At 34.7% G+C, this 57,671-nt stretch carries 50 protein-coding genes (2 of these 50 cut by a window edge); 36 read left to right on the top strand and 14 right to left on the bottom strand.

Features of this window, described 5'->3' with window-relative positions:
- A protein-coding gene (locus FA048_RS01325) for an HAD-IB family phosphatase (RefSeq protein ID WP_136838201.1) crosses the window boundary here: on the bottom strand, nucleotides 1-719 show its 5' portion. Its footprint begins 580 nt before the window's first position; only the first 719 of its 1,299 coding nucleotides appear in the window; its start codon is at nucleotides 717-719; the stop codon falls past the left edge of the window.
- A 103-nt stretch (nucleotides 720-822) separates the two neighbouring features.
- Nucleotides 823-1,785: an NAD-dependent epimerase/dehydratase family protein gene (locus FA048_RS01320; protein ID WP_136838200.1), complete on the bottom strand. Its 963-nt coding sequence runs from the start codon at nucleotides 1,783-1,785 to the stop codon at nucleotides 823-825.
- A gap of 236 nt (nucleotides 1,786-2,021) precedes the next feature.
- On the opposite strand from FA048_RS01320, the gene FA048_RS01315 reads away from it, so the two are divergent.
- Nucleotides 2,022-3,203, top strand: a complete 1,182-nt coding sequence (locus tag FA048_RS01315) for a formimidoylglutamase (protein WP_136838199.1) — start codon at nucleotides 2,022-2,024, stop codon at nucleotides 3,201-3,203.
- An 84-nt stretch (nucleotides 3,204-3,287) separates the two neighbouring features.
- Nucleotides 3,288-4,442: a TlpA disulfide reductase family protein gene (locus FA048_RS01310; protein WP_136838198.1), complete on the top strand. Its 1,155-nt coding sequence runs from the start codon at nucleotides 3,288-3,290 to the stop codon at nucleotides 4,440-4,442.
- 70 nt (nucleotides 4,443-4,512) lie between these two features.
- Here the strand turns inward: FA048_RS01310 and FA048_RS19880 are convergent, their stop codons facing one another.
- Nucleotides 4,513-4,671, bottom strand: coding sequence for a hypothetical protein (locus tag FA048_RS19880; RefSeq protein ID WP_262709713.1), 159 nt, complete (start codon nucleotides 4,669-4,671; stop codon nucleotides 4,513-4,515).
- A 296-nt stretch (nucleotides 4,672-4,967) separates the two neighbouring features.
- Here FA048_RS19880 and FA048_RS01300 point away from each other — a divergent pair, with 296 nt between their 5' ends.
- Entirely contained in the window at nucleotides 4,968-6,107 is a 1,140-nt protein-coding gene (locus FA048_RS01300; RefSeq protein ID WP_136838197.1) for a TlpA disulfide reductase family protein, read from the top strand.
- Between the two features lie 203 nt (nucleotides 6,108-6,310).
- Here the strand turns inward: FA048_RS01300 and purD are convergent, their stop codons facing one another.
- Nucleotides 6,311-7,582 carry a phosphoribosylamine--glycine ligase gene (purD, locus tag FA048_RS01295; RefSeq protein WP_136838196.1) on the bottom strand — a complete coding sequence of 424 codons (1,272 nt, stop codon included), beginning with the start codon at nucleotides 7,580-7,582 and terminating at the stop codon, nucleotides 6,311-6,313.
- Between the two features lie 344 nt (nucleotides 7,583-7,926).
- Here purD and FA048_RS01290 point away from each other — a divergent pair, with 344 nt between their 5' ends.
- The 10 genes from FA048_RS01290 to FA048_RS01245 all read left to right on the top strand — a co-directional run bounded on the left by FA048_RS01290 (nucleotide 7,927) and on the right by FA048_RS01245 (nucleotide 20,402).
- Nucleotides 7,927-8,229: a hypothetical protein gene (locus tag FA048_RS01290; protein WP_136838195.1), complete on the top strand. Its 303-nt coding sequence runs from the start codon at nucleotides 7,927-7,929 to the stop codon at nucleotides 8,227-8,229.
- A 147-nt stretch (nucleotides 8,230-8,376) separates the two neighbouring features.
- The gene (secA, locus tag FA048_RS01285) at nucleotides 8,377-11,685 is read left to right on the top strand and encodes a preprotein translocase subunit SecA (protein ID WP_136838194.1); all 3,309 of its coding nucleotides are present in this window, start codon (nucleotides 8,377-8,379) and stop codon (nucleotides 11,683-11,685) included.
- Between the two features lie 184 nt (nucleotides 11,686-11,869).
- Entirely contained in the window at nucleotides 11,870-12,304 is a 435-nt protein-coding gene (locus FA048_RS01280) for an SPOR domain-containing protein (RefSeq protein ID WP_136838193.1), read from the top strand.
- A 26-nt stretch (nucleotides 12,305-12,330) separates the two neighbouring features.
- Nucleotides 12,331-13,512: a M20 metallopeptidase family protein gene (locus FA048_RS01275; protein ID WP_136838192.1), complete on the top strand. Its 1,182-nt coding sequence runs from the start codon at nucleotides 12,331-12,333 to the stop codon at nucleotides 13,510-13,512.
- A gap of 101 nt (nucleotides 13,513-13,613) precedes the next feature.
- Nucleotides 13,614-14,558, top strand: a complete 945-nt coding sequence (locus FA048_RS01270) for a hypothetical protein (RefSeq protein WP_136838191.1) — start codon at nucleotides 13,614-13,616, stop codon at nucleotides 14,556-14,558.
- A 119-nt stretch (nucleotides 14,559-14,677) separates the two neighbouring features.
- On the top strand, nucleotides 14,678-16,243 hold the full coding sequence (locus FA048_RS01265; RefSeq protein ID WP_136838190.1) for a serine hydrolase: 1,566 nt from the start codon (nucleotides 14,678-14,680) through the stop codon (nucleotides 16,241-16,243).
- A 6-nt stretch (nucleotides 16,244-16,249) separates the two neighbouring features.
- Nucleotides 16,250-16,915 (top strand): SGNH/GDSL hydrolase family protein, encoded by a 666-nt coding sequence (locus tag FA048_RS01260; protein ID WP_136838189.1) that lies wholly within the window; start codon nucleotides 16,250-16,252, stop codon nucleotides 16,913-16,915.
- A 76-nt stretch (nucleotides 16,916-16,991) separates the two neighbouring features.
- Entirely contained in the window at nucleotides 16,992-18,938 is a 1,947-nt protein-coding gene (gene dnaG, locus FA048_RS01255) for a DNA primase (protein ID WP_136838188.1), read from the top strand.
- A gap of 47 nt (nucleotides 18,939-18,985) precedes the next feature.
- Nucleotides 18,986-19,348: a YraN family protein gene (locus FA048_RS01250; protein WP_136838187.1), complete on the top strand. Its 363-nt coding sequence runs from the start codon at nucleotides 18,986-18,988 to the stop codon at nucleotides 19,346-19,348.
- Nucleotides 19,329-20,402 carry a glutaminyl-peptide cyclotransferase gene (locus FA048_RS01245; RefSeq protein WP_136838186.1) on the top strand — a complete coding sequence of 358 codons (1,074 nt, stop codon included), beginning with the start codon at nucleotides 19,329-19,331 and terminating at the stop codon, nucleotides 20,400-20,402. The genes FA048_RS01250 and FA048_RS01245 overlap by 20 nt, the downstream gene beginning before the upstream one ends.
- Before the next feature lie 47 nt (nucleotides 20,403-20,449).
- Here FA048_RS01245 and FA048_RS01240 read toward each other — a convergent pair whose 3' ends face one another.
- The 7 genes from FA048_RS01240 to pgi all read right to left on the bottom strand — a co-directional run bounded on the left by FA048_RS01240 (nucleotide 20,450) and on the right by pgi (nucleotide 26,752).
- Nucleotides 20,450-20,968, bottom strand: coding sequence for a DUF4251 domain-containing protein (locus tag FA048_RS01240; protein WP_136838185.1), 519 nt, complete (start codon nucleotides 20,966-20,968; stop codon nucleotides 20,450-20,452).
- A 219-nt stretch (nucleotides 20,969-21,187) separates the two neighbouring features.
- Nucleotides 21,188-21,649, bottom strand: coding sequence for a QcrA and Rieske domain-containing protein (locus FA048_RS01235; protein WP_136838184.1), 462 nt, complete (start codon nucleotides 21,647-21,649; stop codon nucleotides 21,188-21,190).
- A 12-nt stretch (nucleotides 21,650-21,661) separates the two neighbouring features.
- Complete coding sequence (locus tag FA048_RS01230) at nucleotides 21,662-22,609, bottom strand: DUF5777 family beta-barrel protein (RefSeq protein WP_136838183.1); 948 nt, start codon at nucleotides 22,607-22,609, stop codon at nucleotides 21,662-21,664.
- Nucleotides 22,610-22,615: 6 nt separating this feature from the next.
- Nucleotides 22,616-23,176 carry a YceI family protein gene (locus FA048_RS01225; protein WP_136838182.1) on the bottom strand — a complete coding sequence of 187 codons (561 nt, stop codon included), beginning with the start codon at nucleotides 23,174-23,176 and terminating at the stop codon, nucleotides 22,616-22,618.
- Nucleotides 23,160-24,383, bottom strand: coding sequence for an outer membrane beta-barrel protein (locus tag FA048_RS01220; protein WP_136838181.1), 1,224 nt, complete (start codon nucleotides 24,381-24,383; stop codon nucleotides 23,160-23,162). The genes FA048_RS01225 and FA048_RS01220 overlap by 17 nt, the downstream gene beginning before the upstream one ends.
- Complete coding sequence (locus tag FA048_RS01215) at nucleotides 24,346-24,897, bottom strand: RNA polymerase sigma factor (protein WP_225872446.1); 552 nt, start codon at nucleotides 24,895-24,897, stop codon at nucleotides 24,346-24,348. Before FA048_RS01215 ends, FA048_RS01220 begins: the two co-directional genes overlap by 38 nt.
- Nucleotides 24,898-25,105: 208 nt before the next feature.
- On the bottom strand, nucleotides 25,106-26,752 hold the full coding sequence (gene pgi, locus FA048_RS01210; RefSeq protein WP_136838180.1) for a glucose-6-phosphate isomerase: 1,647 nt from the start codon (nucleotides 26,750-26,752) through the stop codon (nucleotides 25,106-25,108).
- A gap of 50 nt (nucleotides 26,753-26,802) precedes the next feature.
- On the opposite strand from pgi, the gene FA048_RS01205 reads away from it, so the two are divergent.
- From FA048_RS01205 to FA048_RS01185, 5 genes are all read left to right on the top strand, one after another.
- Nucleotides 26,803-27,321, top strand: a complete 519-nt coding sequence (locus tag FA048_RS01205) for a hypothetical protein (RefSeq protein WP_136838179.1) — start codon at nucleotides 26,803-26,805, stop codon at nucleotides 27,319-27,321.
- 75 nt (nucleotides 27,322-27,396) lie between these two features.
- A complete protein-coding gene (locus FA048_RS01200; RefSeq protein WP_136838178.1) occupies nucleotides 27,397-28,701 on the top strand; it encodes an amidohydrolase in 1,305 nt (434 codons plus the stop codon).
- Nucleotides 28,702-28,851: 150 nt separating this feature from the next.
- Entirely contained in the window at nucleotides 28,852-29,454 is a 603-nt protein-coding gene (locus FA048_RS01195; protein ID WP_136838177.1) for a DUF5034 domain-containing protein, read from the top strand.
- 197 nt (nucleotides 29,455-29,651) lie between these two features.
- A protein-coding gene (gene prfB / locus FA048_RS01190; RefSeq protein WP_136838176.1) for a peptide chain release factor 2 occupies nucleotides 29,652-30,729 on the top strand; the annotation gives its coding sequence in 2 pieces (ribosomal slippage) (nucleotides 29,652-29,711 and nucleotides 29,713-30,729; 1,077 coding nt in all).
- A 129-nt stretch (nucleotides 30,730-30,858) separates the two neighbouring features.
- Nucleotides 30,859-31,767, top strand: a complete 909-nt coding sequence (locus FA048_RS01185; protein WP_136838175.1) for an alpha/beta hydrolase — start codon at nucleotides 30,859-30,861, stop codon at nucleotides 31,765-31,767.
- A 132-nt stretch (nucleotides 31,768-31,899) separates the two neighbouring features.
- On the opposite strand, the gene FA048_RS01180 is transcribed toward FA048_RS01185, so the two are convergent.
- On the bottom strand, nucleotides 31,900-32,757 hold the full coding sequence (locus FA048_RS01180) for a transglutaminase-like domain-containing protein (protein ID WP_136838174.1): 858 nt from the start codon (nucleotides 32,755-32,757) through the stop codon (nucleotides 31,900-31,902).
- Between the two features lie 4 nt (nucleotides 32,758-32,761).
- Between FA048_RS01180 and FA048_RS01175 the strand changes: the two genes are divergently transcribed.
- The 3 genes from FA048_RS01175 (at nucleotide 32,762) to FA048_RS01165 (ending at nucleotide 36,762) form a co-directional block, all read left to right on the top strand.
- Nucleotides 32,762-33,583 carry an O-methyltransferase gene (locus FA048_RS01175; protein WP_225872445.1) on the top strand — a complete coding sequence of 274 codons (822 nt, stop codon included), beginning with the start codon at nucleotides 32,762-32,764 and terminating at the stop codon, nucleotides 33,581-33,583.
- Nucleotides 33,584-33,796: 213 nt separating this feature from the next.
- A complete protein-coding gene (locus tag FA048_RS01170; RefSeq protein ID WP_136838173.1) occupies nucleotides 33,797-34,159 on the top strand; it encodes a BlaI/MecI/CopY family transcriptional regulator in 363 nt (120 codons plus the stop codon).
- Nucleotides 34,160-34,161: 2 nt separating this feature from the next.
- A complete protein-coding gene (locus FA048_RS01165; RefSeq protein ID WP_136838172.1) occupies nucleotides 34,162-36,762 on the top strand; it encodes a M56 family metallopeptidase in 2,601 nt (866 codons plus the stop codon).
- A 103-nt stretch (nucleotides 36,763-36,865) separates the two neighbouring features.
- On the opposite strand, the gene FA048_RS01160 is transcribed toward FA048_RS01165, so the two are convergent.
- Together FA048_RS01160 and FA048_RS01155 are read right to left on the bottom strand one after the other, a co-directional pair.
- Complete coding sequence (locus FA048_RS01160) at nucleotides 36,866-39,040, bottom strand: penicillin acylase family protein (protein ID WP_136838171.1); 2,175 nt, start codon at nucleotides 39,038-39,040, stop codon at nucleotides 36,866-36,868.
- A 224-nt stretch (nucleotides 39,041-39,264) separates the two neighbouring features.
- Entirely contained in the window at nucleotides 39,265-40,395 is a 1,131-nt protein-coding gene (locus FA048_RS01155) for a BamA/TamA family outer membrane protein (RefSeq protein WP_136838170.1), read from the bottom strand.
- 234 nt (nucleotides 40,396-40,629) lie between these two features.
- Between FA048_RS01155 and FA048_RS01150 the strand changes: the two genes are divergently transcribed.
- The 15 genes from FA048_RS01150 to FA048_RS01080 all read left to right on the top strand — a co-directional run.
- A complete protein-coding gene (locus FA048_RS01150) occupies nucleotides 40,630-41,610 on the top strand; it encodes a deoxyhypusine synthase family protein (protein ID WP_136838169.1) in 981 nt (326 codons plus the stop codon).
- 304 nt (nucleotides 41,611-41,914) lie between these two features.
- Nucleotides 41,915-43,207 (top strand): c-type cytochrome, encoded by a 1,293-nt coding sequence (locus FA048_RS01145; RefSeq protein WP_136838168.1) that lies wholly within the window; start codon nucleotides 41,915-41,917, stop codon nucleotides 43,205-43,207.
- A gap of 48 nt (nucleotides 43,208-43,255) precedes the next feature.
- Entirely contained in the window at nucleotides 43,256-46,318 is a 3,063-nt protein-coding gene (locus FA048_RS01140) for a TAT-variant-translocated molybdopterin oxidoreductase (protein ID WP_136838167.1), read from the top strand.
- Nucleotides 46,319-46,341: 23 nt separating this feature from the next.
- A complete protein-coding gene (gene nrfD, locus FA048_RS01135; RefSeq protein ID WP_136838166.1) occupies nucleotides 46,342-47,814 on the top strand; it encodes an NrfD/PsrC family molybdoenzyme membrane anchor subunit in 1,473 nt (490 codons plus the stop codon).
- Between the two features lie 2 nt (nucleotides 47,815-47,816).
- Nucleotides 47,817-48,353 carry a DUF3341 domain-containing protein gene (locus FA048_RS01130; RefSeq protein ID WP_136838165.1) on the top strand — a complete coding sequence of 179 codons (537 nt, stop codon included), beginning with the start codon at nucleotides 47,817-47,819 and terminating at the stop codon, nucleotides 48,351-48,353.
- Nucleotides 48,325-48,930, top strand: a complete 606-nt coding sequence (locus FA048_RS01125) for a c-type cytochrome (protein WP_136838164.1) — start codon at nucleotides 48,325-48,327, stop codon at nucleotides 48,928-48,930. Before FA048_RS01130 ends, FA048_RS01125 begins: the two co-directional genes overlap by 29 nt.
- Nucleotides 48,931-48,945: 15 nt before the next feature.
- The gene (locus tag FA048_RS01120) at nucleotides 48,946-50,169 is read left to right on the top strand and encodes a quinol:cytochrome C oxidoreductase (protein ID WP_136838163.1); all 1,224 of its coding nucleotides are present in this window, start codon (nucleotides 48,946-48,948) and stop codon (nucleotides 50,167-50,169) included.
- A gap of 65 nt (nucleotides 50,170-50,234) precedes the next feature.
- Entirely contained in the window at nucleotides 50,235-51,464 is a 1,230-nt protein-coding gene (locus tag FA048_RS01115; protein ID WP_136838162.1) for a cytochrome c oxidase subunit II, read from the top strand.
- A 21-nt stretch (nucleotides 51,465-51,485) separates the two neighbouring features.
- Nucleotides 51,486-53,378: a cytochrome c oxidase subunit I gene (locus tag FA048_RS01110; protein WP_205943406.1), complete on the top strand. Its 1,893-nt coding sequence runs from the start codon at nucleotides 51,486-51,488 to the stop codon at nucleotides 53,376-53,378.
- Between the two features lie 94 nt (nucleotides 53,379-53,472).
- Nucleotides 53,473-54,534: a COX15/CtaA family protein gene (locus FA048_RS01105; RefSeq protein ID WP_136838161.1), complete on the top strand. Its 1,062-nt coding sequence runs from the start codon at nucleotides 53,473-53,475 to the stop codon at nucleotides 54,532-54,534.
- 10 nt (nucleotides 54,535-54,544) lie between these two features.
- A complete protein-coding gene (cyoE, locus tag FA048_RS01100) occupies nucleotides 54,545-55,450 on the top strand; it encodes a heme o synthase (RefSeq protein ID WP_136838160.1) in 906 nt (301 codons plus the stop codon).
- Nucleotides 55,451-55,460: 10 nt separating this feature from the next.
- Nucleotides 55,461-56,039: a cytochrome c oxidase subunit 3 gene (locus tag FA048_RS01095; RefSeq protein WP_136838159.1), complete on the top strand. Its 579-nt coding sequence runs from the start codon at nucleotides 55,461-55,463 to the stop codon at nucleotides 56,037-56,039.
- 31 nt (nucleotides 56,040-56,070) lie between these two features.
- Nucleotides 56,071-56,778, top strand: a complete 708-nt coding sequence (locus tag FA048_RS01090; protein WP_136838158.1) for a cytochrome c oxidase subunit 3 — start codon at nucleotides 56,071-56,073, stop codon at nucleotides 56,776-56,778.
- Nucleotides 56,779-56,801: 23 nt separating this feature from the next.
- The gene (locus FA048_RS01085) at nucleotides 56,802-57,164 is read left to right on the top strand and encodes a cytochrome C oxidase subunit IV family protein (protein WP_136838157.1); all 363 of its coding nucleotides are present in this window, start codon (nucleotides 56,802-56,804) and stop codon (nucleotides 57,162-57,164) included.
- Between the two features lie 7 nt (nucleotides 57,165-57,171).
- On the top strand, nucleotides 57,172-57,671 hold the 5' portion of the coding sequence (locus FA048_RS01080) for an SCO family protein (RefSeq protein ID WP_136838156.1). It continues 208 nt past the right edge of the window; the window shows 500 of its 708 coding nt (coding positions 1-500); its start codon is at nucleotides 57,172-57,174; the stop codon falls past the right edge of the window.

Below are 57,671 nucleotides of genomic sequence, written 5' to 3'. Positions count from 1 at the left end.
TCTCCAACCACTAAACAAAGAATTCTGTTTTTAGGGTAAGATATTGCCCTTGGCAAATTATTAACATACAAAAACTCATCAAAACTTGGGGTAACATGGTCGGCTTTTGAAACGATGCTTTCTCTGGCAATATTTTCTGTAAAAGCATAGAATTTTTTAATCAATCCACTTTCGCGAAGTTGATAATCAGAATAACCGTCACCAATGCCATACAATTCGCCCTGCAGGCCCATCTGACCAATTAGTTTAACTTTCCCACCTTCTTCACTTAATGGATTGGCATGGTCATAGTCTATAATTTTTCCATCACCTGTGGTTACAAAAGTGTTGGCATAAATATTTTCTTTTTTAATGTGGTATTGACTTACAACAGGCGTGATGAATTCTTTAAATCCGCCAGAAACTATTAAAACTTCATCAGCGTGTTTTTTAAAGAAAGCAGCATTACGAGAAAATGAAGCAGAAACTTTTTTCTTTAAACGGGTAATTAGCTGCTTTAAATGATCTTCGTTTGCTTCTAATAATTGTACGCGTTTGGCTAAACTTTCAGAAAAGGAAAGTTTGCCCTCCATTGCTAAATTGGTATAATCTTCAATTTTTTTAAAGATAGCTTCCTTATCGGGATGTTTATTTAAGGAGATACGGGCCAGTTCATCTAATGCTTCTACTTGTGTAAAAGTGCTGTCGAAATCGATAATATAATAGTTTTGTGGTTTCACCTGGTTGTGTTTTTGTTTTTAATTGTAGCTGGAGCCTTTGAGGATAAAATTATCATTACTCCGCATTCAATGAGGAATCTTAATCCTGTTGGGTTCATTAGCGTTATTTCAAAGCCTCGCAAACTTCACGAATACTCTGTTTTAATGGTTTAAAGTCAATATTTATAGCATTTCTAATTTTTTCATTGCTGTAATAACTCAAATTAAAACTACTTCGAGCAGCATCTCTTGTTAAGGCAGGAGCTTTTCTGGTAAAGATAGAGGCTACTTTTGCAGCTCTCCAAGCAATGCCCAGCATCCAAGGTTTAGCTTCAGTAGCTGGTTTCTTAATTCCAAAACCACTGGCAATTTCGGCAAAAAAATCTTTATAATTCAGGTTGTCGGCTGATAAAGTATAGCGCTCTGCAGTAATTTCGCTGTTCATTAGGGCAATCATACTCTTGGCAACATCTTCTACATCTACAATTCCAGTTGCGCCATTGGTATAAAATTTCAAACCTTCTTTTACCAATTTAAAAATAGCACCACTACCTTCAAAGCCAGCGTTTCTGCCAATAATTACAGCCGGATTTACAATTACCGCATCTAAACCCTCGGCAATGCTACGCCAAACTTCCATTTCGCCTTCATATTTTGAAATGGCATAAGCGTGAACTTTTGAATCATATTCCCAAAAATCTTTCTCAGTAATTTGCGCTCCTTTTTTGGCATTACCTAAGGCTGCAATGGAACTTACGTGAACTAATCTAGCTTGATGCTCGGCACAAAGGTTTACAATATTTGAAGTTCCTTCGATGTTTACTTTTAATAATTTTGTCTTGTCTTTTGGATCAAAAGAAATGAATGCTGCACAATGATAAACTTGGGTTATATTTTCGAAGGCATCTGCCAAGCTTTCGGGTTCATTAATATCGGCAAGAAACCATTCAATAAGCTGGTTATCTTTTAATAAAACTGGAATTTTAGAAGTCTCTCTTTTTAACGCCTTAACTTTTAAATTTTGAGCAGTTAGCTGATGAATTAATTCTGCACCTAAAAATCCTGTAGCGCCGGTTACCAGTATCATCGTATTTTTTTTAGGTTCAGAAACTATTTGAAATTTATCTAATAACTGTTTGTGCTTCTTTTTGGCTTTAAATTCGTTACGTTTTTTTGAGGTAGTTACTCCGCTATCTCTTCAAAAATAAGCCTCGTTCAACTCAAAAATGAGCTAAAAACAATTTTACAACATAAAGTTCAAACAGTTTCATTAATATGTCCGCCCAAAAATAGATATTTGATGCCAACATTTATATCGTTTTTATGTCTTTATCCGATTTTTTTTCGCCTATTAACCCAGATAAGTTTAGTCCTAAGCAAGGATTTTTAACCAGTCATCTAGGATTAAAGGCTAATTTTTTTACAGATCGCTTTCCAGAATTGGAAGAAAAAACATACGATATTGCCATTTTTGGAGTGAAAGATGATAGGGGAGCGGTAAATAATAATGGCTGTGCATTAGGCTCTGAACATTTTAGAGAACAGTTTTATACTTTAAATGAAGGTTCTTTTACAAGCAAAATAATCGACCTTGGAAATATAAAAGCAGGCAAAGAAGTTTCTGATACTTATTTTGCTGTTAAAACTGCAGTTGCTGAATTAATAAAATTGAACATTTTGCCAATTATAATTGGTGGTGGACAAGACATTACTTATGCCCAATATATGGCGTATGAAAACTTGGAGCAAAAAGTGGATTTGGTGGTAATCGATTCTAAATTTGATTTAGATGAAGATACTGAAGAAGGAGTTGCAACAACTTCTAGCTCATACCTAAGCAAGATTTTTTTACATCAACCGAACTATTTATTTAATTTTAGTAATGTTGGTTACCAAACTTATTTTGTAAATCAAGATAGCTTAAAAGTAATGGATAAGCTATATTTTGATGTACATCGATTAGGTGAGTTTATGCCTGATATTTCTTTAACAGAACCAGTACTTCGCAATGCAAATATGATAAGTTTTGATCTGGGCGCTATTCGTTCTGCAGATGCTGGTGCAAATGTAAATGCTGGTCCAAATGGTTTTTATGGTGAAGACGCTTGCAGAATTACACGTTATGCCGGAATGAATGATAAACTGACTTCTATAGGGTTTTACGAATTTAACCCAGCTTTTGATAGAAATGGGCAAACAGCAATGCTTTTAGCACAAATGGTTTGGTATTTTATAGATGGATATTATAACCGCAAGCAAGATTTTCCGCTTACGCCAAAATCTCAATATATCATTTACAGGGCAAGTTTAAAGGATGGTTCTGGCGAAATGAATTTTGTGAAAAGCAAACGTTCAGACCGTTGGTGGATGCAAGTTCCTTATCCAACTGGTATCTCAAAAAATGAAAGATATCACCTAGTTCCTTGCAGATATGATGATTATAATACTGCTGTTAATGGAGAAATGCCCGATTTATGGTGGCGAACTTATCAAAAGCTATCATAATTTTACATTTGATGCATCTTTTTAAAGTGCAGATTTTTTATATTTGCTTATAATCTAAGCCCCTAAACCCTAATTAAATACATAATGAAAAAATTAATTTTATCTGCTTTTTGCCTTTTACCACTAGGTTTAATGGCGCAGCAAGCTTTTACCATTCAAGGTAAGGTTGGTACTTTAAATGAACCTGCAAAAGCATTTTTAGTTTATAAAGTAGGCACAAATAGCATTACAGATTCTGCAACATTAAAAAATGGAACATTTGAATTCAAAGGTTCTGTTGATGGTGTAACTTCCGCATCTATTAGAGTTAAACATGACGCAACACCAGTTGACCCCAAAAAACGTGTTCCATCAGATTTAATTACGGTATTTCTTGAAAAAGCAACTATAAAAGTTGAAGCAGCTGATTCTATCAAATATGCAAAAATTACTGGCTCTAAAGTGAATGACGATAATGCAAAATATATCGCATTGTTTAAACCAATGAACGATCAGGTTGCCATTTACATGAAAGAATACAATGCTTATACAACAGAGCAGAAAAAAGATACAACTTTTATGAAACCTTTTATGGCTAAATACACTGCTGCTAATAAGGATAGAGGACCTTTAACTAAGAAATTTGCTGAAGAAAACTTGAACTCTTACATGGGTTTAGTTGCATTCAGAGCATCAATGGGATATGATATTGATCCGAAGGTTGTAGAACCACAATTTTTAAAATATGCTGCTGAATATAGAGCATCTGCTTTAGGAAAGAATATTGCCAGTACAATTGAAGGTGCTAAAAAGACTCAAATAGGTGTAATAGCGCCAGATTTTGCGCAACATGACCCTGAAGGGAAAGTGGTGAAGCTGTCAGATTTTAAAGGCAAATATGTGCTGGTTGATTTTTGGGCAGCTTGGTGCGGTCCTTGTAGAGAGGAAAATCCAAATGTAGTTGCAGCTTTTAATAAATTCAAAGATAAAAACTTTACCGTTTTTGGTGTATCTTTTGATGGAGGTACTACAGGAACCACCAAAGAAAAGTGGTTAGAAGCAATCGAAAAAGACAAATTAACTTGGACTCATGTTTCTGAATTAAAAGGATGGGAAAATGAAGCTAGATACCTATATGGTATCCAAGGTATCCCAGCAAACTTTTTAATTGACCCTACAGGCAAAATTGTAGGAAAGAGTTTAAGAGGTGAAGGATTGCACAAAAAACTAGAAGAACTTTTAGGTGCTAAATCTAAATAGTCCATATCTTTAAATAAACAGAAAAGGCTTCGAGTTTCTCGAAGCCTTTTCTGTTATAAGGAATTAATTACTACATCAAATCAAAACCAATATCTTCTCTAAAATATTTGCCATCAAAATAAATGCGGCCAGCATCTGCTGTTGCGCATTGTAAAGCTGTAAATCCTTCCGCCAAGTTTTCATTGGTGAAAGATTTAGAAGCTGCCGTTGGAATGCCGTGACGCTCCATAAACTGCTTAGAAAAATCTTTACTGCCGTCTAAAATAGCACCTTTTTTTTTCAGACCAATAACTGGAATGCCTACTAGAGCTTCATCATTTGCAGAAAAATCTTGAATTCCATTTACTAGAGATTCTTTTGGACCAACTACTAAAAGTTAAATACCTTTCTTTTAAAGCAAAAGCTTTTACAGCTTCAAAATCATTTGGTTAATGTTTACATTTTACCATAAGCATTTGCAATAGAATTTCACTAAAAATTCGGGATTTACTATATATTTGATAAATAGTATTTAAAACACCTATCATGAAAAAATTAATTTTATCTGCTTTTTGCCTATTACCAATAGGCCTAATGGCACAACAAAACTTTACTATTAGAGGTAAAGTAGGCACACTAAACGCACCTGCAAAAGCTTTTTTAGTTTATAAAGTAGGCACAAATAGCATTACAGATTCTGCAACCTTAAAAAATGGAGTGTTTGAATTTAAGGGTTCGGTTGACGGAGTAACTTCAGCCTCGATTAGAGTTAAACACGATGCGACACCAATTGACCCTAAAAAGCGTGTTCCTTCAGACTTACTTCAGATGTACCTTGAAAAAGCAACCATTAATGTAGATGCTGCTGATTCCATAAAATATGCAAAAATTACTGGCTCTAAAGTGAATGATGATAATGCAAAATACAGTGCGTTATTCAAGCCAATTTATGATCAAATAAACATCTTGATGAAGGAATATAATGGCTATACTCAAGAGCAAAAAAAGGATACTACATTCATGAAGCCTTTTAAGGCTAAATATGCCGCCGCTAATAAAGCTGATTCTTTAAACAAGAAATTTGCTGAAGAAAACCTGAATTCTTACATGGGTTTGTTTGCTTATAGGTTTTCATTGCCATATGACATTGATCCAAAAGTTGTGGAGCCTCAATTCTTAAAATATGCGGCTGAATATAGAGCATCTGCTTTAGGTAAAGAGATTGCAACTATGATTGCTGGTGTTAAGAAAACTCAAATTGGTATGATTACTGATTTTACACAAAATGATCCAGATGGCAAACCGGTTAAGTTATCTGATTTTAAAGGCAAATATGTATTGGTAGACTTCTGGGCTTCTTGGTGTGGTCCTTGTAGGGCAGAAAATCCTAACGTGATAGTTGCTTTTAATAAATGGAAAGATAAAAACTTTACAGTCTTAGGTGTTTCTTTAGATCAACCTGGTAAAAAAGATGCTTGGTTAAAAGCAATTGCTGATGATGGTTTAGTTTGGACAAATGTTTCGGATTTGAAAGGGTGGGATAACGAGGTTTCTAAAAGTTACGGTGTACAGGGTATTCCATTTAATTTTTTGGTAGATCCAACTGGAAAAATCGTTGCTAAAAATCTTCGTGGAGAAGCATTGCAAACTAAATTAGCAGAATTATTAGATGCTAAAATTAAGTAGTTTTAATCTTAAATAAACATCAAAGGCTTCGAGTTTCTCGAAGCCTTTGATGTTAAAGGTAAGTCGTCATTCCCGTGCAAACGGGAATCGTAAAGCGATAAAAGCATCCTTTTGAGTACCAAAACCCCTATCTCATTAGATGCCCATTCACCTGTTCTAAATTTACTTCAGGAAGCTGAGTGTGACGAGTTATAATGGTTTAATTACATCAAATCAAATCCGATATCTTCTCTAAAGTATTTACCATCAAAATAAATACGGCCAGCATCTGCTGTTGCGCATTGTAAAGCTGTAAACTGATCATCCTGTAAACTAGTAATAGCTATAACCCTTCCGCCATTAGTTTTAACCTGTCCCCCCTCTAAAGTTGTTCCGGCATGGAAAGCAAATGAGTTGCGTAAGTTATCAATACCAGAAATTGCTTTTCCTTTTTCATAATCTCCAGGATAACCACCAGCAACAATCATCACCGTAGCGGCATTTTTAGGGCTAATTGCTAACCGATAGCTGTCTAACTTCTTATCTGCACAAGCTTTAAATAATTCAACTAAATCACTTTCTATACGTGGGATAACACTTTCAGTTTCTGGATCGCCCATACGGCAATTGTATTCTATCACATAAGGTTTATCTCCAACTTTAATTAAGCCAAAGAAAATGAAACCTGTATAATCAATGTTATCTTTTAACAAACCATCAATGGTTGGTTGAATAATGTCTCTTTTGATCTCTGCTAAAAAAGTCTCATTTGCAAAAGGAACAGGAGAAACAGAACCCATTCCACCTGTATTTAAACCAGTATCACCTTGGCCAATTCTTTTATAATCCTTCGCCTCCGGCAAAATCACATAGTTTTTTCCATCGCTTAATACAAAAACAGAAAGTTCTATTCCGGTTAAGAATTCTTCAACAACTACCGTACTTCCGGCATTGCCAAATTTGCCACCAAGCATTAATTTTAATTCTTTTTGTGCTTCGGCAACATTATCTAAAATTAAAACTCCTTTGCCAGCAGCTAATCCATCAGCTTTTAACACAATAGGAGTTGCATGGTTTTGCAAATAAGCTAATCCTTCTGCCAAGTTTTCATTGGTAAAAGATTTAGAAGCTGCCGTTGGAATGCCGTGACGCTCCATGAACTGTTTAGAAAAATCTTTACTCCCTTCTAAAATAGCACCTTCTTTTTTCGGGCCAATAACTGGAATGCCTACTAAAGCTTCATCATTTGCGAAAAAATCGTGAATTCCATTTACTAAAGGTTCTTCTGGGCCAACTACTAAAAGTTCAATACTTTCTTTTAAAGCAAAAGCTTTTACGGCTTCAAAATCATTTGGGTTAATGTTTACATTTTTACCATAAGCACTTGTACCCGCATTACCAGGGGCAATAAATAGTTTTGAGCATTGAGCAGATTGGCTCATCTTCCAAGCAAAAGCACATTCTCTTCCGCCAGAACCTAACAATAGAATATTCATGGAAGCAAAGATATTAAAATAGTCAATAGTCTATAGTTCATTGGCTCAATAGTTCATTGGCATCATCCCAAAGAGTGGCATTCATTTTCTAAACGCCTTAATACGAGTACAAACTTTAGTTTTTTAAACGGAATTGGAGGGGAAATCCTTTTTTGTCATAGAGCGTAGTCGAAGGGCAAAAAAGATTGAAACGAAAAGCCCGACTAGCTTTCAAAGTAGGGTTGCAATTGCTTTTCAAAAAAAAGTGACTATTCATAAATATTTGGATAGATTTTTGAGTTAAAAGCTATTAAATCACTTCATATTTCGGTATGTAAAAGATTAAAATTAGATTTGCCGCAAGAATGAAACACGTTGTAGCCATATCGCTAGTCTTTTTTAGCCTTACCCATCTCGCAAAAGCGGAAGATGTTGGTAGGTTAAAACTATTAACAGAACGTTATTGCAACAAAACTCAAATCGATTCTCAAGTTATCAGTTCTGATACAGATCAGCTAAATGACCAGAGAAATCCTTTCTTCTTAACCTATAGTGAATTGACTTTAATTGGCATATTGCCTGAGGTTAAAGTTTCAAAACACATGGCGCATAATCATATCGTTGCAGATTTAACGATTAGGAAAAAGCCAAAAAATAATAGCCCTTAGTAATTCCCAATTTATAATTTAAATCCTTGTCTAATCAGATATGGGAAGGAATTTTATTCCTTAACTGCCAAGTTGGCTCAGCATTATGCTGTGGCTTGGTTGTTGCAAATTGAATATTTTTAGAATTTATATAAACACAAAATAAACATGTTAGGATTTTTAGCCAAAATTTTTGGAAGCAAATCAGAAAGAGATATTAAAGTATTACAGCCTTTAGTAACCCAAATTAATGAAGAGTACGCAAAACTTTCATCACTAAGTAACGATGAATTACGTAATAAAACTGTAGAATTTAAAGAAACCATTGCTACGGCTTTGGCAGATATTGATACAAAAGTTGCAGATATCAAGTTAAAAGCAGAAAATCAAGAGTTATCATTAACAGAAAAAACTGCTTTATATGATGAAGTTGATGCTTTAGGTAAAGAGCGTGATGTAGAATTAGAAAAAGTTTTACTTCAAATTATGCCATCTGCATTCGCAGTTGTTAAAGAAACTTCTCGCCGTTTAAGTGAAAATGAAAGTTTAGAGGTTACAGCTACACAATTTGATAGAGATTACGCTGCTCGTAAAAGCAATGTAAAAATTGTTGGCGACAAAGCGTATTGGGCCAATAAATGGGATGCATCAGGAACTGAGGTAGTATGGAACATGATTCACTACGATGTGCAGTTAATTGGTGGTATGGTTTTAAATAGCGGTAAAATTGCCGAGATGGCTACTGGAGAGGGTAAAACCTTAGTAAGTACATTGCCAGCTTATTTAAATGCTTTAGCCGGTCAAGGTGTACATATTGTAACAGTGAATGATTATTTAGCTCGTCGTGATAGTGAGTGGAATGGACCATTATTTGAGTTTCATGGGTTACGTGTAGATTGTATTGATAAACATGAACCAAACTCACAAGAACGTAGAAACGCTTATTTAGCAGACATTACTTACGGAACAAACAACGAATTCGGTTTCGATTATCTTCGTGATAACATGTCTCAAACACCAGATCAATTGGTGCAACGCAAATTGCATTTTGCTATGGTAGATGAGGTCGATTCAGTTTTAATTGATGATGCTCGTACACCATTAATTATTTCTGGACCTGTGCCCTTTGGCGATCAACACGAATTTCATGAATTAAAACCACGCATTGAACGTTTGGTTAATGCGCAAAAAACATTTGTTTCTTCAGCTTTAAATGAGGCTAAGAAATTAATTAATAGCGGTAATACAGGTACAGAAGAAGGCGATGGTGGTTTAGCATTATTACGTGCCCATCGTGGTTTGCCAAAAAGTAAAGCATTAATTAAGTTTTTAAGTGAAGGTAGTGTTAGACAAACTTTATTAAAAACCGAAAATCATTATATGGCAGAGCAGTCTAAGAATATGCCTAAGGTAGATTCTGAATTGTTCTTTTACATAGATGAGAAAAATAATCAAGTTGAATTAACAGAAAAAGGTATTGAATTAATTACCCAACAGGGTGAAGATGCGAGTTTCTTTGTTTTACCAGATGTGGGTTCAGCAATTGCCGAAATTGAAAAGTCTAGTTTGAGCAGCGAAGAAAAAATCGCTCAAAAAGATGCGTTAATGCGTGATTATTCTGTAAAAGCAGAACGTATTCATTCTGTAAATCAATTGTTAAAAGCTTATACTTTATTTGAAATTGATGTAGAATATATCATCGATGAAGGGAAAATTAAGATTGTTGATGAACAAACCGGCCGTATCATGGATGGCCGTCGTTACTCTGATGGCTTGCATCAAGCAATTGAAGCTAAAGAAAATGTTAAAGTAGAAGATGCGTCTCAAACTTACGCTACGGTTACTTTACAAAACTTCTTCCGTATGTACCACAAGCTTTGCGGTATGACGGGTACTGCAACTACCGAAGCAGGTGAGTTTTGGTCTATCTATAAATTAGATGTGGTAGAGATCCCTACTAATAGGGTAATGGCACGTAAAGATGAACAAGATTATGTTTACCGTACCATTCGTGAAAAATACAATGCAGTTGCAGAAGAAATTGTAAGATTAACAGAGGCCGGGCGTCCGGTATTGGTTGGTACAACTTCAGTTGAGATTTCTGAACTGTTAAGTCGTATGTTAAAACTTCGTGGTATTAAACACAATGTTTTAAATGCGAAGATGCACCAAAAAGAGGCAGATATCGTTGCAGAAGCTGGGCAGGCTGGTCAGGTTACAATTGCAACCAACATGGCTGGTCGTGGTACAGATATTAAATTAGGCATTGGCGTTAAAGAAGCTGGAGGTTTAGCTATTGTAGGTACAGAGCGCCATGAGTCTCGTCGCGTAGATAGGCAGTTACGTGGTCGTGCTGGTCGTCAAGGTGATCCAGGTACATCGCAATTCTTTGTATCATTAGAAGATAACCTAATGCGTTTATTCGGTTCAGAGCGTATCTCTAATATTATGGTTAAAATGGGTATCGAAGAAGGTGAAGTAATTCAGCATTCTATGATTACTAATTCTATCGAGCGTGCTCAGAAAAAAGTAGAAGAAAATAACTTTGGTGTTCGTAAACGTTTATTAGAGTATGATGATGTAATGAACTCGCAACGTACTGTAATTTATGCTAAACGTAAGAATGCTTTATTTGGTGAGCGTTTAGATGTTGACATGAACAATATGGTATTTGATGTTGCAGAAGATATTGTAACAGAATACAAAGAAGAGGGTAATTATGAAGGTTTCAAACTAGAAGTAATCAAAAATTTCTCTTCTGATACTGCAATTTCAGAGCAAGATTTCAATACTAAGAACATCCATACATTAACTGATATCTTATTTGAAGAAGTAACATCATTTTATGCCCGTAAATCAGATGCAATCATCAATCAATCAATGTCTGTTTTAAAACAGGTTTTTGCAGAGCGAGGTGAGCACATTGAGCAGGTTGTTGTTCCATTTACTGATGGTATGCGTCACATCCAAGTTCCGGTTGATTTGAAAAAAGCAATTGCCAATAATGGTCGTGAGGTTACTAAAGCCTTCGAAAAAACGATTATTCTCGCTTTAATTGATGATAGTTGGAAAGAGCATTTACGTGAAATGGATGAATTGAAACAATCAGTACAAAATGCGGTTTACGAGCAAAAAGATCCGTTAATTATTTATAAAATGGAAGCCTTTAACTTGTTTAAAAGCATGTTAAATGTTGTAAATAAAGAAGTTGTAAGTTTCTTATATAAAGGTGGTATTCCAGTGCAGCAAGAGGCTGAAGATGTTAGAGAAGTTCAAGCTCCAAAACGTACCCAAAGCAAATTACAAATGTCTAAACCAGAATTTGCACAATCAAGCAGTAGTGCAATGCCAATGGAAGACACCAGGGAAATGGCTCCACCACAACCAATTCGCAAAGAAGCAACTGTTGGTAGAAACGAACCTTGCCCTTGTGGAAGTGGTAAAAAGTTTAAAAACTGCCATGGTGCAAATGTATAAATATAGAACTTGTCATTCTGAAGGCAGTGAAGAATCTCTTTAAACAGATTCCTCGTTACTCGGAATGACAAAATTATAGTTTGCATAGCCCATCAATAATGCCGAATTTTGTAAAAAGTTCGGCATTATTATTTAAAGCCGATGTCATTGCCGAGAATACAACTGGCAATCTATCTTGATAATTATGAAAATATACCTTGTGTTTGTTTTTTTGCTCTGCCTACAGCAAACCTTTGCTCAAACTAGAGGAGAAGTTACTGAAATAAAAGACCCGCTAATAGATAGTTTAATCGCAAAGCGGATTGAATTATATAAGCAGAAACCAACAGTAACAAACCCAGTAAGCAAGGCAATCGTATCTGATATGGGTTATCGAGTTCAGGTTTTTTACGGATCAGATAGAAAAGAAGCGTTTAATGAACAAAATAGGTTTAAAACAGCTTATCCAACAATTAGAACTTACATCACATATAAAGAGCCCAACTATTATTTGCGAATTGGCGATTTTAGAACAAGGATGGAGGCACAAGCAATGTTAAACGAACTAAAAGGAACTTTTCCAACCTTATTTATTTTTAGAGAAAAAATAAATGCACCAGATCTAGATGTAAATAAATAGGCCAAATTAGTTGAGCACAAACGGTTATGAAAAATAAAATACAAGAACTAGCAGGTAAAATATATAATGATGTAGTTGGTTATCGCCATCATATCCATTCCAATCCAGAGCTTTCTTTTAAAGAATTCCAAACTTCTTTATTTATAAAGGAGAAATTAGAAGAATGGGGTATCGAATACATCGCTATGGCAAATACTGGTGTTGTGGGTTTAATTAAAGGAGCTATTCCATCAGATAAAATTATCGCCTTGCGTGCAGATATGGACGCTTTGCCTATTCATGAGGCTAATGACAAACCTTACCGTTCTAAAAACCATGGGGTAATGCATGCCTGCGGACATGATGTGCACAGTTCATCGCTTTTAGGAACTGCTTATATTTTAAGTCAGCTTAAAAATGAGTTTGCTGGTACCATTAAATTAGTTTTTCAACCTGCTGAAGAACTTTTGCCCGGTGGGGCGAGTATCATGATTAAAGAAGGCGTGCTAGAAAACCCTAAGCCTCAAGCTATTGTTGGACAGCATGTTATGCCAATGATTGAAACTGGTAAAGTTGGTTTCCGCTCAGGTATTTATATGGCCTCAACTGATGAGCTATATGTAACTGTTACCGGAAAGGGTGGACACGGTGCTCAACCTCATCAAAATATCGATCCTGTTTTAATTACTGCCCATATCATTGTGGCTTTACAACAAATTGTAAGTAGAAATGCTGACCCACGTTTACCATCTGTACTTTCTTTTGGAAAAGTTAATGCAAATGGTGCTACAAATATCATCCCTAATGAAGTAAAGCTAGAGGGAACTTTTAGAACCTTAAATGAGGATTGGAGAAATGAGGCCCATAGACTGATGAAAAAAATGGCTGAAGGAATTGCCGAAAGCATGGGCGGAAGCTGCGACTTCGATATTCATAGAGGTTATCCATTTTTAATTAATGAAGAAAAACTAACAGCGAACGCTCGTGAGTTCGCAGAAGACTATTTAGGCAAGGAAAACGTTATAGATTTAGACATTTGGATGGCCGCAGAAGATTTTGCTTATTATTCTCAAGTAACTGATGCATGCTTTTATCGTTTAGGAACTGGTAATGCAGAAAAAGGAACAATGTATTCCGTGCATACTCCAAACTTTGATATAGATGAAGATGCATTAAAAACTTCAACCGGCTTAATGGCTTACATTGCATTGAAACAGCTTGGTAATTAAGTTGTGAATTTTTAACCTTTAGGCAGGGTATTTGCAATTGATAGTGTAATATGCAACAATAAAGCAATATAACAATTTAAGCAACGAACTTTCTACCAAAAATGAAAAGAATAATCCTACTTATAGTTTCGACCATACTGTTTTTAAAAGCCAATAGTCAAGAAATTCCACGTTTTAATCCTGATACCATTAAAACAATTCAACTGGATTCTGTAGTAAAGATTACAGCTCAAAAATTCGGAATTGAAACATTTATAAATGCCATTATTAACGACACCAGTTTTTATCAGGCGTTTAGAAATATGAAGAAGTATACTTTCATAGCCGAAAATCGCATTTTTTCTTATGATAAAAATAACAAAGTTGATGGTAAGGTTTATCGTAAAATAAAGCATAACAACGATGGACCTTACAAAATGGAATATTTAGTAAAAGAAAATAGCGGAAATATTTTCAAGAAAAATGGTAAATATCAATTATATACTATAGAAATGTTCGATTACATTTTTATGAATGCCTATAACACTGATTTTGTTCCAAATGCCCCAGCTGGTGATGGAAAGGGAGGGACGAATGAAAGCTACAAGGATAAATTAAAGACTTTAATATTTAATCCGGGTAAACCAATAAAAGGTTTACCCTTTATTGGGAGCAAAACCGAAATTTTTACTGCTAACATGCGCCAATATTACGATTATTCATTTTACAGTGCTACCTATTTAGATTCAATCCCCGTTTATAGATTTAAAGTTTCAGTAAAACCAGGGTTAAGCAGTTGGACAAAAGATGGGCTAATGATTAAAGAATTGGTTACCATATTTGATAAAAGAACTTTTGAAATTTTAGGGCGTTACGTGGATATGAAATACAGTAATATGCTCTTCGATTTTGATGTGCAAATGAACATAGAGATGAGCTATTTTAATGAAGTAAAATTACCTACAAAAATTACCTACCAAGGTAATTGGGATTATCCATTCAAAAAAGAAGAAAGAGCCAGTTTCTTGATTGTTCATAAAGATTATAAGCTCGGGAAAGGCAAGTAATCTTTTTGCTTTAAATCCTTTTTACCTGCGAAACTAGCAATGGCAATGGGAGAAATCAAGATCGTTATACTCCAAACGCCAAAAGATTATTATCTTTAACTTTCAATTAAATTCATTTTATGCAAATCTATTTTCGCTTATTTAAGCTTTGCTTGGTTGCATTATTGTTCTCGGTAACGAGTTTAAATGCACAAATATTAACCTCAAAACAAATTGATAGTGTAGCAGAAAAAACATTAAGCACTTTTAATGTGCCTGGTGTTGCTGTCGCAGTTATTAAAGATGGTAAGGTTATCCACGCAAAGGGTTATGGTGTTCGTTCTATCAAAACCAATTTAAAAGTAGATGAAAATACGCTTTTTGGAGTGGCATCTAACACTAAAGCATTCACAGCAGCTGCATTAGGAATGTTGGTTGATGAGAAAAAAATCACTTGGGATACCAAAGTAACAGATGTAATTCCAGAGTTTAAAATGTACGATGCTTATGTAACTAGCGAATTTACAGTTAAAGATTTGTTAACACACCGAAGTGGCTTAGGTTTAGGAGCTGGCGATTTAATGATTTGGCCAGATTCATCAACAGTTAATAAAAAACAACTCATTCATAATTTACGCTTTTTAAAGCCAGTTTCTTCATTTCGTACTAAATATGATTATGACAACCTAATGTACATTGTGGCTGGAGAAGTTGTAGAAAGAGTTTCGGGAATGACATATGAAAATTTCATTGAGGGAAGGATTATCAAACCTTTGGGAATGACTAAAACTGTAGCTTCATGGTATCGTTTAAAAGATAAAACGAATGTGATTGATGGTCATGCTCCATATGAAGGAAAATTACTTCCTGTAGGTTTAAGTTTTGGTGAAATCGCAAATGCAGCAGGTGGAATTTATTCTAATATTATAGATATGAGTAAATGGGTAATCGCCATGATGAACACAGGTAAGTATGGTGATAATTTAGAAAAGAAACTATTTAGCCCAGCCATACATAGAGAGCTTTGGACACCTCAAACTATCATTGCAGGCGGTAATCCAGCTAATTTTAGTAGCTACGGATTAGGCTGGTTTTTAAGCAATGTAAATGGAAATTTCCAAGCAACACATACAGGTGGGTTATCAGGCATCGTTACCCAAGTAACTATTCTGCCAGATTTGAAACTAGGAATTATTGTATTGACCAACCAACAATCTGGCGCAGCTTTTAATTCGATTACCAACTCCATTAAAGATGGTTATTTGAATATCAAAGGGATGGATCGAATTAAGATCCATAATGATAACAGGCTAAGAAACGAAAAACAAGCTCAAGAAATTGTAGACAAAACTTGGGCAGATATTAGCACTGCTCAAAAAGCAAATACAGTTAAACCTGAAGTAAAGAACTTTTATGGAACTTTCAAAGATGCATGGTTTGGTGAAGTGACAGTTAGTGAATTGAATGGTAAAATGCATTTTCAGGCTAAAAATGCACCAAAATTAAAAGGGGATATGACTTTTTATAAAGGCAATACTTTTATTGTAAAATGGTACGATAGAAGCTTAGATGCAGATGCTTTTGTAAACTTTAGCTTAGATAATAATGGCAAAGCCGATGGATTTAAAATGGCAGCAATATCACCGTTAACAGATTTTAGCTTTGATTTCCAAGATTTAGATTTTAAACTAGCCAATAATAAATAATTGAACATGAAAACTTACATTAAATCAATCAGCCTAGTTGCTGCAACCGCAATTATTATCTTAAGTATGGCGATGAAACCAAAACCTAAAAAAGTAATTTTCTTTGGTGATTCTATTACTCAAGCTGGGGTAAAAGGTAATGGCTACATCAATTTACTAAAGAAAACTTTAGACTCATCAAAATTTCAGTTAATTGGAGCTGGTATAGGAGGTAATAAAGTATACGATCTTTACTTGAGAATGGAAGATGACGTTTTAAATAAAAAACCTGATTTGGTATTTATTTACGTTGGTATTAATGATGTTTGGCATAAATTAGGTGCTAAAACAGGAACGGATTACGATAAATATTTAAAGTTCTATCAAGCGTTAATCAATAAAATACAAGCTAACGGCAGCAAAGTGGTTTTATGCACACCAACTGTAATTGGCGAAAAGAAAAACAATGCTAATGAAGTAGATGCAGATCTAAATAAATATGCTGAAGGCGTAAGGGGCTTAGCTGTAAAAAATAATCTTCCACTGTGTGATTTAAGAAAAGCTTTTGTTGATTATGAAAATGCTAACAATACAGAAGATAAAGAAAAAGGAGTTTTAACTACTGATAGGGTACATTTAAATGATGCTGGCAACAAATTAGTTGCCGATACCATGTTGCCTTTTATAAAATAATGTTACGAGTTACAGGTTATAAGTTACAGGTCTGGATTCATAACCTGCAACCCATAACTCGCAACCCACAACCGATATGATAAACCGCGAAACCATAGACAAGATTGTTGAAACCGCCCGCATTGAAGAGGTGGTTGGTGATTTTGTGCACTTAAAAAAACGCGGAACAAGTTTAATAGGTAATTGCCCATTTCATGGTGAAAAAACACCCTCATTTCACGTTTCTGTAAGTAAAGGCATCTATAAATGTTTTGGTTGTGGTAAAGGTGGAGATGCAGTTCGCTTTATTATGGAGCATGAAAAGTATTCATATCCAGAAGCACTTAAGTTTTTAGCCAATAAATATAACATTGAAGTAGAAGAAACTGTAGAAACTGTTCAAGATGTAGAAGCTCAAAATGCTAGGGAAAGTTTATACATCGTTTCTCAGTTTGCAGCAACTTATTTCGAAGATCAATTGTGGAATGGTGATGAGGGCAAGGCAATTGGACTAAGCTACTTTAAAGAACGAGGATTTCGTGAAGACATCATTAAAAAATTTAACCTAGGTTATTCACCTGATGTTTGGGATGCATTAACGCAAGATGCTGTTAAAAATAAACACGCTGAAGAGTATCTAGAAAAAACTGGTTTAGCCATCAGAAATGATAAGGGTAAACTTTACGACAGGTTCCGTGGTCGTGTAATGTTTCCTATCCACAACTTTACAGGTAGAGTAATTGGTTTTGGGGGGAGAACTCTTAAAACTGATAAAAATGTTCCGAAATACGTAAACTCACCAGAGAGCGAGATCTATCATAAATCGAATGTTTTATATGGTTTGTTTCATGCCAAAAAAGCAATTAGAGATTTAGACAATTGTTATTTAGTTGAAGGTTATGCCGATGTACTTTCTGTTCACCAAGCCAATATCGAAAATGTTGTTGCTTCATCAGGTACATCTTTAACCATTGAGCAAATTCGATTAATTGGTCGTTTTACGCAAAATGTAACTATTCTTTATGATGGAGATGCGGCTGGTATCAAAGCCTCTTTACGTGGATTAGATATGATTTTGGAGGAAGGACTAAATGTAAAAGTAGTTTCTTTTCCGGCAGGAGACGACCCTGATTCTTACATGCATAAAGTTGGTGCTGGAGCCTTTAAAACCTATATAGAAGAAAACCGCAAGGATTTTATTTTATATAAAGCTAACATCCTTTTGGCAGAGGCTGGTAACGATCCAATTAAAAGAGCAGGTATTATTCGTGATATTGTAGAAAGTATTGCTAAAATTCCTGATAATATCAAAGCCTCTGTATTTATTCGCGAATGTAGTAGTTTATTACAGATTGAGGAGCGAATTTTACTGAGTGAACTAAATACAATGCGAGCTGCAAAGCTCAAAAAATCTAACACTACACAGAGTAGACAGCCGCAACACCAAGATTTACCACCAGACAACCTTTTTGCAGATGATGCACCAACTGCAGTTGTGCAAGCCGAGACTATAGCAAATGATGAATTACAAGAACAAGAAATTGTACGCTTATTATTGGCATTTGGGCATGAATTGGTAAGTTGGGATAAGATTGATAACATGTATATCGGTTCATTTATTATGCAGAATTTAACTGATGTTACTTTCGAGAATAAACTTTGCAAGAAAATAATAGACCATTATAGGATTGAGATAGAAAATGGCCAGTTACCTACTGCAAACCAATTTATCAAGAGTGAAGATAGGGATATTGCAGATTTGGCCATTACACTTTCAAGCTCGCCATATACCTTAAGCGAAAATTGGTACAATAAACACAACATCTATGTTAGAGATGAAACTGTAAATCTTAAAGCCACTATTTTAGGTGGATTGTACCATCTTAAAAAACGAAAAGTGGATCGCATTTTGTTGGATTTACTAAAAGAAATTAAAACAGAAAACGATGCAACTAACCAAGAGATTTTAATGCAGCGATACGCATTTATTAAAAATGTAGAAAAAGAGATTTCAAAATTCTTAGGTTCTGTAATAGTAAAATAAGCATGAATAAATCTCAATTTGCAATTCGATTTACCCGATACTGATACATGGCAAGTCATAACGATTTGGGCTTTAAAGGTGAAGCTATTGCAAAAGCATTTTTAGAAAAACAAGGCTACGAAATATTAGATGAAAATTGGGTTCACGGTAAAGCAGAAGTAGATTTAATTGCTTACTTAAATAGACAAATCATCTTTGTAGAAGTTAAAACAAGAACTTCCGTTGCGTATGGAATGCCCGAAGACTTTGTGAGCGAAACTAAGCAAAAGCAAATGGATTTGGCTGCAAATGAATATATTGAATTAATGAATCATAAAGGAGAAATCCGATTTGACATTGTTTCAGTATTATTTGATAAACAAAATAATTACACCATAAACCATATTGAAGATGCATTTTGGCCTTCTTAACAAATCAATTAAATTAATCACCATAGCTTTTTTAGTAGTCTTAGCTTTTGGTTGTAGAGATGATGAAAATGTCTTAATCACTTTTAGTACACCTAATCAGGGAGATAATTTTAATGTTGGTGATGAAGTGAAAATTAAACTTGATGTACCAAAAAATATAAAGATCGACTCTGTTGTTTATATGTTAGATGGAAAATTAATAAGTAAACACATAAATGCTGATTCTATTTTATTGCCGACTAAAAACTTGCTATTAGGTTATAGAATGATTACCGCCATCGTTACTATAGCTGATAAAAAAGATACAATCAATACGAATGTCGTTCTAAAAACGAACCAGGTTCCAAAACAATTAACTTATAAAATCGTAAACACATTTCCTCATGATACAAGTGCTTACACAGAAGGTTTAAGTTATGTAGATGGCAAATTGTTAGAGAGTACAGGAGAGAATGGTCGTTCAGAACTAAAATATATTGATTTAAAATCTGGCAAAACCTTGCAGAGAACCAAATTAGATCCACAATATTTTGGCGAAGGATCCTTAAAAATTGGTGACAAGATTATCATGTTAACCTGGAAAGAAAATATGGGTTTCATATTCGATGCAAAGACTTTTAAACAGTTGGGTAGTTTCCCTTATCAAAATAGCAGGGAAGGTTGGGGCTTAACTTTTGACGGTAAAAATATACTTCGCTCTGATGGATCAAATCGTATTTGGTTAATGAATGCGAACACTTTGAAAGAAGAAAGCTATATTGAGATTTACGACAACAATGGTCCAGTTGATAGTTTAAATGAACTCGAATTTATTAATGGTAAAATTTATGCAAATGTTTACCTAAGTAATAAAATTGTAATTATTAATCCTTTGACAGGAGCTGTGGAGTCTCAATTAGATCTAACTGCCTTAGTGCCTAAAGACTTCTTTAAAACTTCAGATGAGATCCAAAATAATGTGCTTAACGGGATTGCTTGGGATGCAAATGGAAAACGTCTTTTTGTTGGAGGTAAAAAGTGGCCTAAATTGTATGAAATAAAAATAGTTCATTAAGTTAATAATGAACCATTTTTAAATTTTAGGATGTATTCTAATCCTAACTACTTTTTAACCTCGCTCAAATAACCATTATAAGTTATTGACTGTTTATTGTTACTCACTACACTCAATGTGGCGTATCCGCCTTGCGAGATGCTCAAATTCATTTGTACATTATCTCTAACATCTTTAGTTTTAATGTTGATGTTCCAGCCCCTTTTATTCTTTTTAGAATCATAAATAAAGTCAGTAGACGTAAACTTATAACCTTGTTCATCTGGATTCATTGATGCAGAATAAGACCGTCCGTAATAAGGAAGGTAAGCTATAACGCTATCTTTAACCACACGAACATCGTAAGAACTTCCAGATAAGTTAATATTACCACCATTCATATTTCCGGGCATTCTACTCATTATTTTATTAATATCTGCACTATTTAATGGAGTAGCTGATGTAGCTACAAAAACATAATTCTTTTCTTCTACAATTTTAGTCGTAGTTGCTTTATCTGTTTGTGCATTTGCTTTAAAAGTTACGAAGACCAAAACTAATAGCACTAATTTTTTAAACACTTTCATCTTATCCTTATTTAAAATAATATAATCACTAAGCCGAACTTAAGCTTATTATAAGTCACGTTCCTGCTTTTCAAGAATATGATTAAATTTTATGCCAGAATCCATAAATGTTAATGTATTTATTATAAGATACAAATTTAAAGTGTTTAAATGGCTGATGTATAACGTTTGCGAAATTAGCTTTGGTCAAATACATAAATGTACCTGACCAAGGCTAAACTAAGATATTGTTGCTGTTAATGTTGTTCCAGATACAGCTAATGCATATACTTTTAATGCCGATGTAGTTCCGCCATCATTAGGTTGTGCTACAATGCTACCGGTAGTAGTATATTTAGAGCTGTGCAAACTACACTGAATAACATTACTTGCCTGTACCCAATTAAGCGCACCTCCCTGATGTGGGCAAGAAGCTTGCGTAGCAACAAAAGAACTTGCTGCATTGCCAGTTGCAGTTCTGATAAATAAAACACCACCTGATGCTAGAAATGCACCAACAGTTAATAGCTGTGAACCTAAATCTACATTAACTTTTGTGCCAGCTGAGCCGCCACCTCCACCTCCACCACCAGGCGCAGGGGTAGGGTCATCACCTTTGCTGCCACATCCTGTCATGCAACTTCCAGTGCATACGAGGGCTATACCAAGCCCTAATGATTTGATAAATTCGTTACGTTCCATAAAATTTAATTTTTAGTAAATAGTTGATTTTGTATTAGGATCCTTGTTCTTGGATTTAAAAAGACTAAAATTTCTAGAGATCGTAAACCCAAAACGAACCCCACCTTCTGTCCATGATTTTTTTGTATTGGCGATGAAATTATTTTCTGTTATATATTCTGAGTTCATAAAGTTGAGCGAAAAAATATGCCCACCAGTTTCAATTTCTAACCCTACACCCAATGGATTATATAAGGGAACTGTTAAATTATTTGGTCTGGATAAGCCACTAACCATGGTATAATCCGCAACAAAAGAAAGTCGTTTGGTAAGCTTAACTCTGCCAGCGAAACCGATAGAAAATATATTTTCAGGATCATTTTGATCTGCACTTACCGAACGCAATAAATAAGATGGCATAACTTGCAATGAAATTCTAGATGAGAATTTTCTAGATAGGATAGGTTGTATTAAATAAGTTATTCTATCACTATAATTGGCAAATTCTGTGGTAGCGAAAGGTGCTCTAGCAACTAATCCTATTTGAGCCAAAAAGGTTAAATTAAATGGCATTCCGCTATCTTTTTTCTGTTGTATTAATTTTTGTTTGATGTATAAATCGAACAGTTCATCGTGTTTGCTTCTCCCAATACCAATAGTTAATTTATCACTTACCCCATAATCTAATCCTATAAATAGGTCTGTGGCAACATCAAGCCCATAAAGTGTATGTGCACTCCCAAACTCCCCACCTATATCTCCAAAATGATGACGAATTCTTAAATCTAAATCATGCTTTTTCTGGGTCTCTGTAGAGTGTGATAAAACAATATGAGTCGCCTTAAAAGTAGATTCAACTTTGTTATATTTTTTACTGCTATCTAAAGAATTTAATAATGAATCTGTTGTTTGAGCACTCGCTCTTAATGCCAATAGGGTCATTATTAAAAAGAGATAAATAAGTAGTTTATTCTTTGTCATAATAATTTATTTTAGGGAGGTTAATGTTGCTTGTATATTTATTTTTATCACTTCAGCTATTTTGGTAAACACTAAACTTGGGATTTTAATTTTATGAGCAGCGCAGGCAACATCGAAATTAGAATTGAGAGTTATCATTCCATTTTTGATGGCTATTTTTCCTGTTATTGTTCTCGGTTGATCTATACCATGAACAGATAAGATTCCTTTTGCAGCAACAGTATATTCACCATCTTTGCTCCAATCAATCTTTGGCTCAAAATTTCCTTTAAACTTTGCTAATGGATACTTATCACTTTCCATGTAGTTTTCATTAAAATGCTCTTGCATTAACTTTTTATCAAATGATAAGCTTTTAATGGCCAGTTGTACGGCTATTTCTTGTGTTGATGTTATTAAAACAGCATTTCCACCATTACTAGCTGCTTTAATATCTTCAACAGGGGTTGATGAAAATATGTTAATCTTAACGTTTCGACTAATAAATGTTTGTGCATTTACATTGTATATACATGTCAAACAGACTAGCACCAGCAATATGAATTTGTTCTTATTTATTGAAATCATAACGAAGTTTTAATGATATACCACTTGATTTTAATGGAACGCTACCTTCTCCTATGCCAGTTAAAGGAATTTTGATGTAGGGTTCCATACCAAAAGCGAATTTTTTATTCTTTAATTTAATATTATAGGTTGCTGACAAGTCTATTACGCCTAAATAATGTTGATTAGCATTTGAGACATTTGTAATTCTATCTGCTCTATTTAATGTCTGATTATATTTAAAAACATAATTTTCCTTTGTCATCAAATAAGTAGAGAGGCCGGCATTAAGCTCAATGCTTCTTTTTTGGTTTTCACTTATATTATAAGAAGCCCTTAGTGGAATTTCAATAACCTTACAGGCTGCATTAATTCCAGAGAAATTTGCTTTATTGGCAGTAGGATTATTAAATGTATAATCATAAGCACTGGCAGAATAATTTTTACTTCCGTAACTCATTCCGGTTTGTAAACTTAGTTTCTTGGTTAAACCAATTCCAACTGTAAATCCAATAGTTACTCCACTTTTACCACCAATAAGTGAACTTGTAGAGCTAAAATCAGGCCCTGCTAATATGGCTACACTAATTGGGATTTTTCTTTTAACTTTTGTTTGTATTTCAGTTTTTGGTTTTACTAAATCTATTCCTTTTATTACAGGATCTGAACTAGCAATTACATCTTGTTGAGCTTGATCTGCAGGTTGCCCTTGTGATACAACTACTGCTTCTTGATTGTTCTTGATATTAGCATTTGATGAATTTTGAACAGGAGTATTTGCTATTGGTATTGGATTTTTAGCAGGAGCAATATTAGATTGAATAACTTCAAAACCTTGATTAACCACATTAGGAGTTTGTTTAATGTTTTTAGCTATTGATTTATCATCTAATGCCACTTCTTCTTGTGATGGTTTAGTTAATTGCGGGCTAACTTTAGTTCTATTTTTGATGTTTTCTACTACAACTGTATCTGTTTTAGCTTCATTCTTTCTATTTAAAATATAAAATGTAGCGCCAAATGATAACAACAGTAATAAGATACTTGCATATCTTAAAAATGTAACCCTTTCTCTTTTACGTAACTTCTTCTCCATCTTTAACCATGACTCTTCCTCAAACTCAGGAAACTCTTCAGTTATCCTAGTTTTAAAAGCCTGATCAAAATCATTATCATTCAACTCTTTCATCTCAATAATTAATTTTTCGTTGATCTGAAATAGGTGCATCAGCCAACATTTTTTTTAAATTTTCTCTAGCCTTAAAAAGATTAGATTTAGAGGTGCCAATAGAAATAGATAGCATCTCTGAAATTTCTTCATGTGTAAAACCGTCAATTGCAAATAGGTTAAATACCGTTCTGTAAGCAGTAGAGAGTTTTTGAACCAGTTTAATAAGGTCCTCATAATTTAAATGAGAAAGAATGTTTTCACTATCTTCCACTTCGTGATTAGCATTTAGTTCTTCCATTTCTATTTTTCTTATTCGGTTTCTATAATAATCTATCGATGTGTTAATCATTATGGTACTAATCCATGCATTAAATGAGCGCAGCCTGTCATATTTGTGCATATTCATAAACATTTTCATAAATCCGTCATTTACCATTTCAACTGCTTCATCTTTACTTTTTGCATAACGCAAGCAAATTCGCATTGAATAGCCATAGTACTGCCGATAGAGTTCTTTTTGACTCTTTCTATCTTTATCTATACAGCCATTGATGAGTTCGGGTGTTAGCAAAATATTCTCAATTAGGAGTTGTTTGATATTTGCAGTTACGGATACTTTTTAAGAAAGGTTGCTTGGGTAAAGAAATTTATGAATAAAAATTTCTTATAAAGAAAAATCGCCATTTAATTGAGAGTTTCAACTATATGGCGATTTATAATATGTGTTAAGTTATTAGTTAAATGACTCAACAAATGAACCAATGACTAATGAACAATTCTTATCTCCAGCTCTTGTACTGATTAATTAATCCATTTGTAGATGAATCATGTGTAGTGATTTCAGCATCATCTTTTAATTCTGGTTGTATTTTTTGGGCCAATTGTTTTCCTAGTTCAACTCCCCATTGGTCAAAACTGAAAATGTTCCAAATTATACCTTGTACAAATATTTTATGTTCATACACCGCAATTAAACTACCCAAAGTATAAGGAGTTACTTTTTTAAGTAAAATTGAATTCGTTGGACGATTACCATCAAACACTTTAAATGGAGCAAGTTCCTTTACCTGACTTTCGGATTTCCCTGCCTCTTTTAACTCTTTCTCTACTTCGTCTTCACTTTTTCCATTCATTAAGGCCTCAGTTTGTGCAAAATAGTTTGACAATAAAATTGGATGATGTTCTCCTAATGGATTTAAACTTTGTGCAGGAGCAATAAAGTCACAAGGAATTAATTTAGTGCCTTGATGTATCAATTGGTAAAAAGCATGCTGTCCGTTTGTACCTGGTTCTCCCCAAATAACAGGGCCAGTTTCATAATCAACATTATTGCCATTTCGGTCTACATGTTTACCATTACTTTCCATATCTCCTTGCTGGAAATAGGCTGCAAAACGATGCATATACTGATCGTATGGTAAAATGGCTTGTGTTTCTGCACCATGAAAATTAATGTACCAAATACCCAATAGACCTAATATTACAGGAATGTTTTCTTCAAAAGGAGTATTTTCAAAATGTTGGTCTGTAGCATGTGCACCAGCTAAAAGTTGCTTAAAATTAGCAAAACCAATACCTAATGAGATCGATAATCCAATAGCACTCCATAAAGAATATCTACCACCTACCCAATCCCAAAACTCGAACATATTCTCCGTATCAATCCCAAACTCAGCAACATCTTTTGCATTGGTAGAAAGTGCTGCAAAATGTTTAGCTATATCTTCTTTCTTAGCTCCACTTTTTAAAAACCATTCTCTTGCGCTATGGGCATTAGTCATGGTTTCTTGTGTAGTAAAAGTTTTAGAAGCCACTAAAAATAAAGTAGTTTCAGGATTAACCCCTTTTAATGTTTCAGCTAAGTGAGTCCCATCAATATTAGAAACGAAATGTAGGTTTAACCTAGTTTTATAAGCTTTCAAAGCTTCTGTAACCATTACAGGGCCTAAATCTGAACCACCAATACCAATATTTACAATATCTGTAATTGCCTTACCAGTATATCCTTTCCATTCTTCTGAAATAATCGCATTGCTAAATTTCTCCATCTTAGCTAATACCGCATTTACATCAGGCATTACATCTTTTCCATCAACTAAAATTGCTTTATTACTTTGGTTACGCAGAGCGATATGTAACACAGGCCTACCTTCGGTCTGATTAATTTGATCGCCACTATACATTGCCTTAATAGCATCAGCCAACTTACATTCTTTAGCCAATTGAATTAACAAAGCAAAGGTTGTGTCATTGATACGGTTTTTAGAGAAATCGACTAAAATATCTTCAAAAAGGATGGAAAATTTTTTGAAACGTTCCCCATCTTGAGTAAATAAATGCTTAATGTCGGTTTGGCTAATATCTATAAAATGGTCAGTAAGATATTTATATGCAGTAGTTTCTGTGAAATTTATTTTTGGTAGCATAATTGATTGTTTAATATGTAAAAGTACAAAATTAACCAGAACCAAAAATCATGTTAGAAAATTTAGAACAGTTAGTAAGAGATAACGCAAAAGATGCAATTGTAAACAATGCAGCAGTGCCAAATGAACAAAACGATAATGCAATACAAGCAGCATCAAGCTCAATCTTTGATACGTTAAAAGAACAGCTAACTTCAGGAAATGCTGCTGAAGTTGCCAATATTTTTAACAAGGGAGAGGCAACCGAAAGTAGCCCGGTAGTACAACAAGCAACTTCTAGTTTAACTGAGAAATTAGCAGGCTTCGGGATCAACGCTGAAACAGCTAAAAGTATTGGTGCTTCAATTATTCCTGTAATCCTTAGTAAACTTGCTGGTAAGACTAACGATCCTAATGACAGTTCTTTTAACATACAAGATGTACTAGGGAAATTAGCAGGCGGGAGTGATGGTAAATTTGACTTAACTGATGTAATGGAAATGTTTAATGGCGGGAATCAGAATCAGGCTCAAAGTGGTGAGGTAGCTGGTGGCGGCATGCTAGATAAATTAAAAGGTTTGTTTAACTAATAATTAAGCTGTGTTTGTTTAGAATAAATGCAGCTTAATTGATTTTCATTATATTAGTTGAAAAACCAATTGATAATGAAAAAACTCTGCTTGATAAGTCTTTTAATATTTCCAATATTTTTACAAGCGCAAAACACAAAGCAAAAAATCGATGTGTCAAATAGAGCTGATGCACTCTCTCAAAAAGTGATCGGCTGGCGAAGGGATTTTCATGAACATCCAGAATTAGGGAATTTAGAAAATAGAACCGCAGCAATAATTGCTAAACACTTACAATCTTTAGGTATAGAAGTAAAAACTGGAGTTGCCCAAACTGGTGTGGTTGGTATTTTAGTGGGGGGTAAACCGGGTCCGGTTGTAGCTTTAAGGGCAGATATGGACGCGCTTCCTGTTACAGAAAGGATTCAATTGCCCTTTACCTCAAAAGCTAAAACAACCTATAATGGTCAAGAAGTTGGGGTAATGCATGCATGTGGACATGATAGTCATATGGCAATTTTAATGGGTGTTGCCGAAGTCTTATCAAGCATGAAAAAGGATTTAGCTGGAACGGTAAAATTCATCTTTCAGCCTGCAGAAGAGGGAGCGCCAGTAGGTGAAGAGGGTGGGGCTGAATTAATGGTGAAGGAAGGTGTTCTACAAAATCCAAAAGTAGACGTGATTTTTGGATTACATATCAATTCTCAAACGCCAGTTGGTCAAATTACTTATCGTCCAGGGGGTACAATGGCTGCTGTTAACGATATGAAAATTACTGTTACTGGAAAACAGGCGCATGGTGCTTATCCTTGGAGTAGTGTAGATCCAATTGTAGTTTCTGCACAAATCATTAATAGTTTACAAACAATTGTGAGTAGAAACTTAAATATTACAGAAAATCCTGGTGTAGTTACCATAGGGATGATACAAGGTGGAGTTCGTTCTAACATCATTCCTGAGAAAGTAGAAATGTTAGGTACAGTAAGGAATTTTACACCTGAGGATGAAAAGATGTTCATCGAACGCATTAAAACAATTGCTGTAAAAACAGGAGAAGCTGCTGGGGCAAAAGTTGAAGTGGTTATTCCTTATAGCGCACATTATCCAGTAACGTTTAACGATATTGCTTTAACCGAAAAGATGCTGCCAAGTCTACAATCTACGGCTGGTGCTGCCAATGTGAAATTAAAAGCTCCAGTTACAGGTGCCGAAGATTTCTCTTTTTATCAAGAAAAAGTTCCTGGCTTGTTCTTCTTTTTAGGAGGAATGCCAAAAGACCAAGACCCTTTGAAAGCGCCATCACACCATACACCAGATTTCTTTTTAGACGAGAGTGGATTTACTTTAGGCGTAAAAGCTTTGTGTAATTTAACATTGGATTATATGGGGATGAAGAGGTAAAGTGGCCAATGTAATAGACCATAACCATCATTTCACTTATCTTTAACCGTGGTCTGTGGCTAACAGAACACTTATAGGGTTTTGAATTTTGTTCTGTTAGCCACAGACCATGGGAGTAAACGAGACATTTTAAATTAATTAATATTCATAATGATAAAAAAGATATTTTTTGTTTTCGCATTAGCTCTAATTTTACAGCTTATTTCTGGATGTGTAGATTGTAATTGTGGACCAATTAAAACAATTTATTTTACCAAAAAGGGATTGTCTCTTAAAAATATGGATGCTTCTTTGCCACAGCCCATGGTTACAAATGCTGGAATAATTTCTAGTGCTAATTATGGTATTCAGATTCAGTTGCTTACTGAGCAAATTGCCTTAAGGAAACAACGAATAAACTGGGGATTGATGCAAACCGCTCATGCTTGCAGTTGCTCAGAGGATAATTTTATAGCCAAGGAGGACATCCTATCTATAGAAATATTTTCAAATAATGATTTTGATGCTAGTCATCCAAAAAATACCGATCTCAGTTTATATTTCAAGGCAAAAAGATATACTGAAATGGTTTCAATAGCTGATTACATTAAATCTTTAAAAGATTTTAACGGTAGTTCGGTAAGTGCTTTTTACGAAGGCATTTTTTTACAAGTTAAACCAACCAGTAGTAAAAAGCATAAATTTAAAGTTAGAATTACTTTATCAGATGGTAGAATTTTAGAAACTGAAACAACTGAAGTTGAACTCAGTTAATTTTTCTTTTATCACTGAAGAAACCATTAATTTTAGCCCCGACAGAAACGAGCATGTAGCCCGAAGTTTACGAAGGGCGAAATAAAGTGTATGGCGGGACTGTACTCTAATATTTGCAATTACCTTGCGCTTCAAATTCTATCACTTTCTACTTTAAGCTTTAGTCTTTAACCTTCTATTTACATATATTTGCCATTATGACTAAAGAACAAGTACAGGATTTAAGGGACAGAGTTACGTCGCTGAGGAGGTATCTTTGACGTTGAAGATAAACTAGAAGATATTCGTATAGAGCAAGAACTAACCTTGCAACCAAATTTTTGGGACGACCCGAAAAAAGCCGAAAAACATATTGCAGCAATCAATTCAAAAAAAATATGGACAGATGGATGGCAAAAGGCTAATGCAGCTGTAGAAGATGCTGAAGTGCTTTATGAATTTTTCCAAAATGGCGATGCCACTGAGCAGGAACTACAAGAACAATTTAATTTAAGTTTAAAAGAAGTAGAGGGTTTAGAGCTGATGAATATGCTCAAAACCAAACAAGATTCTTTAAATGCTGTGGTTCAAATTACAGCTGGCGCAGGCGGAACAGAAAGTTGCGATTGGGCTTACATGTTAATGCGAATGTACTTGATGTGGGCAGAAAAAAATGGCTACAAAGTAACAGAGCAAGATTATAACGAAGGTGAGGTTGCAGGAATTAAATCTGTAACGATAGAAATTGCAGGCGAGTTTGCCTATGGTTATCTAAAAGGAGAAAATGGTGTTCATCGTTTGGTAAGGATATCTCCATTTGATTCAAATGCTCGTAGACATACTTCTTTTGCTTCAGTTTATGTTTATCCATTGGTTGATGACACGATTCATATAGACATTAACCCTGCTGATGTAGAGTTTGAAACTTTTAGAGCTGGTGGTGCTGGCGGACAAAATGTAAATAAAGTAGAAACTGCTGTTCGTTTATACCACAAACCATCTGGCATTATCATTAAAAATCAAGAATCACGTTCTCAATTACAAAATAAGGAGAACGCTTTGCGCCTATTAAAATCTCAATTGTATGAAATAGAGCAACGTAAACGTGATGAAGAGACGGCATTAATTGAAGGTTCTAAAAAGAAGATTGAATGGGGCTCGCAAATTAGAAGCTATGTTTTGGATGATAGGAGAGTAAAAGATCATAGAACAAATTTTCAAACTTCTAATCCCCAAGCAGTGTTAGATGGAGATATTAATGATTTCTTGAAAGCATATTTGATGGAGTTTAGTTAGATCGTGAAATAATCATCATGCTGAATTTTCAGCATGTAATACAGGAAAGACCCTGAGTGAATCAGGGTGACGGTAATTCATAGAATTCAACAATATTTTTAATACTTTTAAATTGTAATAAATTATTAAATGAAAAGATTATTGATTTTGACAACTTTGCTTTTTGTGGTGTTAAATGCTAATGCGCAAGAAGTAATTCCACTTTATAAAGGTACAATACCGGGTTCAAAAACACCTCCTGCTAATTTTAAAGAAAATATAGTTACAGGTAAAGATGGTGTTTCAAGGGTTAGTCGTGTTACAGATCCTACACTAACTGTTTTTGCTCCAGCTAAACCAAATGGTACAGCAATAATTATTTGTCCAGGCGGGGGCTATAGCATTTTAGCTATTGGAAAAGAAGGATATGATGTAGCCAAAAAGTTTGCTGAAGTTGGTGTAACTGCTTTTGTATTAAAATATCGTTTACCAAATGATACTATTATGGTTGATAAAACCATGGCTCCCTTACAAGATGCCTTACAGGCTATTTATTTGGTACGTAAAAATGCGAGTGTTTGGGGCATTCAAACTAATAAAATTGGCATTATGGGCTTCTCTGCAGGTGGGCATTTAGCTTCAAGCTTAAGCGTTCATTATGGTGATATGAAAATTGATAACCAAGAAAACGTAAGCCTACGTCCAGATTTTTCTGTACTAGTTTATCCGGTAATAAGTTTCGGGACAGTAACTCATGCTGGTTCTGTAAAGAGGTTATTGGGCGATGAACCTACACAAGCACAAAGAAATTATTTCTCTAACCAAAACCACATTAATGCACAAACACCACCAGCATTTTTAGTTCATGCAAATAATGATGTTACCGTACCGGTTAAGAACAGCTTAATGTATAATGAGAACTTAGCTAAATTCAAAGTCCCTGCAGAGATGCATATCTATCAGGCAGGTGGACATGGGTTTGGTTTAAATAACAAAACAACAAAAGAAGTGTGGTTTGATACTTTAAAGAATTGGATGACAGCAAACAATTGGTTGTAGTGTCTTTAGATTTATTATTTAAACCCGATTGAAGTGAAAAATTTTTGTTGATCGTCAGTCTGAGCTTGTCGAAGACCCATTGACAAACCTGTAATGTAAAACAGGACTAACATTATCCTGCTTCTCAAATAACTATTCTGATAAAATTTCCTGCAATTGCTTCAATTCCTCAACCTTATCTGCTGCACCTAGATTTTCATATGCAGAGATTAAATTTCGAATAATTCTACGGATGATCTCTGTATTGCTACAAGGAGAATAAAACCCAGGTTGAGGCTCTAAGTTTAGCTGACGTAAAAATTGATCAACGTCATGCTTGCCAAAAATAGCACCTTTATTAAAGGCATTAATGTAAAATAATACGCCATATTCTTTTTCTGCATTGCTTTCATCTATATAACCTAAAATAAAATGTTGTGGAAGATTAACCCCGTAAACTGGAATATCTAGTTTTTGGGCAAGCGTAGCATAAATAATGGCTAAAGAAATTTGATTGCCTTTTTTGCTTTCTAAAACCTGATTTAAATAAGAATTTTGTGGGTCGTGATGGTTTTTTGTATTTCCACCAAAACCGTATTGTCCGTAAAAAACATGGTTAATAAGTTTAATTTTCTCAATAGAACTCATTTCATATTGTAAACCAACCCAAATTTCTCTTTTAATTTCTTCTATCTGATTAATAACAGCCTGCTCATCCAAATCTGGATACTGATAGCGATTAATTACCAAAGCACCTTGTAATAAATCAAATGCACCACTTTGATACCATAAATTCAAATCTTCTTTAACGTTATTGAATTGGATGGTATGAACTATATTCTCAATACGCTCTTGCAGTAATGTATCTAAAGATTGTTCCCATGCGCTTTCTAAATAGGTAACTGCTTCATTGCCGTATTCTAGCAGTCGTTGCTGTACATGTTGGTAGATTCCTTCATCTGGATCATCTAATAATTTCACTAAGGCATTAATTTCTGCAAGATTTTCCATTAAAATGCAAATTACAATTTTCTGTTTACCTATTTTTGTGGCTATGGTTTTTCAATTTATTGCCGATTATCTTAAGCATCGTATTACTGCAAAAAGTAGACATGGCACTCATTCGCCTTTCGTTTATAAGCTTACTGATGAGGTAATTTACGACTTTTCTACTAAAAAAGTATATGATGATATTGAAGCGCAGCGAAAAAAACTTTTGCATGACGATAAATTAATTACCGTTACCGACTTAGGTGCAGGCTCTCATCTCAATAAAAATCGAACAAAAAAGATTAGTCAGATTGCAAAAAATGCATTAAAAACGCCACGTTTAGCCCAGTTGATCTATAGATTAGCCGCTAATCAAGAACTAAACAACATCATAGAACTTGGAACTTGCTTAGGTATTACAACGGCTTACCTCTCAAAAGCACAACCGGCAGCAGATGTGTTAACCATAGAAGGTTGCCCAGCAACTGCAGCTGTAGCACATCAAAATTTTACAGCACTTGATTTAGAAAATGTAGAATTACAAGTAGGTAATTTTAATGATCTTTTACCAAAAGCAATCAGTGATGCAGAAAAATTAGATTTCGTCTATATTGATGGTAACCATACTAAAGAGGCTACACTAAACTATTTTAACTGGTGCTTGCCGAAAATTCACGAAAATTCATTGTTAATATTTGATGATATTTATTGGAGCGCAGGGATGAAAGAGGCTTGGTCTGAAATTAAAAATCATCCTCAAGTTGCCCTTACCATAGATCTATTTTGGATTGGACTAGTTTATTTTAAAAAAGGACAGGCAAAAGAACATTTCAAGATCAAGTTTTAAATTTTACATTACGTCATTTCGAGTGAGCATAGCGACGAGAAATCTATCCTATTTTTTGTCATTCCGACTTCGGAGGAATCTGATAAGTAAATTTTCTTTAGAAATAATTTTATTAATCTGTAAATCAATTGATTGTGTATTTTAAACTGCTTTTTCAATTATATAACTTAAAAAACAGTTGTAAAACTGAAAACTTAGTTATATCTTTAGTTTATGGAAGAGTTAACTAAAACAGAAGAGCGCATCATGCAGGTTTTGTGGAAACTGCAAAATGCATTTGTTAAAGATATCATTGATGAACTAGATGAAGAACCTAAACCTCCTTATAACACCATCTCATCTATTGTAAGACTTTTAGAAAAGAAAGGTTACGTAAGTTATAAAGCTTATGGTAAAACCTATCAGTATTTCCCAGCCATTAGTAAAGAAGACTATACCAAAACAACATTCTCCAAAATGTTTTCAGGGTATTTTGATAATTCGCCTACAAGTCTACTATCGTTTATGGTAAAAGAAGAAAAATTAAGTGAAAAGGATATAGAAGAGTTGAAAGCACTAATCAATAAAAATCTATAAATATGGAATTGATAACCTACCTTTTAAAAGTAAGTGCCTGCACGGTATTGTTCTTTGCATTCTACTTACTGGTATTAAGAAGATTAACCTTCTTTAAAATCAATCGTTTTTACTTGCTATTTACTTTATTGTTGAGTTTTGCAATTCCAACGCTAAAATTTACGATTGAAAGAGAGGTAGCAGAGATCCCAACCGTTTATACCCCAATTGAGGCTTTAAGTAATGAAATTGAAGTTGCACAACAACCACTCTCAAAGCAGCTAGATTTTGCACCGGCAGTTGAAGAAGATTTTGACTGGTATTCACCTTTAACCTATCTCTATTTTGGTATTGTTGGCTGTCTTTTATCTATCGCTATCTGGAGGATATTGCAGCTAGTAAAATATACAAAAAATGGTGCAGAACGAATAAATGGACTTAAAATCGTCCCAAAAACAGCAGGCTTTACCAATTGCTCCTTCTTTAACTATGTGTTTATAGATAACGAAAGCCTAACATCGGCAGAGCTTCAGGTTTTACTGAAACATGAGCAGGTTCATGCAAAGCAGTTACATTCAATAGACAAGGTTTTACTCATCATCATAAAAGCATTTCTTTGGTTCAATCCTGTTGTTTACCTATATGATAAAGCACTGGAGCAAGCACATGAATACGAAGCCGATGAGGCAACCTCACAAAGCTTTGGCACAGAACAATATGCCAATTTATTGTTGAGGCTTGCCATTGCGAAAAGTGAGATGCCATTGGTGCACAATTTCGTTAAAAGTCCAATTAAGGAAAGAATAAAAATGTTGTTTAATTCTAAGTCAAAGAATATGAAAAAAATGATGTACTTGTTGGCACTACCAATAGGATTGGGATTGCTTTGGGGTTTCACTGTAAAAGTGGTTAATGTTAGTAATCCTCCAAAGGTTACTAAGGAAAAATTGGTTGCTATAAATAAAGTACCATTAAGTAAGCACTTGTGGGGCAAGTCTCTAAAGGGAAAAGTAAAAAGTATTTTGAAAACTGAAGTTGGTGAAATATTGAACTTTAAATATGGCGAAACTACTGTTGAGATATATAATCATGCCCTTGGTAAAGTCAAAGTAGGAGATGAATTGTTAGTTACAATAAGCGGAACAGTAAATGACATAACAGTAACTGATAAAAAGGGGAATTTCATCAGGAAACTTGAAAAACCATGCTATTTAATGTCGGAGTTATCTAGGTTAGATGGAACAATTTTGTATCAAATTAAAACTCCAGCAATAAAAGCAGATTCTTTGCATACAGAGGCTTCAAATTTAAATGCCCAAGATACCATCAAAACTCAAAAGCAAAAAAACCTAGAACGAAAAAGGGAATTCGAAGCTTTTAGAAAATCGCCTGAGTATGCTAAAAAAGTGCAAGAGATGAAAGATGTGAATGGCAAAACATTCACAGGCGTAGTGGGTGATGATTATGATAATGGGAGGGGTATATTCGGAAAAGGAAAGCTTTTTACTGTTGGAAATACCGTTTACATTTTGGAGAAAGGTTTTGCAAAGCAAGATATTTTTAAATCAATTGCCAAAAATGATAAGATTGAAGTAAAGGTGGATTATAGTTCATTTAATAAAGATATACCATATCTTATGGTTGCTCCAAAAACCATAACCAAAGATGGGAAGTTGCTATATACTGCACCAGCAAGACCAACTCCAAAACAATATGCATTTTTATATGAAGCAAATAAAGCTCGCTATGCTTGGTCCGTAATCAAAGCAATCGATAAAAATAGTGATGGAACGATTAAAAAAATTGTGCTGAATGATAATGGTTTTACCATTAATCTTAATGTTGCAGCTCAAAAGTTTAAATCAAAAGATTTTAAAGTAGGTAATTCTGTTATTGTTAAGTTTTTTGGAGAAAAACTGGTTGCTAAAAATACCTATACTACAGATAAAATGATTGTGCTTTACTCTTGGCCAAAGAAATATGAACTTAGAAATAATACATTATATAATCGTTTTTACGAAATAGATGGAACGCAAAAAATTGCAGAGAATAATAAATCATCTTCAAAAGAAATTGGAAGCAGTGTTAAACCAAAGCTACTTAAATCTACAAGCTTAACCGTTGATACAAAATCTGATATCGTTTATGCCAGAAATGTAATAATGCAAATAGGTGGTAATCAATTGCAAGCAGATGAAATTATTTGGGATAAAATAAATGAAACCATTACCTCAAAAAATGCTAGTATAACGTCAAAAGCAGGAATTATTTCTTCGGAATCAATTATATATGACTTGAAAAAAGGAACCTATAAAGCAATTCAAGCAAAAGGGGATATAGTTAAGGTAAAAAATGAAATTTCTTATAGTGCTAAAGATTCCACAAAATTTGATAGACTTAATCAAATCGTCTATTTATATGGTAAAGCAGAGGTTTCTACAAAGGACAATTCTTTTCAAGGCTCTAGTATAGCTTTTAACAAAAAAACAAATACAATTAAAGTTAATGGAGCAAGTATATATGATAAAAAATTGAAAACAATGGTTAAAGCAGATTCAATGTACATGAATATCAACACATTAAAGGGAGTTCTTTTTGGAGTTACAACATCAACATCTAAATAAAGGTTTTAGTTAATTAATTGCTCGGTGGTCTGTGAAACACAGACCGCTTTTTTTATAAGCTAAAATCTATGTAAACTATGTCCTATGTGGTAAAATAGAAAAATTACTGACCTGGCTGATAACTTCTTTCGGCGTTTTTAACCACATCTTCTTTGTAAAATAGCACATCTTTAAACTGCCCTTTACTATACATTAATGCTTGGTCTGTAAAGTGTTTAGAACTTGGATCCCCAATATTTCCACCAGCTAAGATAGATTTGGCTTTTATTTTTTTGCCAAATTCAACTGCACAAACAAAACTATTGCCACTAAAACCATATCGTTTGTTAGTTTTAAACGGATTGCTGCGGTAAGAAGAAAGCTGTCCCCATAATGCAGAACCAAAGCCAACAGGAATGCTAGGTAAAGCATCATCATATTTTTCATTCACAGCACCTGTTAAACGTTGATAACGATTAATCTCACCCCAAGCAATTTGCCATTTGCCAAAACGTTTGGTCAAATCTGCTAAAGTGGCTTTTAATGGATCTAGCAATTCATTTGGTCTTGCACTAGCTGCAAATGCTATGGTGTTTTCTACCTGATCTTTCTCTCCAGGATTGATATATACTCTTTGAATAATTGGATTTAATTTTTGTGCCCATTCAAAAGCTAAAGTTGTGGCTTCAGAGCTTTCACTTGATTGATAATTCCAAGCCTTTAAAATTGCAATTGGTTCTTTTAATTCAGCTATTAAAGGGTCACTTTGTGGTAATTCTGTATAGGCTTTCAATAATGCCGGAACTAGTATTTCAAAAGCGGGTAGATAAGTATTGTAACCCGTAGCTATTACTTTGTCTAAATTGTATTTAGTTGGAATACTTAAAAGTTTGGTAGCGGCAACTCCTCTAAAGTTTTCTCCATCTGGCGCCATGTAAGTTGGGTAATTTGCCTTAATTGGACTGTTTTTGCCTGCTACACTAAATGGGGTAGAATTACAATTTTGTAGCCAACCATTAACCGGATTGTAAATGTGAACCATGTCTTTTACATTGTGCAAACCTTTCCAAGCAGTTGCCGAGGTAGAGCCATCTACAACTTCACTCCAATTGTAATTTTTATCTCTTATAGGAATAAAATTTCCATGCCAATATGCAATGTTTCCTTTTGCATCTGCATAAACCGTATTGTTAGATGCATTTGCTTTTAAATCCATTGCTTTTTGATAATCTTCAAAACTTTTGGCCTTGGTACGTACCCAGCTTTGCACTAAACTTTGTGTGTTTCTGTTTTTAGATTTTAAGCTGATCCATTTACCCTCTCTTATTGCCATAACAGGGCCATTATTGGTGAAATAAGTTGTAAAAATCTTAGATTTTAAACTACTGCCCTCAAGATAATGGATGGTCATTTTTTTCTGAACGACAAGAAATTTCTTTTTGTCGTATTCGTAAAATAAACCTTTATCGGTTTTGGTAATTTTTTCGGCATACATATCTGCAATGTCAACATTGTTTGAAGTATGCATCCAACCACAATATTCATTAAAGCCTTGGTAAACAAAAAATTGCCCCCAAGTTACCGCCCCATAAGCATTTAGGCCTTCTTCACTTTGCATTTGTACCTCTGGTCTAAAGTAAAATGTAGTATGCGGATTGATATATAAAATAGCATTGCCAGATTCTGTAATGCTTGGGGCAAATGCAAAACCGTTAGAGCCACTTTGCTGGTCTTTAATTACTGGAACATATGCCGTAGGAGAGTGGTCGCCTGTATAGAATTTCTTTAATTCTCCAATCGTTAAATCTGCAGTGTTGATCGCACCAATACTTCCATCTGTCCATAATAGTGCATACCAAGGCTTAAACCTTGTTAGCAAAGCAGGCTTTACTTTTGGGTTTTTATAGAGATAATAATTAATTCCGGCAGCATACGCATCTAATAATTTCTTCATCCAAGGTTGAGCTTTGGCGTAATCAGTTTTTGCTTCTGCGGTATCAATTAATAATCTAATTTGTAAATCATTAAATAAATCTTTTTCTCCATTAATTTCTGAAAGCCGACCTAATTTTTCAATGTAATTTAATTCAACACGTTTAAAGTCGTCTTCACATTGTGCATATAACAAGCCAAATACAGCATCTGCATCAGTTTTACCATACACATGTGGAATACCCCAATTATCTCTTATAATATTTACCTTTTTAGCTTGCGCTTCGTAAGCTGCAATTTCTGCTGGTGTAAATTTTTGAGCGAAAAGTTGTAATGGCAATAAAAGCAAAAGGAATAATTTCTTCATAAAAGGATGGATTTAGCATAGCTGATTTTAACTAGCTGCAGTAAAGGCTAAATTGTGAAATATTTTTAGAAGTTGAGAATAAATATCCTATTTGTTGCGCAAAAGCATTCTTGTTTTTGTCATTCAGCGCGCAGTGAGGAATCTAATAATTAGAATTCCATCCCATAGATTCCTCCAAAGTCGGAATGACAAATACTAAGGTAATCAGCGCATCTGTGGCTACTCTAAAAAGCTTCAGCTAAACTAATGTAAAAACCACTTTGGCGTTTCTCGTTTGCTTTTTTCTCACCAACACCATAATCTAAGCGTACGCTTAAACCTTTGGCGGTATCAAAGAAATACCTTCCGCCAAGACCATAATTAGGTTTTAAATCGTCTAAAGATAAATTACCATTAGCGAAAACCTTTCCTCCACCAGCAAAAGCTACAATACCAAATCTATTCATAAAACGATAACGAAGCTCAGCTTGGGCAGCGATTAAATTCTCATCGCGGTAACGACCAGTATAATAACCACGCATCATTTCATCATTACCCAATTGAGGTAGTAAATAAAAAGGAGTTTGTGTGCCTTGTACTGTATGGTACAAACCTTGAACACCTAATACTACTTTTGGTGCCAATGACCAGAAATTTCGAACATTTACTTTTATCTGACTACCAGTAAAATTGCTGCCGCCATAAATATCTGGAGCATATTGATAGGTTATTCTCCCAAAAAAGCCTTTAGTTGGGTAATTGTTAGAATTTCTAGTGTCATAACTTTGAGATACTCCAATATATAATACCGAGCCCCCAGCTCTATCATATACTATTGGTGATGAACTGTAAATGCCTCCAGTAACCTTATCGGTAAAACTGTAATTCTCAAATCCTACAGAAACACCTGTATAAGCATTTTTAATAAATGTTTTTTCCGCATCTAGCTGAATTTTGAATTGTTGTTGTACAAGCTGATCTTCATCGGCTTTAGAAGTATTGTTTCCAAGCCCATAAAAATTGAAAGGCATTTTTTTAAATCTTACTTCACCTATGAAGTGGTATTTATTACCTGGTGTCCAAGCATCACCCTTTAAAGATATATTGTATGTTTTTTTAGTAGAATAAGATGCCGTTCCAGAAAAATTAGAGCTACGGTTAGTGGTATCTTTCCTGTCCATATAAAATGAATAAAGTGCACCTAGGCCAAATTCAAACCCTGTTTCTTGTGCATAACCTAATACAGGAATCGGCATAAAACTAGCTTTCCGAGTAGTGTCTTTCTCATTAGATAGTAACTTTTGAATCAGTTTTTTTTGTGCCCAAAGCGGATTAACCAATAGAATAAGCGATAAGAAGATTAGGATTTTTTTCATCGGTGCAAATGTAAGGTAATTTTTATAGACTGTTTTTTTTGCAATTGCAAATTGCGTTAGGGATTGCAATGAAAATCCTTTTTGCATTCTTCTTGCAAAAAGATTGTAACGCAAAGCCCGCTCGAACGCCCAACTCATTTTCAGTTTTCAATTAGCAGTTGACAAATGAACTATTGAACTTTCGGATTGCATCCTAAATACGTACTTTTGCAACCGAACAATAAAAATATAAAGATGAGTACGACAAGAGGACCGATATCGAAATTTATGGAGACTAACTATCTTCATTTCAACGCTGCGGCAATGATGGATGCAGCTAAAGGTTATGAAACCCATTTAGATGAAGGTGGAAAAATGATGATTACTCTTGCAGGCGCAATGAGTACTGCAGAATTGGGAATTTCTTTAGCAGAGATGATTAGACAAGATAAAGTGTCAATTATTTCATGTACAGGTGCAAACTTAGAGGAAGACATTATGAACCTTGTTGCACATTCACATTATAAACGTGTTCCAAACTACCGTGATTTAAGTCCGCAAGACGAATGGGATTTGTTAGAAAACCACTACAACCGTGTAACTGATACGTGTATTCCAGAAGAAGAGGCTTTCCGTCGTTTGCAAAAACACATTCATAAAATTTGGAAAGATGCAGATACTGCTGGCGAAAGATACTTTCCACACGAGTTTATGTATAAAATGTTGCTAAGTGGCGATTTGGAGCAATACTATGAAATTGATCCTAAAAATTCATGGATGTTGGCTGCGGCTGAAAAGAATTTGCCAATTGTTGTTCCTGGGTGGGAAGATTCTACAATGGGAAATATCTTTGCGTCTTATGTAATGAAAAGTGAATTAAAAGCAACTACCATGAAAAGTGGTATTGAATATATGGGTTGGTTGGCAGATTGGTATATTGCAAACTCAACTGGTAAAGGTATAGGCTTTTTCCAAATAGGTGGGGGTATTGCAGGCGATTTCCCAATTTGCGTAGTGCCAATGTTATATCAAGATATGGAAATGGAAAATATTCCTTTTTGGAGTTATTTCTGCCAAATTTCTGACTCTACAACTTCTTACGGTTCTTACTCTGGTGCAGTACCAAATGAGAAGATAACTTGGGGTAAGTTAGATATTCATACGCCAAAATTCATTGTAGAATCTGATGCAACTATTGTTTGTCCGTTGATTTTTGCATGGATATTGAAGATGTAATTCGTTAGTTAAGGGTTAATAGTCAATGGCCAATGGTCTATAAAGCATTGACCAAATAACTTCCAAATTTTTTTAAAAAAGATAAGCATAAGAAAATCAACAGTTTTTGAAAATTGTTGATTTTTTTAGCGTTAAAGCAGAAAATTGAATAATTTAGAATGATTATAAATTGTATTTCACTGTCATTAATATGTCATTGGTAACTTAATAAATTTTACTTTTGTTCAAATCTTTCTGAGGGGTCTAGGCCATATTATCATCTAGGTTTAAAATTTATTTCAAAAAACAGCATAAAATACTCATTATGAGGAATATCTCATTAATTTTTAAAAGAGCTTGGAAGTCGGCATTCGTTTTTGCAGCTTTCTCTTTTTTAATTGTAACTGGAGCTCAAGCGCAAGATTTAGTAGAGGGTAAAACTTTATTTAAAAGTAAATGTGCTTCTTGTCACGCTCTTGATCATGACGGCACGGGTCCAGCGTTAACTCCGCTTATGACTACCCTTGAGGAGTCGTTTTTAATTCCATGGATTAGAAATAACCAAGCTTTAATTGCTTCTGGAAACGCGCAAGCTATCGAAGCTTCAAAGCTTAAAGCATCAGAAATGACTGCTTTTCCTAATCTAACGGATGATCAAATTAAAAACATCATTGCTTATACTAAGGTTGGTGAGCCTAAGGTTGCAGGCGATCCAAAAAACCCGGGTACGGTAGACGAAGGTGCCTCTGGTCTTTCAATTGCTGGTGTAATTGCAATTATCATTCTTTCAATTATTGTATTGGTTGTTTTGGGCCGTGCAGTAAAAATGTTAGAGCGCTTAATTTTAGAGAAACAAGGCATTGAAGTAGTAGAAGAAGAAAACGTATCACTAGTTGCTGGTGTACGTGGAATGTTTAAAAACAAAAAGTTTGTGTTTTTCTTCGTGTTATGTTTGGTAATGGTACTAGGTTCATTCGGTTGGATGGGCATGTGGGAAACAGGTGTTCACACAGGTTACCAACCAGTACAGCCAATTAAATTCTCTCACGAGCTACACGCTGGTATCAACCAGATTGAATGTCAATATTGCCATACTGGTGCTTTCAAATCAAAAAATTCAACAATTCCTTCTTTAAATGTTTGTATGAACTGCCATAAAAATGTGCAGGCAAGAACAGAGGATGGTTTGATTTCTCCAGAAATTCAAAAAATATACAATGCTTTAGGTTACGATGCTGATAAACAGACATACGATAAAACTAAAGAGAAACCAGTTGAATGGGTTCGTGTACACAACTTGCCAGATTTTGCTTACTTCAACCACTCTCAACACGTAGTAGTTGGTGAAGAAGCTATCCGTAAAGAAAAAGGTTTAAAACCAACTGATCCAGTTTGTTTTGCTTGTCACGGTCCAGTTGATACAATGGAAGAAATTTATCAGTACTCTCCACTTACCATGAAATGGTGTATCAATTGTCACAAAGACGCTGATATTTCAGGTAAGAAAAATGATGCTTTCTATGCGAACATAATCAAGGCGCATGAGAAAATTAAAAAAGGCGAGAAAATTACTCCAGCCATGTTAGGTGGTTTAGAGTGTGGTAAATGCCATTATTAATTAATAAGAGTTTAGTAAGAACGTTCGATAAACAGTAATATAGCTTAAATGGAAAGCAATAAAAAATACTGGAAAGGCTTAGAGGAGTATAAAAACACTCCCGATTTTGTTGAAAACAACAAAAACGAATTTGCAGAGCCACTTCCAATAGAAGATGTTTTAAGTGAAGCAGGATTAAGTACAGTTACCCCACGCCGCGACTTTTTAAAAGCCTTAGGCTTTGGTTTGGGTGCCGTTACTTTGGCTGCTTGTCAAAAAACACCTGTACACAAATCAATTCCTTATTTAATTCGTCCGGAAGAGGTTGTACCAGGTATCCCAAATTATTATGTTTCTACCTTCAAGGGTAATCCTGTATTGGTAAAAACAGTAGTTGGTCGCCCAATTAAAATTGAAGTTAATCCTAATGCAGGTATATTTAGTACAGGTACAGATGCTCAAGCGCAAGCTTCAGTTTTAGATCTGTACGATGTTTCTAAATTGAAAAATCCTTTACTTAAAAAGGAAGAAAAAACATTATGGTCTGATGTTGATGCCTTTGTAAAAGGCGAATTAAACAAGGCGCAAGCTTCAGGTAAAAAGATTCGCATTGTTTCATCTAGCTTAAACAGTCCGTCTGCTAAAGCTGTTGTAACAGATTTTGCGGTTAAATATCCTACTACAAAACATGTGCAATATGATGCAGTATCTTATACAGGTATCATCAAAGCAAATGAAAATAGCTTTGGTAAAGCAGTATTGCCTAAATACAATTTTGATAAAGCAGACCTTATTGTAAGTTTTGCTGCAGATTTCTTAGGTACATGGATTAGCGGTGAAGAATTTACTGCCCAATATGTTTCTAACAGAAATCATAAATCCCTAGAAAAAGGAAAAATGTCTCGCCATTTTCAATTCGAAACTGGAATGAGCTTAACAGGTACAAATGCTGATACTCGTGTTCCGATTAAATTATCTGAAGAAGGACCAGCGCTAATTACCTTATATAATGCAATTACTGGAAACAATTTAGCTGGTGGTGCATTGCCAAATAATGTAACTGCAGACAAAGCATTAAAATTAGTTGCCAAAGAATTAACACAAAATAAAGGAAAATCTTTAGTCGTTTCTGGATCTAATGATGTTTCTACTCAGATTTTAGTAAATGCCATTAACGCTGCTATCGGTAGTTATGGTGCTACAATCGATTTAGATAATCCTTGTAAACGTTATGAAGGTAATGATGCAGAATTTGCTGAGTTACTTAATGAAATGAACAGAGGTGAAGTTGCTGCTGTTTTCTTCTTAAATTCAAATCCAGCTTATGACTCTACAAAGATTGAAGACTTTAAATCAGCTTTAAGTAAAGTTGCTTTGAAAGTTTCTTTCTCAGACAGAGTTGATGAAACTTCAGATTTATGTGATGTTGTTGCCATTACTCCAAATTATTTAGAAGCATGGGGTGATGCAAATACTTACGAAGGTTTCTATTCTATTGTACAACCAACAATTAATCCAGTTTTTAACTCTCGTCAAGCAGAACAAAGTTTATTGATCTGGTCTGATGCTGCTGTTCAGGATTACTATCAATATGTACGTAACAATTGGGAAGCAACAATCTTACCAACCGTAGGTAAAACTTGGAATGATTTATTACAAAGTGGTGTAGTTAATGCAACAGCAAAAACTGCAGGTGCTTATGGCTTTAGTATGTCATTAGATGCTGTAGCTACTTCAATCGCTAATAGCAGCAAAGCTTTAGCCAAAGGAAATGGTACAGATGCTTTAGAATTACATATCTATGAAAGCATTCCAATGCGTGATGGCAAATATGCCAATAATGCATTCTTACAAGAATTACCAGACCCAGTTTCTAAAGTAACTTGGGATAACTACTTAGCCCTTTCGCCAAAACAAGCTGAAAAATCAGGATATAAAGAATTTGATGTAGTAACTGTAAAAGGTGAAAACGGATATTCAATTGATCTTCCAGTATTAATTCAACCAGGTCAAGCAATGGGTACTGCTTCTGTAGCTTTAGGTTATGGCCGTAGTAAAGTTGGTAAAGCCGGTAACAATGTCGGTAAAAATGCTTTTCCTTTTACAAGTTTTAGCAATGGTACTTTAAAATATGGTACTACTGTTAAGATTTCTGGAACAGGAATGAGAGATGAATTGGCGCAGACACAAACACATTATTCATTTGAAGGTAGAAACATCATTCGTGAGGCTACTTTAAAAGATTATTTAAAAGACCCTGCTGCTGGTTCGGGTAACCACCATAAACATAAAGTATACGATTTATGGACTACCGATAAACATGAGAAGTTGGGTAACGACTGGGTAATGGCAATCGACTTAAATGCTTGTACTGGTTGCGGTTCTTGTGTTGTTGCTTGTAATGTAGAAAATAATATTCCAGTTGTAGGTAAAGATGAAGTTCGTAGACGTAGAGAAATGCACTGGTTGCGTATCGATCGTTACTATAGCTTTAACGATGAGAAAACTGGCCATGATGTAACTGAAGAGAAAGAGATTGCCCACATGGAAAATCTTGACAATGTTTCAGTTGTTCACCAACCAATGTTATGTCAGCACTGTGACCACGCACCATGTGAAACAGTTTGTCCGGTATTGGCAACAGTACACTCATCAGATGGTTTAAACCACATGGCTTATAACCGTTGTGTAGGTACACGTTATTGTGCAAACAACTGTCCATACAAAGTTCGTCGTTTCAACTGGTTTAACTACTGGAATGATTCACGTTTCGATAACTATTTGAATAATGAATTTACACAATTGGTATTAAATCCAGATGTTACTACACGTTCTCGTGGGGTAATGGAAAAATGCTCAATGTGTATTCAACGTATCCAAGCTGGTAAATTAACAGCTAAAATGGAGAAACGTGCTTTAAAAGATGGAGATATCAAAATGGCTTGCCAACAAGCTTGTTCAGCTAACGCAATTATCTTTGGTGATAAAAATGATCCAAACTCAGAAGTTGCTAAAGCATTAAAGAGCGAACGTATCTACTATGTTTTAGAGGAGATCAACGTACAACCAGGTATTGGTTACATGACAAAAATTAGAAATATAGATTCAGAAACTAAAGAAGTACACGCTTAAGCTCGTACTTAGCAATATAAATTATGTCAGGACATAACGAATCAATTTTAAGAGAACCATTAATTACCGGTAAAAATATTACGTATGCACAAATTACGGATGATATTTTACTACCGGTAGAAAACAAGCCAAATAGGGCTTGGTGGATTGGCTTTATCATCTCACTTTGTGGTGCTACACTTTGGGTAGTTGCCGTAAGTTATACCTTCTGGTTCGGTATCGGAGCATGGGGCTTAAATAAAACAGTAGGTTGGGCTTGGGATATCACCGGTTTCGTATGGTGGGTAGGTATTGGTCACGCAGGAACATTAATTTCTGCAGTATTATTACTCTTCCGTCAGAACTGGCGTAATTCCATTAACCGTTCTGCAGAGGCGATGACAATTTTCGCCGTTATTTGTGCAGCAACTTATGTAGTATCTCACATGGGTAGACCATGGTTGGCTTATTGGGTATTGCCATTGCCAAACCAATTCGGGTCGCTTTGGGTTAACTTTAACTCACCACTAGTATGGGATATGTTTGCAATCTCAACTTACTTCTCAGTATCATTATTGTTCTGGTATACAGGTTTACTTCCTGATATTGCTACAATTAGAGATAGAGCAGAAGGTATGCGTAAAAAAGTTTATACCGTTCTTTCTTTTGGATGGACTGGTAACGTAAAAACTTGGCAACGTTTTGAGGCTGTATCCTTAATCTTAGCGGGTATTTCAACACCACTGGTACTTTCGGTACACACAATTGTATCAATGGACTTTGCAACTTCGGTAATTCCTGGATGGCATACTACCATTTTCCCTCCATATTTTGTGGCTGGGGCGATTTTCTCAGGCTTTGCAATGGTATTAACTTTATTGCTGGTAGCACGTAAGGTATTGGGTCTTGAAAATTACATCACCATGTTCCACATTGAATCGATGAATAAGATTATCATCTTAACTGGTTCGATTGTAGGTGTGGCTTATTTGACTGAGTTTTTTATCGCTTGGTATTCTGGTTCAGAATATGAGCAATATGCATTCATTAACCGTTCTACTGGACCTTACTGGTGGGCATATTGGATGATGATGACTTGTAACGTTATCTCACCACAGTTGTTATGGTTCAAGAAAATTCGTACCAATATTGCAGCTACTTGGATTTTATCTATCGTGGTAAACATCGGTATGTGGTTTGAACGTTTTGTAATTATCGTTACTTCATTACACCGTGATTACTTACCATCAAGTTGGGCAATGTTCTATCCAACATGGGTTGATGTAAGTGTATTTGTAGGTTCAATTGGATTATTCTTTACCTTGTTCTTATTATTCTTAAGAGTATTGCCATCTATCGCAATAGCAGAGGTTAAATTATTATTGAAGAGTGCGAGTGAGCAAGCAAAATTAGAATTGATCAAAGATGGTCACTTAGATAAAGAACAAGTTGCAGAATATGTAGAGTCTTTAGATAAGTTTGATAGTGTTAAACAAGAAGAATACGCAAAAATATAACAATGAGTAATATCAAATATATTTTAGGCAGTTTCGGCGATCCGGACGAAATGATGCATGGCATCGAAAAGTTGCAGGAAAATAACATCAAAATACATGATGTATATACGCCAATGCCTATTCACGGCATCGAAGCAAAATTAGGAGTTAAAAGGTCTAGGTTAGATATAGCTGCGTTCTTTTTCGGTATTACCGGAACAATGACAATGCTTACTGGAGTTTATTTAGCTACAGTTGTAGATTGGCCTATAAACATTGGTGGTAAAACACACTTTGCCCTACCAGATTTTATTCCAATTACTTTTGAGTTAACCATTCTATTTTGTGCTTTTGGCCTAGTAGGATCATATTATGCATCAACCCACCTGTTTCCGGGTAGAGCACCAAGAGTAATGGATTTAAGAGCAACTAACGATCGTTTCATCATCGCGGTAGATGCAAAAGAAAATACTGAACACACCAAAATTGACGAATTATTAAAAGGTGCAGGTGCTTTAGAAGTAAAGTATAATGAAAGGAAGTACATTAGCTATGAATAAGAATATAGTATACGCTGCATTTACGCTGCTAGTTACTGTGGTAATGCTTTCGGCTTGTAACGATAAAAGAAGTACAGGTTTAGAGTATGCAAGAAATATGTATGATCCAATTGCTTACAATCAGGATCAGCCAAACAAGAATTTTGCAAACGGTGCAACAGCACAAACTCCACCAGCAAATACAGACCCAGTTGGTTTTGTAAAGTTTGAATATGCCAATACAAAAGAAGGATATGAAGCTTCGGCTGCATTAGTTAACCCTTTGGCTTTAACCGAACAAAATTTATTAGAAGGAAAACACTTATTTAAAGTGTTTTGCGCTCCTTGTCACGGTGAGAAAGGAGATGGCCAAGGTCATATCGTAAAATTAGATAAAGGTATTTCTGGAGTACCAGCTTATCACGGTGCAGATGCCGTATCATCACGTGGTGGTGCAATGTCAACTATGCCCGCTGGGAAAATTTATCATACAATTGTGTATGGTTTAAATGCAATGGGATCTCATGCTTCACAACTTACACCAACCGAAAGATGGAAAGTAGTGATGTTTGTTCAAGAATTACAAAAAATAAAATAAGAAAAGCAGATATAAATGGCAACTCATCATTATAATTTAAGTGAACAATTTGAGTTTACAGGAAAAGCTAAAATCCTAAGTATAGTAGGCATCGTTATTGGTGTATTGGCTATAGCTTATGGTTTTTTGACTGATGCACACGAGCGCACATTCGCGAACCTGTTACTTATGGCATATTACTTTGCATGTGTATGTATGTCGGGGGCTTTCTTTCTAGCCGTTCAATACGTAGCTCAGGCTGGTTGGTCTGCATCTATATTACGTGTACCACAAGCAATGGCTAAAACTTTACCAATCGCTGTAATTATTTTATTAGCAGTAATAGGTTTGGGTCTTTATACACACAATTTATATCACCATTGGCATGCAGAAGGATTAACCGATCCTAATTCTCCAAACTATGATAAATTGATTGACGGAAAATCAGCATTTTTGAATGTACCCTTCTTTATGTCTAGACAGGTTATCTTCTTAGCTATTTACAGTTTCTTTGCAGTAAAATTATCTCAATGGTCTGCTCAAGAAGATTTAGTAGGTGGTTTAAACTATTACCGCAAGAGCTTTAAAAATGCTTGTATATTTTTAGTTATTTATGGTTTTACTACACCAATATTTGCTTTTGATACTATCATGTCTTTAGAAGCTCACTGGTTCTCAACTATGTTTGGTTGGTATAACTTTGCTGCAATGTGGGTAAGTAGTTTAGCAACCATTGCTATAATTATTATCTTATTAAGAAAAGCAGGTTACATGAGCTGGGTTAACAATAGTCACCTTCATAACTTAGGGCAGTTTATATTTGGTTTCTCAATTTTCTGGACCTACGTATGGTTTGCTCAATTCTTATTGATCTACTATGCAAACATGTCTGAAGAGACTGTGTATTTCTATAAACGTTTCAATAACTACGAAGCTTGGTTTTACATTAACTTAATACTTAACTTCTTAGCTCCTGTATTACTATTAATGGATCGTGATAGCAAGAGAAGTGAAAATATTTTATTAACAGTATCTATTGTAGTATTATGTGGCCATTGGGTAGATTATTACCAAATGATTATGCCAGGAGTATTTGAATTTGGTACTAAAAGCGGAAGTGGCTTTGGAATTTTAGAAATTGGTACAGCATTAGGGTTTGTAGGCTTATTTACATTTACAGTATTGAGCTCATTGAGTAAAAAACCTTTAATCGCTAAAAACCATCCGTTTTTACAAGAAAGTTTAAATCACCATTTGTAATAGAATAGGTAGGGTTTAAGAGTATATAAATTAATATAAAAGTACATCGTACTACTTTTAAGAAAATGAGTTTAAAAAAATTAATAAGTAATAAAACAATGGCAGCTTTAGCAGTAATTCTTACTGCATTTGCAAGTACAACTGCGTTTGCTCAAGCAGCAGCCGCTGCCGCAACAGCTAAACCGATAGACATGGGGCCGATTTATAAATCGACTTTATTCTATGTATTGTTGTTCTTGTTATTGTGTTTATTTATCGCAATAGTTGGTAAAGCATTAAGAGTTTACGAACTAACTCGTGAAACGCAAGGAAAATCAGAAGGCATTAATTGGGATACCGTAAATGGAGTACTATTTGCAGTATTTTTAGTAGTTGGTTTATATGGTGTTTATTGGGAGTATACAGTTCATGGAGAAATGTTATTGCCAGAAGCTGCTTCAGAACACGGTAAGAAAATTGATGAAATGTTTAATTTAACATTGGTCATTACCACTATTGTATTTGTACTAACCCATATTGTACTATTTGCTTTCGCTTATTTTTACAAAAGCACGGGTAAAAGAAAAGCTTATTATTATCCTCACAACAATGCATTAGAGCGTGTTTGGACAATCATACCTGCATTAGTTTTAACTGTATTGGTACTAATGGGTTTCCTTACTTGGAGATCTATCTTCTATAAAATTGAAGATCCAAAAAATAAACCATTAAGCATTGAAGTTACTTCCTCACAGTTTCAATGGGATGTTCGTTATCCTGGAAAAGATGGTGTTGTAGGTGTTAAGAACTATAAAAAAATTACTGCTTTAAATGCATTAGGAATCGATTTCAATGATAAAAACAGCTTAGATGATCAAGTTGGTGAAGAAATTGTTTTACCAGTAAATAAACCAGTTCGTTTTATTCTAACTAGTAAAGATGTACTGCACAGTTTTTACATGCCTCATTTTAGAGTGCAATTGAATACTGTACCAGGCATGACTTCGTATTTCGAATTTACACCAACAATTACAACAGAAGAAATGAAGGTAAAAACAAATGATCCTTCTTTTAAATATTTATTGCTTTGTGCTAAAATTTGTGGTACCAATCACTACAATATGCAAAAACCTGTTAGGGTAGTTACTCAAGCAGAATATGATGAATGGGTTGTTAAAAACGCAACTTATTTAACTGACGATTTGAGAAAGGTATTTAACTTACCTGTACCTGTAGCACCAGCTGTGCCTGTTAAAGCAGATACTACAGCAAAAGATACCACAGCAAAAACAAATCAAATAGCTTTAAAAAAATAATAATACTGGAGAGCCCTTATTATGTCAACTATATCACTACAAGATACACACCACCACGATAACCATGATGATCACGGTCATGGACATCACCATGAAACGTTCTTAACTAAATACGTATTTAGCCAAGATCACAAAATGATTGCCAAGCAGTTTTTAATAACTGGTATTATTATGGCAGTTATTGCGATGGGATTATCTATTTTATTTAGGTTACAATTGGCTTGGCCAGATAAAAGTTTTCCGCTTTTAGAATCATTTTTAGGTAAATGGGCTGAAGGTGGTAGAATTAAACCAGATTTTTATTTAGCATTAGTTACCATTCACGGTACGATAATGGTGTTCTTTGTACTAACAGCAGGCTTAAGTGGTACTTTTAGTAATTTATTAATCCCATTACAAGTTGGAGCTAGAGATATGGCATCGCCATTCTTAAATATGCTGTCTTATTGGTTCTTCTTCTCTGCTTGTGTAATTATGATGGGTTCATTTTTTATACAAACAGGCCCTGCTAGTGCCGGTTGGACAATCTATCCTCCATTATCAGCTATTCCGAAAGCAATAGATGGTTCTGCAATGGGTATGACAATGTGGTTAATCAGTATGGTATTATTTGTGGCATCCTCATTAATGGGTGGTATCAACTATGTAACTACTGTATTAAACATGCGTACCAAAGGAATGGATCTTTGGAAAATGCCTTTAACTATCTGGGCTTTCTTCTTAACCGCTATCTTAGGTATTTTATCTTTCCCTGTATTAGTTGCCGGTGTTGTATTGTTAATCTTCGACCGTAGTTTTGGAACTAGTTTCTATTTATCAGATATAGTAATGGGAACCCAAGTATTACCTAATGAAGGTGGATCACCAATTTTATGGCAACATTTATTCTGGTTCCTAGGTCACCCAGAGGTATATATTGTAATTATGCCTGCATTGGGTATCTCATCAGAGATTATCTCTGTTAACTCGAGAAAACCAATTTTCGGTTACCATGCAATGATTTATTCATTAATTGGTATTACTACGTTATCATTTATCGTATGGGGTCACCATATGTTTGTAACGGGTATGAATCCATTATTAGGTGGGGTGTTTATGATCACCACCTTAATTATTGCGGTGCCGTCGGCAGTAAAAACTTTTAACTACTTAGCCACATTATGGAGAGGTAATATCAGATTTACTCCAGCAATGTTATTTGCAATTGGTTTAGTTTCATTCTTTATCTCTGGTGGTTTAACCGGTATTTTCTTAGGTAATGCTGCTTTAGATATAAACTTACACGATACTTATTTTGTTGTTGCCCACTTCCACTTGGTAATGGGATCGGCGGCTATATTCGGTATGTTGGCAGGTGTTTACCACTGGTTCCCTAAAATGTTCGGTAGAATGATGAATGCTAAATTAGGATACCTACATTTCTGGTTAACATTTATTTGTGCTTACTTGGTATTCTTCCCTTTACACTTTTTAGGTTTAGATGGTGTACCTCGTCGTTATTATGCATTTACGGAGTTTGAATTCATGAACAAATGGCTAACCGTTAACGTATTTGTAACATGGGCTGCAATTATTGCTGCATTAGCGCAAGTAGCTTTCTTATTCAATTTCTTCTATTCTATATTTAGAGGTAAAAAAGCACCTCAAAACCCTTGGGAAGCTAATACGCTAGAGTGGACTACTCCAGTTGAGCATTTACATGGTAACTGGCCAGGAGAAATTCCAACTGTTTACCGTTGGCCTTATGATTACAGTAAGCCAGGTGCAGAAGAAGACTTTATTCCACAAACTGTTCCGTTCTCTCAAACGATGAGTTCTAACCTGCCTCATGATTTTGAAGGAAATACTGAAGCTGAAGAAATTCAAAAAGACTGGGATGCTAAAAACAAACCAGCAACTGAAGAAGCAGAATAGACTAGTTCGCTAGTTTAAAAATATGAAATAAGGTATCTGCGGAAGTGAATAAACTTGCAACAGGTACCTTATTTTTTTAATCTACTACACACCCATGATTGCTAAATCTGAAAATAGATTTATAAGATTAAATTTCATTACCATTGTTGTAACACTTTTGGTCATTTTGGCTGGAGGTATTGTTCGCAGCACTGGTTCTGGTATGGGTTGTCCGGATTGGCCTAAGTGTTTTGATCAATATATTCCGCCAACACACGTATCTCAATTACCAGCAGACTATAAGGATAAGTATGTAGCTAGCAGATTAAAGAAAAACGAGAAATTTGCGAAATACTTAGAGAGTATGGGCAAGAAAGAATTGGCCGATAGTATTAGACATGATCAATCAATTACTGTACCTGAAGAATTCAATCCTGCAAAAACTTGGACCGAATATATCAACCGGTTAACAGGTGTTGCTTTAGGTATATTTTTAATCATAACGGCAATATACTCTTTTACCTACCGTAAAACAGCTAAAAGAATTGTGGTACTAAGTGTTTTGAATATTCTTGTTGTTGGTTATCAAGGTTGGTTAGGTTCAATCGTTGTATCAACTAATTTAACACAATGGGTAGTTACTGTACACATGTTATTGGCTTTGGTTATATTAGGAGTTTTAATATATACTTACAACTATGCAAGAATGTTGCATAAGGAAAGAAGCGTAATTATGTACCGTATTTTATGGTTAAAAGGTTTTTTGGCTTTCACGATCATCATTTCTATAATTCAAGTTATTTTGGGAACCGAGGTTAGAGAAAGTATAGACACAATCTCAAAGTCTCTAAATTTCGCCGATAGAAATACTTGGGTAAGTAAAGTTGGGTCAATTTTTTCCTACCATAGAGATTTAGCGATTTTAGTAGCTGTTTGTAATTTTATAGTTTATAAAATGGTAATTGATCGTTTTAGCGGAAAAGCTTGGCCATTGCAGACAGCTAATTACATTATGATAGCCTTAATAGTGCAAATTGCGACTGGACTTTTACTTTCTTATCTTTCGTTACCTCCTTATGCGCAAGCATTACATATTTTATTTGCAACCATACTATTTAGCTTACAATATTATTTGTTCTTGTTAGTTTACCGTACCGCAACTTATAAACCTAATTAACCGATTTAAATTGAAACAGTTTTTTTCAGACTTCTCGAAATTAATCAAATTCAGACTTACCTTTTTGGTGGTGTTTTCTGCGTCGGTTACTTTTTTAATTGGCTCTAAAATTCAAATTGACAGAGGCATAGCACCTGGTATCAATTGGACCAATTGGTTAATTTTAATTGTTGGTGGGTTTTTGGTTACTGCTGCTGCAAACTGTTTCAATGAAATTATCGAAAAAGACTTAGACAAATTAATGGATAGGACAAAAGATCGTCCAATGCCTGCTGGAAGGATGACTACTGGTCAAGGTTTGGTTCTGGGGTTAATTATGGGAATTGCAGGGACTTGGCTTTTAGGGAAATTGAATTTAGAAACAGGATTGATTTCTGTATTCTCTATTTTGCTTTATGCTTTTGCCTATACACCTTTAAAACAAAAATCTCCAATTGCTGTATTTGTAGGTGCTATACCTGGTGCTTTGCCTCCTCTTATAGGTTATATAGCTGCTATCGGTGGCCAGTCTGAAATAGGATATGTACCAGTAGATTATTTAATAGCCATCATCTTATTCTTAGTTCAGTTTGTTTGGCAATTCCCTCATTTTTGGGCAATTGCTTGGGTACTAGATGATGATTATAAAAAAGCAGGTTTTAGGTTATTGCCAACTAAAAAAAGAGATAAAACAAGTGCCATATTTACTTTCGTAAGTACTTTAATTTTGATACCAGTAAGCTTATTGCCGACAATTTTAGGATTTGGTGGTTTTTATATTGCCGGGGTATCTGTTATTGCTGGATTATTGTTTAGTTATTATGCTTACCAATTAATGGTAAAAATGGATTTACAAAGTGCAAGAAAAGTGATGTTCTGTTCTTTCTTTTACATCCCTTTGGTACAGCTGGTTTTATTATTTGATTTAATTGTTTAACAGTATTAAAATGGTGCATACATTGCCACAACAAGATTTAAATTTTAATGCCAAACCTAAAAAGTTTGTAGTTTGGCTATTTATTGTCTCTTCAACCATTATGTTTGGTGGATGGACAAGTTATTATATCGTTTTTGCTGCTTCTAAAGGGAAAGGACATGGCTTAGTTTTGCCGGATGTTTTTACTTACAGCACAGCGGTTCTTTTACTAAGTAGCGTTTTCCTTTATCTTTCATCAAGAGCTTTAAGGAATAACGATAAAAAGCTACAACAGTTATTCTTATGGTTAACTATGGGATTGGGATTAGTTTTTGGCTATCTACAATTTCAGGGATGGACTAGCCTGTACAATAGCGGAGCGGTTTTAATCAATAATAATGCGGCAATATCAATGATTTACATTGTATCTGGATTTCACTTGATACACATTTTTGTAGGGATTTGCTTTATCTTAAATGCACTAGTAGGCTCTTATAAAGAGATTCCATTAGAGAAAGCTACTTACCGCCAAGATATTACCTCAATTTTTTGGCATTTTATAGATATATTATGGATATATCTGTATGTTTTTTTACTTTTGAACAGTTAGATTTTTTAACAAACTATTATACTATTACTAAATGGATTCATTATCGAAATTAGACCAAGTTAAAACTACTCCATGGGCCGGTGGCCGTTCACCATGGTCGGTAGAATACGGTAAAATAATGATGTGGTTTTTCTTACTATCGGATGCCTTTACATTCTCGTCATTATTGGTTTATTATGGTGCGCAACGTTTTACTAAGTTTACTTGGCCTTCGCCAGATTTGGTTTTCCAATCTATACCAGGTATAACCGATACAGGTGCTCCACTTGTATTTGTGGGTATCATGACTTTTATTTTAATTATGAGTTCTGTAACTATGGTTTTAGCCGTAGAAGCAGGACATAGAAGAGCTAAGAAAGAAGTAATCTGGTGGATGGTTGCTACGATTATTGGAGGTTTAATGTTCTTAGGCTGTCAAGCTATTGAGTGGACACACTTACACCATGAAGGCTTCTGGTGGGGTACTATTCCTACTGCCGAAGAATTAAAACATTTCTTTAATGGGCCTGTGTCTACAGTTGCAGCACAACAATTTGCAAACCTTTTCTTCACAATTACTGGTTTCCACGGTTTCCACGTATTTAGTGGTGTGGTTATCAATATCATCATTTTATGTATGACAATTAACGGAACTTTCGAGAAACGTGGTCATTATTTAATGGTAGAAAAAGTTGGTCTTTATTGGCACTTTGTAGATTTAGTTTGGGTGTTCGTATTTACATTCTTCTATTTAGTTTAATTTTAATCCTTAAATAAAATATTATGTCACAACATATAGATACACACGAAGAACATACGCATGATGATCATGCAGGAATGTCAAAAGGTAAAATTTGGAAAGTATTTTTTATCCTATTGTTCATCACTGTAATAGAATTTATCATTGCATTGTGGATTAAACCAGCTGGTTACTTTGGTGATCATGCAATTTTAATAGGTAATACACTTTATATTGCTTTAACTTTATTAAAAGCTTTTTATATTGTAGCTTATTTTATGCACTTGAAATTTGAGAAATTGGGTTTGCAGTTAGCACTTTCAGTTTCCTTTATATTTATTATATATTTCATTGTTTTAATGTTAATAGAGGGCGGTTATATCCATGACCATATGCCACAACTCTAACAAACGGATGAAATATAATCCTATAAAAAAGATATTAATCCTGGTAACCATTTTAGCGGTACCGGGATTTTTATATTATTTACTTCAGGAAAAGGGCAAAAATAGATACAAACCTTTGGCAATTTATGGTGAGAAAAAGGTGGCTAATACTTTTCATAGCGTTAGAGGGAAACAAATTCCAGATACCATTTATCATGAAATAGCAGATTTTAAGTTGCTTAATCAGAAAGCTGATACTGTTACTTGGAAAAGTTATAAGGATAGGGTTGTTTTACTTAATCTATTTTACACGAGTGGTAAAAACTACGGGGTCGACTTTGCAAATAAAGCGATGGGTGGTTTTAGCAAGCTATATGAGAAAAATAAAATGATGCATTTTATCAGCCTAAGTATAGACCCAAGTAATGATAACACTGCAATATTAGCTGGTTATGCTAAAAAATTAGATGCGAATCCTTCAAAGTGGGATTTGTTAACAGGAGATAGTTTTCAAGTAGCTACCCTTAT

It is taken from the genome of Pedobacter polaris, from assembly GCF_005116505.1.
Lineage (GTDB): Bacteria > Bacteroidota > Bacteroidia > Sphingobacteriales > Sphingobacteriaceae > Pedobacter > Pedobacter polaris.
The sequence above is the reverse complement of the archived record's forward strand: the minus strand, read 5'-3'. Positions and strand labels throughout refer to the sequence as shown.

Bases quoted from the DNA above. Each gene is read 5' to 3' on its own strand.
- FA048_RS01130 (WP_136838165.1), top strand. From the start codon at position 47,817: ATGAGTAATATCAAATATATTTTAGGCAGTTTCGGCGATCCGGACGAA.
- FA048_RS01175 (WP_225872445.1), top strand. From the start codon at position 32,762: ATGCAAATTACAATTTTCTGTTTACCTATTTTTGTGGCTATGGTTTTT.
- FA048_RS01150 (WP_136838169.1), top strand. From the start codon at position 40,630: ATGAGTACGACAAGAGGACCGATATCGAAATTTATGGAGACTAACTAT.
- FA048_RS01195 (WP_136838177.1), top strand. From the start codon at position 28,852: ATGATAAAAAAGATATTTTTTGTTTTCGCATTAGCTCTAATTTTACAG.
- FA048_RS01280 (WP_136838193.1), top strand. From the start codon at position 11,870: ATGAAAATATACCTTGTGTTTGTTTTTTTGCTCTGCCTACAGCAAACC.
- FA048_RS01160 (WP_136838171.1), bottom strand. From the start codon at position 39,040: ATGAAGAAATTATTCCTTTTGCTTTTATTGCCATTACAACTTTTCGCT.
- FA048_RS01290 (WP_136838195.1), top strand. From the start codon at position 7,927: ATGAAACACGTTGTAGCCATATCGCTAGTCTTTTTTAGCCTTACCCAT.
- FA048_RS01260 (WP_136838189.1), top strand. From the start codon at position 16,250: ATGAAAACTTACATTAAATCAATCAGCCTAGTTGCTGCAACCGCAATT.
- FA048_RS01095 (WP_136838159.1), top strand. From the start codon at position 55,461: ATGGTGCATACATTGCCACAACAAGATTTAAATTTTAATGCCAAACCT.
- FA048_RS01315 (WP_136838199.1), top strand. From the start codon at position 2,022: ATGTCTTTATCCGATTTTTTTTCGCCTATTAACCCAGATAAGTTTAGT.
- FA048_RS01320 (WP_136838200.1), bottom strand. From the start codon at position 1,785: ATGATACTGGTAACCGGCGCTACAGGATTTTTAGGTGCAGAATTAATT.
- dnaG (WP_136838188.1), top strand. From the start codon at position 16,992: ATGATAAACCGCGAAACCATAGACAAGATTGTTGAAACCGCCCGCATT.
- FA048_RS01310 (WP_136838198.1), top strand. From the start codon at position 3,288: ATGAAAAAATTAATTTTATCTGCTTTTTGCCTTTTACCACTAGGTTTA.
- FA048_RS01180 (WP_136838174.1), bottom strand. From the start codon at position 32,757: ATGGAAAATCTTGCAGAAATTAATGCCTTAGTGAAATTATTAGATGAT.
- FA048_RS01200 (WP_136838178.1), top strand. From the start codon at position 27,397: ATGAAAAAACTCTGCTTGATAAGTCTTTTAATATTTCCAATATTTTTA.
- FA048_RS01125 (WP_136838164.1), top strand. From the start codon at position 48,325: ATGAAAGGAAGTACATTAGCTATGAATAAGAATATAGTATACGCTGCA.
- FA048_RS01105 (WP_136838161.1), top strand. From the start codon at position 53,473: ATGATTGCTAAATCTGAAAATAGATTTATAAGATTAAATTTCATTACC.
- FA048_RS01185 (WP_136838175.1), top strand. From the start codon at position 30,859: ATGAAAAGATTATTGATTTTGACAACTTTGCTTTTTGTGGTGTTAAAT.
- FA048_RS01235 (WP_136838184.1), bottom strand. From the start codon at position 21,649: ATGGAACGTAACGAATTTATCAAATCATTAGGGCTTGGTATAGCCCTC.
- FA048_RS01090 (WP_136838158.1), top strand. From the start codon at position 56,071: ATGGATTCATTATCGAAATTAGACCAAGTTAAAACTACTCCATGGGCC.
- FA048_RS01230 (WP_136838183.1), bottom strand. From the start codon at position 22,609: ATGACAAAGAATAAACTACTTATTTATCTCTTTTTAATAATGACCCTA.
- FA048_RS01240 (WP_136838185.1), bottom strand. From the start codon at position 20,968: ATGAAAGTGTTTAAAAAATTAGTGCTATTAGTTTTGGTCTTCGTAACT.
- FA048_RS01275 (WP_136838192.1), top strand. From the start codon at position 12,331: ATGAAAAATAAAATACAAGAACTAGCAGGTAAAATATATAATGATGTA.
- FA048_RS01120 (WP_136838163.1), top strand. From the start codon at position 48,946: ATGGCAACTCATCATTATAATTTAAGTGAACAATTTGAGTTTACAGGA.
- FA048_RS01225 (WP_136838182.1), bottom strand. From the start codon at position 23,176: ATGATTTCAATAAATAAGAACAAATTCATATTGCTGGTGCTAGTCTGT.
- FA048_RS01165 (WP_136838172.1), top strand. From the start codon at position 34,162: ATGGAATTGATAACCTACCTTTTAAAAGTAAGTGCCTGCACGGTATTG.
- FA048_RS19880 (WP_262709713.1), bottom strand. From the start codon at position 4,671: ATGGAGCGTCACGGCATTCCAACGGCAGCTTCTAAATCTTTCACCAAT.
- FA048_RS01265 (WP_136838190.1), top strand. From the start codon at position 14,678: ATGCAAATCTATTTTCGCTTATTTAAGCTTTGCTTGGTTGCATTATTG.
- FA048_RS01145 (WP_136838168.1), top strand. From the start codon at position 41,915: ATGAGGAATATCTCATTAATTTTTAAAAGAGCTTGGAAGTCGGCATTC.
- FA048_RS01300 (WP_136838197.1), top strand. From the start codon at position 4,968: ATGAAAAAATTAATTTTATCTGCTTTTTGCCTATTACCAATAGGCCTA.
- FA048_RS01250 (WP_136838187.1), top strand. From the start codon at position 18,986: ATGGCAAGTCATAACGATTTGGGCTTTAAAGGTGAAGCTATTGCAAAA.
- FA048_RS01110 (WP_205943406.1), top strand. From the start codon at position 51,486: ATGTCAACTATATCACTACAAGATACACACCACCACGATAACCATGAT.
- FA048_RS01115 (WP_136838162.1), top strand. From the start codon at position 50,235: ATGAGTTTAAAAAAATTAATAAGTAATAAAACAATGGCAGCTTTAGCA.
- FA048_RS01270 (WP_136838191.1), top strand. From the start codon at position 13,614: ATGAAAAGAATAATCCTACTTATAGTTTCGACCATACTGTTTTTAAAA.
- pgi (WP_136838180.1), bottom strand. From the start codon at position 26,752: ATGCTACCAAAAATAAATTTCACAGAAACTACTGCATATAAATATCTT.
- purD (WP_136838196.1), bottom strand. From the start codon at position 7,582: ATGAATATTCTATTGTTAGGTTCTGGCGGAAGAGAATGTGCTTTTGCT.
- FA048_RS01245 (WP_136838186.1), top strand. From the start codon at position 19,329: ATGCATTTTGGCCTTCTTAACAAATCAATTAAATTAATCACCATAGCT.
- FA048_RS01205 (WP_136838179.1), top strand. From the start codon at position 26,803: ATGTTAGAAAATTTAGAACAGTTAGTAAGAGATAACGCAAAAGATGCA.
- FA048_RS01170 (WP_136838173.1), top strand. From the start codon at position 33,797: ATGGAAGAGTTAACTAAAACAGAAGAGCGCATCATGCAGGTTTTGTGG.
- FA048_RS01085 (WP_136838157.1), top strand. From the start codon at position 56,802: ATGTCACAACATATAGATACACACGAAGAACATACGCATGATGATCAT.
- secA (WP_136838194.1), top strand. From the start codon at position 8,377: ATGTTAGGATTTTTAGCCAAAATTTTTGGAAGCAAATCAGAAAGAGAT.
- FA048_RS01220 (WP_136838181.1), bottom strand. From the start codon at position 24,383: ATGCACCTATTTCAGATCAACGAAAAATTAATTATTGAGATGAAAGAG.
- FA048_RS01155 (WP_136838170.1), bottom strand. From the start codon at position 40,395: ATGAAAAAAATCCTAATCTTCTTATCGCTTATTCTATTGGTTAATCCG.
- nrfD (WP_136838166.1), top strand. From the start codon at position 46,342: ATGTCAGGACATAACGAATCAATTTTAAGAGAACCATTAATTACCGGT.
- FA048_RS01140 (WP_136838167.1), top strand. From the start codon at position 43,256: ATGGAAAGCAATAAAAAATACTGGAAAGGCTTAGAGGAGTATAAAAAC.